Origin of the sequence: Chryseobacterium foetidum, from assembly GCF_025457425.1 — a bacterium.
Classification (GTDB): Bacteria; Bacteroidota; Bacteroidia; order Flavobacteriales; family Weeksellaceae; genus Chryseobacterium; species Chryseobacterium foetidum.
On the sequence record NZ_JAMXIA010000001.1, the window covers coordinates 3,687,306 to 3,744,976 of the forward strand.

Here is a 57,671-nt window from a genome sequence, read left to right on the forward strand (position 1 = left end):
TCCAGTTAATTCTTTTATTAAACTCATCTGAGCCAGTTTTAACGAAATCAGAAAAGATTTTTGCTGCCCCTGAGAACCGATTTTTTTAATCAAAACTGAATTCATCTCAAACAACAAATCATCTTTGTGTATGCCTTTGGACGTGTAAGTCAGCATTCTGTCGCGGTCTAAACTTTCCTTTAATAAATTCTCAAATGACTCCTCAAGCAAATGAGATTCATATTTTACAGAAACAGTTTCTTTACCGCCGGAAATAATATTGTAAAAATTCTGAACAATAGGATAGAGCTGGGAAACAAATTCTTTTCTCTTATCAAAAATTTTTGTGCCTGATTTTACGATAGGATCATCATAAATTTCGAGAGAATCTCTATCCCACGTTCTGTTTTTCGCAAAATATTTCAGCAAAGCATTCCGCTGCTGAACGGTTTTTTGGTATTGAATTAAATCAAAAAGATAGGAAGAGTCAGTTTGTGAAATCATTGAATCCAGAAACTTTCTACGGCTTTCTCCAGAATCTGAAATCAAATTGGAATCGTACGGAGAAATCATCACACTTGGCATATAACCTACGTGATCAGCCATTCTGTCGTAGCTTTTATCGTTTTTTTTAATGACTTTTTTGGCTTCTCTTGGCTGGAGAATTTTAATTATATCTTCAGAATCTTCATTTTGAATTTCTGCTTCTATCGTGAAGAAATCTTCGTCATTCAGAATATTATTCAGATCGCTGTTTCCAAGGAAGCTTTTTCCTACTGAAAGATAATGCAAGGCATCGAGAATATTGGTTTTTCCCACACCGTTATTACCAACAAAACAGTTGATTTGTGGCGAAAGAGCAAAGTGTTGCTCAGCGTGATTTTTAAAGTTGTAAAGGGTAAGTTTGTTGATGATCATAATCCCAAAATTTGATTTAATTTTTCAGGATTTTGATGATTTTCCCAAAATGATATGATGGAAATAGTTTCCTCTTCTATATAATAAACTAAGCTGTAATTTTTAAAAACTAAGATTTTAACATTTTCAAAGAGCATTTTTTTTCCTGTGTAAGGAAAAGATTTAAGCTGGTCTGTTCTTTGTCTGAAGATGTGTCTTAATTTTTTCGAGTAAGCTGTGCTTTTATTTCTTTTGTTCCAATAATCAAAAATTTCGTCTCGTTGTTGTTTAGCAAAATGCGTCCAAACGAGTTTTACTTTAGCCATTCTTCATCCATTTTGTCCATTTCTTCTTCGGTGTAAACTCTTCCATTTTTTACGTCCTCCATTCCTCTTTCAATCAATTTCATCAGATGATCCGGTACAATTACGACCTCTTCCTTAAAATATTCATCAACTTGCTCATCGGTCATCGGTCTTTCAGAATCATAAAATGAGACAGGTTCTGACACTGAAAAATCTGAATTTTCGTCGTTCCAGAATTTCCATAAACGAACAATTTTTTCAGGGTCAGAGCTTTCTGAGATCGCTCTGAGTAATTTATTCTGAATTGTTTCGAAAGATTCCATCACTACAAATTTTTAGTAAAGGTAAAACATTTCAGACAGAATTAAAAACAAAAGCGGCAGTCCCGAACAAAGCTCTACCCAAAACGAAAAGTAGGAATCTTTGTTTGAATTTTCAGAAAAGTAAATGAGGATAAAGGTTGAAATTAAGGTTAATAAAAAACTTAGAGAAAAGTTTAGTTTTAAATAATATAAACTCAAAATTGTCGCTGCGAAAACCAGAAAGTAAGCTAAATATTTGGTATTCTGAACCCCGATAAGCAGCGGGAAAGTCTTCACAGTATCACTTTTCATGTCCCGAATATCAAATGGTAAAACCAGAGCGGTAATAAATAAAAAACTGATCAGAAAAATGGGCAAACTGAATTCGGGTAATGTCAACCAGCAATTCATTAAACCCCAGACCAAACCGACGTAAAACACTTTCAGTAAAGGAATTTTCCGAATGTAAGTTTCCAGAAAAAATGAGTTGTAGAGCAATCCAAGAACGACGATTACAAACCATTTCAGCAAGCGTATTTCATTATGATTTAAAATAATTAAAACTGCTGAATCGATTCCTGCGAGACAATTGAGAACTAAAATTTTGGGGAAATGTTTTGTTTTCTGATATTTTGTATAAAGATAGCCGCTGAAATAAGTAATGAAAATCAGCGCAACCGTCGGCCAGCGAAAGGTTTGCTGTTCCAGCATAAAAAAAACTGCAAAAAAAGTTCCCATCAATGAGACAAATATTTGGCTGTCGATGATGTATTTTTTCAGTAATTTTAAAGCATTCATTCAGACAAAAATAAGACCTATGAAAACCATATCCAAATGTGGAATAATTATTTCTGTCAAATTATAAAAGAAATTGCGATTTTTTTCGGAATTACAATGATTAATAAATTAAGTAAATATCCGTTTATAAAATAATAAACTTGAAATTAAAAACTAAACATCAAATATGAAAAGCATCAAACTCATCCTGATTCTTCTGTATCTTGGAATTTTCAGCACCTTTCAGGCTCAGAATTATTACGATACCCAATGGGAAAAAATAAAGGAAAACACGAATGCAGGGAAGTTTAAAAGCAATCTTCCCATTATTACAGAAATACAGACACACGCAATGAAAGAAAATAAAACAATTGAACTGATAAAGGCTTTGAAATCAGAATATGCAATCATCTTCGAAATCTCACACAGTGAAGAAAACGATTTGGATTCAAAGTTTTTTGCGAAAATCAGAGCTACTGAACAGCAGTTGAAGGGAGATGACAGGCTTTTCTTTAAAATTTTGGTTTCAGATTTCCTGCAGGAATATTACGGTACCAATTCATGGAAGATTAACGACCACACCAATATCAATCAACAGGATGTCTCTTCGATTGAAACATGGTCTAAACTTGATTTTAAAAACCATATTTCCAAATCGCATCAGGAGCTGGATCAGATGAAAGCTGAATTAAAAAAGATTGATTTTTCTAAGTATAAGAAAGTTTTTTATAATACTTCGTCTATCGAATTTTTCCCGACTTTGTACGACTGGTATGCTTTGGAAAAGATTAATTTTCTTAAAAATCTCAATTTTTTCACACCAAACGAATTGGCTGAAAATAAAATTGAGATCAGTAAAATTTATGATGAATTGATTGCTTCAAACAGCAGAAATTCAAAACTGTATTTTTCTCATGAAAAAGTAATTTATGATTGTGTAAATACCAGCTGCAAAAATAAGGTCGGGCAGCTTTATCAATTAGCAAATTCTCCTGTGGAAGGAGATTACAAAGTTTTGATCTATGAAGATATTGCTCAAACTCTGACTTTGGAAGATAAGGAAAAAGACGCGCTTGCAGCAATTGAAAAAGCAAAAAAGGATTTTCCTAAATCGTTATTTCTGAATAACCTTAAAAATATCGAAAACCGAATTGTAATTCCTTCTCTGAATATAACTTATGAAGACCAGACGCAGCCCAATGTGCCGATCCATTTTTCTGCGGAATTTAAAAATGTAGAAAATTTCAGTATTAATATTTATAAACCTCAAAACGTAAATGAGTTTTTCTCATACAAAAACAAAAATTCATTAGATGGTATCAAAAAAACATTGGTTAGAAAGGATGAATTTAAACTGAATAATCCTAAAGATTACAAGACTTACAGAACTTCACTCGAAATAAAACCTTTGCCTGCAGGAATTTATTTTGCAGAATTTGTAGTTGAAAACGATAAAGATAATCTTAAATATCAGCATTTTTATTTTTTGGTTTCAGAAAACAAAATTCTTTATCAGACAAAATCTGATGAGGGTGATTTACAGAATCTTTTGAAATTGGTAAACAGTGAAAATGGTAATGTTGCAGGCGAAGAAAATCTTATTATTTATGAATTCTCAGGTGATAAAAAATTATCTGAAACGAAGCTTCTGACTGATAAAAACGGGATTTTTAAATTTCCATTATCCGAAAATAAAGAATTTTACAGAAGATATTTGATCACCCAGCCAAAAACAAACAGCTTCCAGATGATGAGTGTTTACGGGCACGACAGAAATCAATATAATCAGGAAAAAAATGCAAAGAAAGCACAGATTTTTACCGACAGAGCAATCTACAGACCTGGTCAAAAGGTTTATTTTAAAGTAATCAATACCCAGATTGCGAATGATAAAGAATCTGTAGCTGCCAATACAAAACAGAAAATCAGTCTGGTTGATGCAAATAATCAGGAAATAAGTTCTCAGGAATTTACAACAAATGAGTTTGGTTCATATCATGGAAGCTTTATTTTGCCCAAAGGTAAACTCAATGGATCTTTCACAATTAAAACTGAAGGTTTTGCAGAATGGAACAAGTATATTCAGGTTGAAGAATATAAAAGACCAAAGTTTGAAGTTACTTTTGAACCCATAAAATCTGAATACAAATACGGAGAAACGCTTGAATTAAAAGGTAAAGTAATGATGTTTTCCGGAGTTGCATTAAGCAATACAACAGTAAATTACGAAATCAAAAAACAAAACATCAGATGGAAATATTTCTCTTGGTTTCCACGTGATTATGATAACGAAAATTCAATTTTGGGAGATGTTAAAACCGATGACAAAGGCGAATTTACTATAAAAGTTGATTTACAAAAAGACGATAGAATTGATGGAATTCAAATCGATAATTTTGCTGTGAATGCTTCTGTTACTGATATCAACGGCGAAACTCAGTCTGCAAATACTAATATTAAGGTTGCATCGGTTTCGCACTATATCAAAACGGATGAAATTAAAAATGTTTTTGACGATGAAAATGTAAAACTGAAAGTTGAAACTAAAAATTACAACGAACAGAATCTTAAAAAATCATATCAGATAAAACTTTCAAAACTGAGATCTCCAGAAAGAATTTTCAGAAGTAATTTTGAAGATTATACTCAGAATTTACCACAGTATTCTAAAGCAGAATTCGTAAACAAATTTCCGCACGACCGATTTGATAAAAATGATGATGATGATACTCCAAAAATTGAGTCAGTTATATTAAGTAAAACCGTTACCCAAAAAGAAGTTGAAGCTTCACAGGATTTAAACTTGGGTAAACTTGAAACAGGAAATTATGAACTGGAATTATTTAATATTGAAGGGAAGGACACGATAAGAACGAAGCAGAAATTTTCTGTTTTCAGCAAAAAATCTGTAGGAAAAGAACAGAATATTTTCCTTGAAGTGGTGCAGCCAAAAACAGAGTTGAATCGTGGTGAAACTTCTGATATTTATGTTTACAGTTCAATCCCGAATGCTGCTATCAACGTGTTTTTTCAGGATGGAATAAATTCCGTAATAAGTTCTGTTCATCACGTAAAAAACGGTGTTTTTAAATTTCCGGTTACTGCACCTTTAAATGAGAAAATTTCAGACCTGAATATCACTTTCCAAATTGTGGCATTTAATGATATCCAGACCAAAACTGTCAGTTACAACATTGTGGATTCGTCTAAAGATATGACGATAGAAACGGTAACTTTCAGAGATAAAATAGAACCGAATTCTAAAGAAAAATGGACAGTAAAAGTTTCAGGAAACGATAAGGAAAAGGTAAATGCAGAAGTGCTTGCGAATATGTATGATATGTCGTTGGATCAGTTCAATGTCAATAAATTCGATTGGAATACTTTAAAAATATCTTATGATGATTTTAAAAATTATTCTATGCAAAATAGTCTTCAGCAGGGATATTATGAAAAAAATTACAAGTATTTAAGGGTAAAAAGCATTGGAATTCCCGAATTGAATTGGTTGAATTATTCTTTAGATGAAGATTTAGATTATCAGGATGATGGGCCAACTCCTTATCGGGAGTACTTGGCGGGAGATGCAAAGGTAAATCACAAAATTGCAGCTGCTCCACAAGAGGTGCGATTGCAGAGCTTGAGAATGGATGATGAAGCGATTGAAATCGTAAATTCTGGTAGACAGTTAACTAAAGCGGAAAAAATGGAGTACACGGACGTAATTGATCCGTTAAACGCTCAGGAAAAACTTGCCAATACAGTTCCAGTCCGTCAGAACCTAAACGAAACTGCCTTCTTCTATCCCGATTTAAAAACCGACAAAGAAGGAAATGTCAGTTTCAAATTCACATCTCCAGAAGCTTTAACAAAATGGAAACTAATGTTTTTAGCTCACACAAAAGATGCAAGAGCAGCTACTTTGGAGAAACAGGTCGTTACGCAGAAAGAGTTTTCAGTAACTCCAAACTATCCGAGATTTTTAAGAGAGGGAGATGAACTGAGTCTTCAGTCAAAGCTTTCTAACTTAACAGACAAAAAATTAAGTGGAAATGCTCAACTTCAGATTTTGGATGCCTTTACAAATGAAGATATTACCGACAAATTCGGATTAATTCGAAATAATTCGAGTGCATTCGAACTGAAAGAAAACGGAAATTCTTCTTTAACATGGAAAATTGTTGTTCCAAAAAATGTTTCGTCCATCATTTTAAAAGTCGTTGCCAAAGCAGGAAATTATTCTGACGGTGAACAAAAAGCAGTTGCCGTTTTACCGAACAGAATGCTTGTAACAGAAGCTGTTCCTATTTTTGTAAAAGAAGGTGAAACCAAAACTTTTGAGCTTGAAAATCTTAAAAATAACAGTTCAACCACGATATCCAATGTTTCAAACACTTTAGAACTGACGACAAATCCGATCTGGGAAATCATGTTTGCATTGCCAGGTTTGAAAAATGATCAGAACAGTTCTGCTGATGTTGTTTTCAATAAATGGTTTGCAGACGTTTTGGCTTCGGAAATTTTTAAAGCCAATCCGAAACTGAAAATTGTTTTTGAACAATATCAAAACAAAGGATTATTAACTTCAAATCTTGAAAAAAATCAGGAACTTAAACAAATGTTGCTCGACGAAACGCCGTGGGTTCTGGAAAGTAAAAATGAGACTGAACAAATGCAGAAATTAGCCCTGCTTTTTGATGCCAATACGATGAAAAATTCAATCAGTCAGGATTGGGATGAATTGAAAAAACTGCAGAATCCGGATGGTGGTTTCTCCTGGTATCAGGGATATCCGAGTTCGTATTCTACATCACTTTATATTTTGAAAAATTTAGGGAAAATCAATCTTTGGCTGAAAGATAATGTGAAAGATTATCAAAGTTCAGAACAGAAAGATTTAGTGAAAAAACTGATTCAGTATGTCGATCAGGAAGTTGGAAAATATAACGTGAAAAAGGAAAATGTGTGGACAAACTGGACATTATATTACCTGAACACCAGAAATTACTGGGAAAAAGAATATCCTTTAACCGGAAAATCGGCAACTTTAAAATCTTTGGTTAAAGAAAAAGCAAAAACTGCAAAAATCAGAGATTTTACATTCTTCGGACTGCACCGCGCAGCTTTACTGATGAACGATTACGGTTTGAAAGAGGTTTCAGAAAAACTATTGACTTATTTAAAGGAAACTTCGGTTGATACCAAAAATCAAGGCGTTTACTGGAAACAGAATTTAGATGACTGGGGCTGGTTCAGCTCAAAAGTGGTGAATCACGCAGGTGCTTTGGAAGCTTTCAGTACATTAAAACCAACCGACCAGAAATTTATTGAAGACCTGAAAATTTGGTTGATCACTCAAAAAGAAGTAAACTCGTGGGGAAGCTCCAGAGGAACTGCAGAAGTGATTTTCACAATTTTAAATTCAGGAAAATCTTGGACGACAGCAGAAAGCGATAAAGCAACCATCATTTGGGGCGGAAAAGAACTAAAACTAAACAGCGAATCTGCGCCCCTTTCCTTAGGAGAGAGGTCGGGAGAGAGGATAACCGGTTATGTGAAATCTTCATTAAAAAAGGACGTTGTAGATAAAAAATTAGCAACCGTTACCATTACAAAACCAGGAGCAGGAATCGTTCAGGGCGGATTATTCTGGCAGTATTATGAAGATTTAGATAAAATAAAATCTTCTGAAAATTACCTTTCCGTTACAAAAGAACTGTACAAAAAATAAAAACGGTTAACGGCGAAGAACTGAAAAAAATCACAGCTGAAACACCTTTGAAAGTTGGTGATAAAGTAACTGTAAGAATGATTTTGAATACCGACCGCGCGATGGAATTTATCCAAATCAAAGACATGAGAGCAGCAGGTTTTGAGCCTTTAAGTACCATTTCGGGTTATCAGTGGAAAAACAGTTTGGGCTATTATCAGTCTACAAAAGATGCTTCCACAAACTTCTACATTCAGTCGATGCCAAAAGGAAAATATGTTTTTGAATATGATTTGATTTGTAACGCATCCGGAGTTTTCTCCAACGGAATTACCACAGTTCAGAATTATTACGCCCCGCAGATGAATTCGAATACGAAAGGGATTAAGGTGGAAATCAATGAATAATTTTAAATTTTGAAATGAAAAAGGTAACAGTATCGTTTTAATGAAGATAATGTCTGCAATGTTTCAGGGAGATGGATTTTAAATATATTGACATACAATTTTCATTTCAGTTTAAGTGCCTGTTTAAAAATTATTAAAATAGTTTTATTATATTGATCTTTAAAGACTTGCTTAATTGAGTCTTCGACAGGCTCAGACTGAGAAATCTAATACTAACCGCTCAATTAAACGGTATCACTCTGAGCTCGTCGAAGAGTTTTTGCACCAGAATTATTTTTTTGATAAAATTTAAACAGACTCTAACTTTAAACTAAAAATTAAAACAAAAAAATAATATATTTGTTTGTATACAATTAATCAGACTATGGAAAACGTTTTCGACCCGAAAGAAGCTCAGAATTACATCAATAGAATCAATAATCTCATCGAAGACACGCACGGAATGTGGGGAAGAATGACCGTAGATCAAATGTTGGCGCACTGCTGCGTAACTTATGAGATGGTTTATGAGCCCGAAAAACACAAAAAACCCGGAGCAATTGCAAAATTTATTTTGAAACAGTTTGTAAAACCCAAAGTGGTAAGCGAAAAAGCCTATCCAAGAGATTCGCCTACAGCACCTCAATTTTTGATTTCAAACAGAAGAAATTTTCATGAAGAGAAAAAACGGTTAATTGGATTTATTCAGAAAACGCAGCAATTGGGCTCTGATGCTTTCGAGGGCAAAGAATCTTTTTCTTTCGGAAAACTCAATGCGCAGGAGTGGAACAATATGTTTGCTAAACACCTCAATCATCACCTTGCTCAATTTGGAGTTTAAATTTTTACGATGAAAAAAATATTTTTTCTGTTGGTCTTTATTTCTTCTATCGGTTTTGCACAAATGCCAAATATTTCTGGTGTCTGGCTCAACAACAGCAAACCATATGTTGGAACAATTGGCAAAGATGCGGAAGTTTTAAAACTGAAAATCGACATTTCTGAGCAGGATAAAAAGAATGATCAGGAATATTTCGTTTCAGGATATTCTTTGGTGGATAAAGTGTATGCCAAATTTGAAGGCAAAATTAAAATCACCAAATACAAAAATTCCCGCAAAAAAAGTTCTGTTTATGGCGAGTATGATCTCGCAGAAGAAAACAAAGGCAAGCATTCCGGAGAATTCAAAGGTAAATTTATTTACACTTTTAGCTGGAATCAGGATAAAGACCGGATTGAAAATCAGTACATTGAACTCATTGGCGACTGGCTCAGTTATGATAAGACAATGAATTTCAAAACAAGACTCAAAAACCAGTAATTATGCTCAGAAAAATATTTGCAGTGATTGGCGGAATTGTTGTTGCCAACTTAATTATCTTTTTGGTGGAAGCGATTGATCACCTTCTTTATCCGATGCCGAAAGGGGTAACTTACGAAAATGTGGAGGCGTTCAGAGAATACGTTCAGAATCTTCCCATGGAAGCAAAAATGATTGTGATTTTCGGATATGCATTTGCTGCATTTTCCGCCGGATTTGTGTCGACAAGAATAGCAAAAGACAGACGACCTTACTACGCTATCTTTTGTGGCGCAGTGCTTCTGTCATTGATTATCCTTAATTTCAGCATGCTACCAACACCAATCTGGATGTGGATTTTCGGTCTCGCAGCACCGTTTCTTGTTTTTCCGGGTTACAAAATGGCTTTGACGAAAAGTACAGTATAATTTTTCCTCGTAAACTAAAATAAATTATAAACCTATATGAAACTAGGCGTATTCTCACTGAGCTTAAGTGTAAAGGATCTGGCTAAATCCAAAGAATTCTACGGAAAACTCGGTTTTTCAGAGATGGGTGGAAGCATGGAGCAAAATTATCTCATCATGAAAAACGGAAGTACCCTGATAGGCTTATTTCAGGCCATGTTCGATGGTAATATGCTCACCTTTAATCCCGGTTGGGACGAAAACGCTAAGGATCTCGAAGAGTTTGATGACGTAAGACAGATTCAGCAAAAACTCAAAATAAACGGAATAGAACTGGAAAAAACTGCCGACGAATCCACCACCGGCCCGGAACACATTTTTCTGAAAGACCCCGACGGAAACATGATTCTCATCGATCAACATCGGTAATGTGTAATGAGTAATCGGTAATGAGTAATAATTGATAATTGATGAATGATGAATGATGAATGAATCCCGAATCCGCACCCCGAATCTCGAATCTCGTACCCCGAATCCCGTAACACGAATCTCAAATCTCAGATCGCAAAACCCGAATCACACACCCCGAAACTCGTAACTGGAAACTCGAATCCCGTAACCCGAATCTCAAATCTCAAATCTCAAATTTTAAATTTCAAATAAAATGGCACAGGTAAACGTTTATCTTACCTTCAACGGCAATTGCAGACAGGCATTCGAATTTTATAAGGATGTTTTCGAAAAAGAAATTCCTTACATGGGAACTTTTGGTGAAATGCCTCCGCAGGAAGGAATGGAAATGTCTGAAGAAGACAAAAACAAAATTATGCACGTCAGCATGCCGATTTCCAAAGAAACGACTTTGATGGGAAGCGATGCAGGTGGCGAATATGCAGACAAAATCACCGTAGGAAACAATTTTGCGATCTCCGTTAATGCTGAATCCCGTGAGGAAGCCGACAGAATCTTTGAAAAGCTCGGCAGACAGGGCGGTCACATGAAAATGCAGATGGGAGACACATTCTGGGGAGCTTACTTTGGAATGCTCACTGATCAGTTTGGCATCAACTGGATGGTCAATTATGATGATCCTGCAAAAATGCAGCAGCACCCTTAAAATATTTTTGATTAAAGACCGTCAGTTTTTGCTGGCGGTTTTTTGTTAGCAAATGTTTATTTTGAATGACAATATGACTTTTAAAATTTATCGGAACTGAAATTTTCTGACCTAATGAGTCAGTAAATCATCGTTAAATCCGACTCTTTGTCTGTTATTGATTTTTAGTATTGATTTTGTTTGTTTGATAGAAGGTATTTATTAAAACTATTTTATGAAAATTATCAAATCCTTTTTTGCGGCGGTTCTTTTGTTCACGGGAATATTTGCGTCTGCACAAAATAATGATATTGGTGCGTGGTATATGTATTTTGGCAACAATAAAGTCAGTAAAAAATTTAATTTTCATAATGAAATTCAATACAGAAACTTCAATGGAATTGGTGACCTTGAACAGTTGCTGATCCGTACCGGAATTGGATATGATCTCACCGAAAACAACAATAATGTTTTGCTGGGTTACGGTTTCATCCTTAGTCAGCCTTATATCAACGGCGAAAAAACAGAAAATACAGAACACCGGATTTTTCAGCAGTTTATTACGAAACAGAAATTCGGAAGATTTAATCTGCAGCACCGCTATCGTCTGGAAGAACGCTTTTTAGAGGACGATTTCAGGATGAGATTCAGATATTATTTAGGCTTTAATATTCCTTTAAATAATAAAGAAATGCTTCCTAAAACATTGTATTTATCAGCCTACAATGAATTTTTTCTTCATCTGAACAGCCCTGTTTTTGACAGAAACCGTGTGTATGGAGCTCTGGGATTTGTCATCAATAAAAACATGAAAATCGAAGTGGGATATATGAATCAGATTCAGGAAAATAAAAACCGCGGACAGATACAGATCGGATTTTACAACAACATTCCTTTCACAGGAAACTAAAGTAAAACAGTGCTGAATTCGGTCTTTGGAAATACAGGGAATTTAATTTTAATCTGAACATTGTCGTTGGGCACTGAGATTATTTTTAAATTTAAATAAAATAAAAACTACACTAAAAACTCTTAACAATGATTCACGATTATGTAATTATTTCAATAGCCGTGCTGCTTTCCGTGATGATTCTTGTAATGATCGGTGAGAAGCTGAAAGTTGCCTATCCCATTTTTCTTGTGATTGCCGGTTTGCTGGTAAGCTTTATTCCGGGAATGCCTCAAATCGAAATTGAACCAGACTTGGTTTTCCTTATTTTTCTGCCGCCAATTTTATTTGAAGCTGCATGGTTTACCTCGTGGCAGGATTTCCACAAATGGAGAAAACAGATTTTTTCCATGGCATTTGGATTGGTTTTTCTCACTTCGATTGTCGTCGCATATCTTTCATCGTCCATCATTCCGGGACTCACGGTAGCGATGGGATTTCTTTTAGGTGGCGTGAATTCTCCGCCGGATGCAGTTGCCGCAACTTCAATTTTAAGGAATATGAAAATTCCCAAGAAGATCACAACCGTTTTGGAAGGGGAAAGTTTAATCAATGATGCCTCGAGTTTGATTGTTTTTAAATTTGCTCTCGCAGCAGTAATTTCAGGACAGTTTATCTTCCGTGATGCCGTTCAGGATTTCTTTACGATGGCCATTGGTGGAGTAGCGGTCGGCATCGCTTCCGGACTCGTTTTCGGTAAATTTTTAAGAATGATTCCTTCCAATTCAAACATTGACACGATTATTACTTTGATTGTTCCTTACGTGATGTATGTTGCCGCCGAACATTTTCATTTTTCAGGAGTTCTTGCCGTTGTTGCAGGTGGTTTGTTGATGTCTTACAATTCCCACTGTTATCTGAGTCACACTTCCAGAATACAGACAGGTAATGTCTGGAGTGTTGTAATTTTCCTGATGAATACGATTATTTTTATTTTAATTGGTCTTGAATTACCCATTGTCATTGAATCCATGAAAGATTATACCATTTCTGAAGGTATTTTTTACAGTGTTGTGATTGGTGGAGCCATCATTTTTACCCGTTTGGCTTACAGTTACGCAATCGTTTATATTCCACGACTTTTTTCAAAAAAAATAAGACAAGAAAACCCGAAACCCGACTGGAAAGAACCTTTTATCATCAGTTTTGCGGCAATGAGGGGCGTGGTTTCTCTTGCTGCGGCACTTTCAATTCCGGTGTATATCAGTCCGGGTGAACCTTTTCCGCACAGAAATATCATTTTATTCGTCACTTTTGTCATCATTTTGATTACCTTAGTAGGACAGGGTTTATTGCTTTCTCCGATTTTGAAATGGCTGAAAATAGAAGACGCGGGAAGCGAACTGCCTGAAGAAAAACAGGAAGCCATCCTGATGAAAAAACTGAAAGAAACCGCCTTGCAGAAACTGACCACCGATTTTTCTGAACTTTCGGAAAAAAACAAACTCGTGCAGCATCAGATTCATAAGCTTGAAAACGAAATGATGATGATGGCAGACAAAGCGCAGTGCATGGCGACAACGGGAGATTATGTTGTGGCAATGAACGAGAATAAAGATGTGCTGAGACAGGTAATTCAGGCCCAGCGAAATGAACTTTACCGCATGAAGCGCGAGAAAATTTTTGACGATCATGTGATGCGAACCATCGAAATGCAGCTCGATTTTGATGAGGCAAAAATCACTGGTTTTGCACACAGTTAATATTTAAACTTGAAAAAAATGAGTCATCCTATCGAAATTCAAACCGTTATAAAAGCTTCTCCGGAACGAATCTGGAAGGCTTTGACAGATAAAACAGAAATGAAAGCCTGGTATTTTGATATTCAGGATTTCGAACCCATTATAGGAACTGTTTTTGATTTTTATGAGCCGGGAGATCACAAAAAATACCATCACATCGGTGAAGTTCTGGAAGTAATTCCAGAAAAAAAACTTTCTTACACCTGGACGTATCCTGATTTTTCCACGGCGAAATCCACGGTCACTTGGGAAATTAACGCACTAGAAAATGGAGATACTTCAGTAAAAGTAACGCATACCAACACAGAAGAATTCAGCGAACTGGGAGAAAATTTTTCAAGAAAAAGTTTTGCTGAGGGATGGAGTGGGATTTTAAACCAAAGTCTGAAGCCTTTTCTGGAGAAATAATTTAAACAAAGTAAAATGTTAAAATTCAACAAGCTCAAACCGATTCTGTGGACAGATCACCTTGATGAATCCATATCTTTTTACACCCAGATTTTAGGATTTGTATTAATTGAAAAAAACGAAGACTGGCAGTGGGCTTCCTTGCAGAAAGATGAGGTGGTTCTTATGATTTCGAAAAAAAATGACCATTCTAAATTCAACAACATCGGTTTTTCGGGTTCATTTTATTTTAATGTTGACGATGTGGAAGTTTTATGGACAGATTTAAAAGAAAAAGCTGATGTCTGCTACGAAATTGAAACTTTTGAATGGGGAATGAGAGAGTTTGCAGTCTACGACAACAACGGTTATATATTACAATTCGGAGAGAATGTTTCTGAAATTAGCAAAGAGCCGTAATTTTTGTTATTTTTGGAAAAATTTTTTAAATAGAATATGAAAAATAAAATCATAGCAGGTTTTGCAGCACTTTTAATGATTGTCTCCTGTAAAGATGACGGGAAAGTGATGAACAATCTTGCAGACTACAATAATTCTATGGAGGAAAAGGGATATCACTTCGGGGATAAAATCAATCTTCCACAAGACGTTTTGGATATTGCAGAATCAATCACGATCAGCTTTGGAGATAAAGAAACGAAGGATTTAGTAGTTGATCCAAAATATTTTACGCTTGGAGATAATGCCGTTACTTTTAATATCAAAACAAAGGGTGGAGAAATGCTCACACAGGATGCAACAGTAAATGTTTACAGCAAAAGTCCTGAACAGGCGCTGAACTACGAAGTTGTAGCTGAATATCCTCACAATCCTGCCAATTTTGTACAGGGATTCCAGATTGAAGGAAATACAATCTACGAAAGCGAAGGTCAGTATGGCTCATCAAGGCTGATCACTTATAAAATTGGGGACACTATTCCAATCAAAGAAACGAAGCAGACCGACGATATTTTTTCTGAAGGAAGTACGATTGCAGGAGATAAAATCTATCAGTTAACATGGGAAAATAAGAAAGGTCTTGTTTATGAAAAAAATACGCTCAAATTGCTTTCTGAATTTCCTTATCCGGATATGATGGTGCAGGGCTGGGGTTTAACGTATGACGGAAAGCATCTCATTGCCTCGGACGGAACAAAAAATCTTTACTTTCTGAACCCAGCTGATCCTTCAAAAATTGTAAAATATATTTCAGTTGCCGGAAACAGCTCGGTGTACGACCAGTTAAACGAACTTGAATATTACAAAGGTTTCATTTATGCCAACGTTTGGCACAAACCGATTATCTTAAAAATTAATCCTGCTAACGGAGAAGTTGTTGGTAAATTTGATTTCACACAAATCGCAAAACCATTTACCGATGCCAACTCCGAACATGTACTGAACGGAATTGCATTCAAAGGCGACAATATGGTTGTCACGGGAAAAAATTGGAATAAAATATATGAGGTTGCCGTAAAATAGTTAAAATTGAAAGTAATTTCCCGCTTAACAAAATAAAGTATGTAAATTGTCAGCGTTCCTTTTGGGACGCTTTCTTAGTAAAATAGTATTGAGGTTATTTAGTATCATCTGTTTATTTTTATTCTGTACGGTTTCTGCGCAGAAAAGTCTTCCTTTAGACACATTAAAACTGAAGGAAGTAAAAGATTTTTTTGCCGATGATTACGGGAATCTCTACATCTACAAAAGCAAAGATTTCAGCCTTACCAAATACGATTCTTTAGGGAAACAAATCGGGCAGATGATGTTGCCGGTTCCTTACAAAATACAGAGCGTTCAGAATCCTTTAAGCATTCCGCTTTTTTCTGAAAATGCTCAGGAAATGAAATTTGTAGATCAAAATCTTAATGATATTCAAAAAATAGATTTCAAACAGAAATTCAGCTACATCAAACATGCTTATGCTGAGGATTTGCAACAGATCTGGCTTTTGGATGAAAGTACAAGACGACTTTTACAATACAATTTCCGAAATGATACAACCATCAATTCTTATCCTTACGACGGTGGTTTTGAAGACATTATTGATCTGTTGGTTTTTGAAAATAAGGTCTACGTTTTAAGTAAAAAACTGTTCAGGGTTTACAATTTAAAATTTGAAAAACTTTTTGAAGCCGAAGTTACCGATGGAAAACGTTTCAGAAGAGAAAATGATATGGTTTTAATTATTACCAAAAGCAGTATTCTTAGGTTCAGTCCGGATCAGAAAATCACCAAAATATTTGAAGATCCCGATACGCAGATTGTGGATAAAAACAGCCTCGCTTTTTTTGAACTAAAAGGCAACAAACTCTATCTTTACACGCCCGAAACTATTCGTCTCATGGAGGCTAAAGCCAAAAAGGAAGAACTTGAAGAAACCATCGAAGAACTGGAAAATGAAAAATCTGAGAAAGGCGACATCATGAAAGTTCTGGACGAAATTGAGGAATTGGGTTATTAAAATTTAAATAAGACACATAGAAATATGCATATTGCGGTTACAGGAAATATCGGAGCAGGAAAAACGACTTTAACGACCATGCTCGCCAAACATTACGGCTGGGATGCACAGTTTGAGGATGTAGATCACAACCCTTATCTGGAAGATTTCTATGCAGACATGAGCAAGTGGAGTTTTGCCCTTCAGATTTATTTTCTTGGAAGCCGTTTCAGACAGGTAAAAGAAATCCGTGAGAGCGGGAAAAATATTATTCAGGACAGAACGATCTATGAAGATGCCCATATTTTCGCGGAAAACTTAAATGATATGAAACTCCTGTCAGACAGAGATTACAATAATTATGTTTCGGTTTTTAATCTGATGAAATCTTTTGTTTCGGCGCCTGATCTTTTGATTTATCTGAAATCTGACGTACCTAATTTAGTAAAGAAAATTTACAAAAGAGGAAGGGAATATGAAGCCTCAATCAGCATCGAATACCTTTCTAAACTGAATCAGAAATACGAAAAATGGATTTCTGAATACACGGAAGGCAAACTGCTTATTATAGAAGTAGATGATCTTGATTTTGTAGAAAAACCCGAAGACTTTGGCTTTATTCTTGAAAAGATTGAAGCAGAGCTCAATGGTTTATTTAAGCCTTGAGTCTCAAATCTCGAATCTCAAATCTCAAATCTAAAATATCATGGTACTTAAAGTGCTCCACAACGGAAACTGTTCAAAATCCAAAGCAGTTTTGGAATATCTTGACGAAAACGGCGTTGCCTTCGAAATTATAGATTTAATGGAAGATCCGCTTTCGGCACTGGAAATTAAAACATTACTCAAAAAGCTAAGCCACAGCGTTCATGATTTGATCAGAAAGACCGACCGTCTTTACCTTGAAAATTATGCAGGCAAAGAACTTTCTGAAGATGAGTGGATTGATGTATTGGTAAAAAATCCGTCACTTATTCAGAGGCCAATTTTAATCAAAGGCTCAGTGGCAATGCTCGGAAGACCGATTGAAAACGTAAAATTCTTTATCGAATAAAAACACAAAAAAGTCAGCACTACGCTGACTTTCACTTTTAAGTTAATTGTAACTTCATTACTCATTACCTATTACTCATTACTCATATCCTAAAGTAGAATAACTTCTTCGATTTTACTTACTTCCTTGTAAATTCTCACCACCTGATCTGCATCCAGAACAAAAGCGTTGATGTTGCAGGCTGTATATTTCCCGTTTTTGCTTTCGCGGTTTCCGAGGGTGAATTTAATTCCGTCAAAAACTTTGTAAATCTCTGTAAGTTTCGCCTGATCGGTCGGGATGATAAATTTAAATAAATAATCTTCCGGAAAATCATGATTATCTTCTAATTTTTGTTTTAAAGATTCATAGAAATCTTCAGGGTTGGCGTGTTGGTTTCCCTCTATAATATCCATTATTTAATTTGTCTTAAAATTTTATTTACTGTTTTCCTAAAGGTCCTAAAAGACTTTTGGAATTCTCAATTTCGTAGTCTTCGATAATGTTAAACATCCCGTTGACCAGTTGCTCAGATGCTAATGTGCTCAATCCACCTGAATTTACGGAAGTTTTATTGCCACCCAAAAGGCTTCCTAAAAGATTGCTTCCGGATAGCGCTGTATTGATCGTTTTTACGATACCGTATTTGTTCAGTTCCTGTTCAACTCTTGGCGCAATCGCCTGTATCAGCTGAGTTTGGGTTTTCTCCTTTAAAATTAAAGTGGCAGTACCTTTTTCACCCTGAATAATTCGTGTTACATCCTGTGCGCTCAAACTGTTCACAGCGCTCTCCAATATTGGTTTTGAAATATTAACCGTGTAGGCCGCCGCTTCCGCAATGTATTGTTTTTCTTTCTGCACTAAGGACGGAGCAATCTTCTCTAAAGTTGTGTTGATGTCTCTTAATTCCTTGGGCAGTGCTTTGTCTATCAGATTGTTCTGCATAAAAGCATCCTTATTTCCGTAAATATTGGCTCCTTTATTAATTCCGCCAAGCAAAATTCGCTTGATAATAGAAAGGCCGACATCTGATGTCGCGAGGGTAGTGCAGGATTGAACAGAAGTGGTAATTATAGCACCTGTTCCTAAAATTAAACCTGCAGCGATTATATATTTTTTCATAACTCAGTTTAAATGAAATCAGATTTCAAATATAGCACCAAAATATATTATTTGAAAATGTACATTGACTGACGAAGTAATTTCTACCACACAAATGTTAAAAATCGTTCAAATATTTTAACATTCTCCGAGTTTTTGCAACCTTGAAACTGTTTTTTGGGGGAACAATTGCTTCTTTAAGACAAATTAAAGATCAAAAATGATGTAAAATTGATAATTTTTTCTTCTTATATTAACGAAATGTTAATAGATATAAGTTTTATATTGCTTAATTTTAGGAAGATATGTTAAAAAACTAATTTCTTTAAGTAAAATTAACAGGATTGAATTTTTTTTTTATTTTTGAATTTAATGTCTTTTTTTGAGATAAAGAAACAAACAAGAAAATTGAAACTATATGAAACAAAAAAATTTAAAGTATTCCACCCTCATTGCGGTTCTCTACTTCGGTATGAACGTCAACGGGCAGACTACCCCTCAGGACACTATTCCCAGAGAGAACAAAATCGAGGAGGTGGTGATGATTGGGTATGGTACCGCCAAGAAGAGAGATCTTACGGGATCAATCGCTAAGGTGGATGGTAGTGAAGTGGCGGATAAACCCGCAGCTAATCCAGTAAATGCTTTGCAAGGTAAGGTAGCTGGTCTATCTGTAGTTAATTCTGGACAGCCAGGATCACAAGCTGATGTGAGAATTAGAGGAACAGTAACCATCAATGGGGTGAACCCAGTCTATATTGTAGATGGTGTTTTCGCAAATAATATTGATTTTTTAAATCCAGCAGATATCGAATCTATGGAAATTTTAAAAGATCCTTCCTCATTGGCAATCTTTGGTAGTAGAGGTGCAAATGGAGCTATTATCGTGACTACAAAAAGGGGGAAATCAGGAAGAACTTCTGTGAGTCTTTCATCTTCGTTCGGTGTAAAATCATTGGATAACAGACCGAATATTACTAACTCAGCAGGTTTCAAAACTTTATACAATGAAGATTTAGCCAATCAGGGATTAGCACCTTATAATTTATTTAATATTTTTAATGCAGATACCAATTGGGTAGACGAAATCCGTGAAAAAGGTGCAACTATACAACAACATAATGTTACTATTGCTAATGGAAGTGAAAAAAATAGGATGAGCTTTTCTTTTGGTTACCAAAAAGAGCAAGGTTCTATAAAGTATGAAGATTATGAGAGATTGACATTTAAGTTTAATGATGATCTAAAAATAACAAAAGGTCTAAGAGCCGGTTTTGGTTTCACAGGGGCTTATGCTAAGTTGCCACAGATCAGAAGTTTTAGTTCAGCTTTAAATGCAACTCCGGTAGTTTCTCCCACAAATAGCATCGATGGTGAGTATTTTGGATTATATAATTCATTACCACAACAATTGGGTGCTGCTCAAATAGGAAATCCTTTAGCTTTGGTAGAAGGGCACAGATACACACAGCTTAATAAAGATTTTCAGTTTAACCCTAATGCCTATTTAGAATTTGATTTTGCTAAACATTTCACTTTTCGTTCAAATTATTTTCTGACGTACAGAAATGGTACGGGCAGAGGTTACGAACCAATATTTAATGTATACATTCCAGAATCAAATACAATTTCTCCTTATTCAGGAAGACTTTTATCTACAGTCAATCAATTTGAAAATAGAGATTTGTCTTTTCAACAGAATCAGTTATTGACCTACAAAAACAAATTTGGAGATCATGATTTAACTTTGATGGCAGGTTTTGAAACTATAAACCGCGAGTATTCTAGTATGTCGGGCAACGCAAAAAGTAGTTTGGCAAACCCTCTGGGACAAATGCCAAATAACCCAAGATTTTGGTATTTAAATTCTGATTACGTAGATCCTATTACAAAGCAGGTGAATACAAGCCAATACAGACAGAAACAGGTTTCATATTTTGGTCGTATGCTTTATAGTTTTAATAATAAATATATGTTGAATGCGTCTTTGCGTAACGATGGTTCATCAATGTTGGCGCCAGGTAATAGATTTGACTGGTTCTGGTCTGTAGGTGCAGCTTGGGAAGTTACTAAGGAAGACTTTCTTAAAGGAAACGATGTAATCAGCTACTTAAAATTAAAAGGTTCATATGGTGATTTAGGAAACCAATTTACACCTTATAGTTATTTCGGATATCCTGTATATGTAGAAGGGGGAACTGGTGTTTTCAACGGCAATCTTTATCCGGCATTTGTAAAACAATATGAAGAAGCAGACGATCTTAGTTGGGAGCATCTAAAATCTTACGAATTTGGGTTTGAATCATCATTTGTAAACAAAAAATTATCTTTAGAAGCTACATATTACAATAAAAAGACTCAAGATTTATTGAACTATGTAATTGGTAATCCTAACTTTTTTATGAATTCTGGATCTATAGAATCTAAAGGATTTGAATTTACCGCAGGTTGGAAAGATAATCTTGGAGAAAACTTCAGCTATTATGTTAATGGTAATTTAACAACTACAAAAACAAAGGTATTAAATACTTTAGAAGATGGATATCAAACATTTTATGGACCAGCAATATTTAAAGCAGGACTTCCTGTAGGAGCTTTCTACGGATATGTTGTAGATGGTCTTTATCAATCGTATGCAGATATTCTTGGTTCACCTGCCTCTACAATTGGTGATGTAGGCCCAGGAGATTTTAAGTATAAAGATATTAATGGGGATGGTAAGATTACTCCCGATGACCGTACTATGATTGGAAATCCTACACCGGATTTTACTTATGGATTTAGTGTTGGTGCCGATTACAAAGGGTTTTTCCTGAATGCAGATTTCTATGGGGTTTATGGAAACGAAGTTTTCAGAGATTGGGGTAACGGAAACTCCTTCGCACCATTTAATTATCGTGAAGAAAGATTAGAAAGATGGACAGGTGCCGGTACTTCTAATTGGGAACCAAGAAGTTTTTCCGGAAACGCTTACAATAGAGAAAATTCAACTTATATGATTGAAGATGGAAGCTTTTTCAGAATTAGAAACGTACAGTTAGGATACAATTTTGATTCAGAATTGGTATCAAGATATAAACTGCAAGGTTTAAAACTTTATTTTAATGTTCAAAATTTGAAAACTTGGGATAAGGTAAATGGTTTCACACCAGAATTTGGCGGATCAGCAACTCAGTTTGGAGTAAATACGAGTGGTTATCCAAATCCACGAATTGTAAGCTTTGGTGTTAATGCAACTTTTTAAAAATTGAAAAAATGAAATTAAATTATAAAAAAATATTATTTGCAGGTGCATTGTCTGTTGCTGCTTTGTCATTGAATAGCTGTGGTGATGAGTGGTTAGACGAAAGACCATTAGGAAGACCTGTAGGCGAAGAAGTTCCCATTGGCGGTTTTGAATCTTTAGCATTTGGTCTCTATGCAAGTTTAAGAACAGAAGGTGGCGTAAGTGATTTTTCTTATGTCTGGACACATTGTATACGTGCTGATGATAACGAAAAGGGGAGTACTACTACCGATGGTGCAACAGATGGTAATGTATTCAATAATTTTGGTTATGTTGCTACAAATGGAAACATTTTAAGTGATTGGAATGGTCACTATAAAATTATTTATGATTGTAATGAATTAATTAATACTGCTATTGCATCAGGTGATACTTCTGCAGGAACACTTACAAACATTGCAGAAGCTAAAGCAATCAGAGCATTTTGCTACTTCGAGTTAAGAAGAGATTTTGGTTCAGTGCCAATCAATTTAAAAACGATTGATATTCCACAGGATGAAATTGCTCCTAAAAGTACTATTGCACAAGTTGATGAGCAAATAATCAAAGATCTTACAGAAGCGGAAGCAGCTCTTCCTGTACAGTGGACAAGTGCTTATCTAGGCAGAGCTAATAAAGGTATGGCAAACACCTTACTTGCAAAAATATATCTTTACCAAAACAATTGGGCAAAAGCTTTAGAGTACTCTGAAAAGGTTATAAATTCAGGTGTCTATATCTTGAATTCTTCTTATGACAATGAATTTACAAAAGCAGGTAACAATTCTAAAGAATCTATTTTTGAAATTCAGAAAGCTTATGATTTTCCTACCAAGTACACAAACAATTTTTATGAGTCACAAGGTGTGAGAGGTAGTGGAACTTGGGATTTAGGTTGGGGCTTTAATGTACCTTCTAATGGTCTTGTTAATGCTTATGAAACAGGAGATGTCAGAAAACAAACAACAATCTTAGTATCAGGTGGTCCCGATATATATAATTCAGCAGGATACACTTTGCCAGCAGGCCCAAACAACCCAAATCCTGTTTTAGCACAACAATATTGGAATGGAAAAGCATATACATTGCCAGCTGAAAGAATTCAGTATGCTCAAAACAAAAACCATTGGGAAAATATTAAAATTTTACGGTACGCAGATGTTATTTTGATTGCTTCTGAAGCTGCTAATGAACTCGGTCAAACTGGAAAGGCAACAACTTATCTTAATATGATCAGAACGAGAGCAAACCTTGGGGCTACACCAGCATCTAACCAAGCTGCCCTTAGAACGGCGATCAAGAATGAGAGAAGAATTGAATTTGCTATGGAGTTTGAACGCTTCTATGATTTAGTAAGATGGGGTGATGCGATTACTGTTCTATCAACCCAAGGTTATTCTGATAGAAATAAACATTTTCCTATTCCTCAGCAGGCTATTGACAAAGCTCAAGGTGTTTTAGTTCAGAATCCTAATTATTAATTAATTATACAATGAAAAATATAATCAAAATTTTTAGCATCTTCTCGGTAGGAATAATAGTTTTTTCTTGTCAAGATTTAGAACGACCAGAATTGGAAGACAGTTTTCCAAAGGATGCGAATGCTCCAGGCGGACCGCTGAAATTTTATGCAGCATTTGATGGGGCTACTCCTAATCCGCTGATGAACGCGGTAGACAGCATACGTGCTAAATTTCCTTCTAGTAATCCTTTACAGACAATTGACGGCCCTGCTAGTAAGGCAATTCAAGGTGCCAAATACAAGTATGTTAAATATTCAAGTGCAAATGATTTTGCTCAAAATGCAAAAAGTTTCACAGTGTCCGTTTGGGTAAAAAAAGGAAATATTGCCACCGATCATGTTTTCAGTTTGCCATCTCCGGCAGATTATCACTGGTCAGCAGCTTCAATGTTTCTTCTTTCAGAAGGTAGTGTAGCTGCACCAATATTAAAATTCTTCGTTAAAGATTCTGTTGGAGAAAAGTGGTTTGAATGGGTAGGTGCCAATACAGTTACAGGTCTTTATGATGGAAATTGGCATCATTTAGCATTTGTTTACAATGCAACATCCTCGCAAATGACAATGTATAAAGACGGTGTTGCACATCCTAATGCACCTGTTTGGACAGGACATGGTAATGTAAGCCTTGAAGCATCAAAAATCACTGGATTGAAGATTGGTGCCGGACCACAGGAATTTACTCAGGCTCAGATTGATACCGGAGGTGATGATTGGTTGAAAAACTCCTGGACTGGCGGAATAGATCAGTTCAGAATGTACACAACTGCATTAACATCAGCGGAGGTTACAAACTTATTTAATAAGAAAAAATAATTGATGTCAAAAAAATCAATATTAATTATTACAACTGCCATATTTTTATGTGGCAGTTGTTCTTCTGATAATACACAACTTCAGGAACCGACGAATGATATCCCCTCCACACCCGTCAACAACTACACAGACACCCAACTCCTCGAGATGGTGCAGAAAGATGCCCTGAAATATTTTTGGGATTATGCAGAAAGCAATTCAAAACTGGCCAGAGAAAGATACCACACCGATAATCCGGGACAAGATGCTAACGTCGTTTCGGCGGGAGGATCTGGTTTTGGATTAATGACAATTTTGGTAGGTATCAAAAATGGTTATGTGACGAAAGCGGATGCCGTTTCAAGATTATCTACAGCACTCAATTTTCTGCAGAATGCCAACAGATTCCACGGTGCATGGCCTCACTGGATGAATGGCACAACCGGACAGGTAATTCCTTTCAGTCCACAGGACGATGGTGGCGACCTTGTAGAAACGGCGTTTTTGGCTCAGGGACTGATTTGCGTACGAGAGTACTTCAAAAACTCATCAGATTCTGCCGAACTTGCCCTTTCTCAAAAAGCAGATACTCTTTTCAAAGGAATCGAGTGGAGTTGGTACACCAAAGGAGAAAACACTTTGTATTGGCACTGGTCTCCGAATTATAATTTCCAGATGAATATGCAGCTCAAAGGTTTCGACGAAACCTTAATTACGTATGTAATGGCAGCTGCTTCACCCACTTTTACAATTACCAAACCTGTTTATACGCAAGGTTGGGCACGCAATGGAAATATTGTAAACGGAGGAAGCGTTTACGGAAATTCTGTAGTTGTCGCGCACAACGGGGCTGCTGGAAGCATCGGGCCAATGTTCTGGTCGCACTATTCGTTTTTAGGTTTGGATCCACGAGGTCTCACGGACGATTATGTAAATTATGGTACGGCAACTGCCAACCATGCAAAAATAATGTATCAGTATTCCGTTGCCAATCCAAAAGGGTGGCAGGGATACAATTCCAAAAGCTGGGGACTGACAGCAAGCTATTCACGTAATGCCGACGGTTCAACGGGATATGCAGCTCACCAACCCAACAATGATTTGGGAGTGATTACGCCAACAGCCGCACTTTCAAATATGCCTTATACGCCAACTGAAAGTATGAATATGCTGAGATTTTTATACAACGAAAATTACAGCAAATACATCGGTGTTGCAGGTCCTTATGATGCGTACTCAGTGCATTATAACTGGGTGACTCCAAGATATCTGGCAATCGATCAGGGAACCATTGCTCCAATGATTGAAAACCATAAAAATCAGTTTCTGTGGAATCTCTTCATGAACGCCCCGGATGTAAAGCAAGGTTTGATAAAATTAGGATTTCACTCAACTCAGCACGGGTTTTAATTCAAACAACTTTGTCAAAGTTTAAAATCTTTGACAAAGTTTTAAAACTAAAATTTAAAATGAAAAAATTAGCTCTTACAGGAATTGCAGCGTTTGCTTTAATTTCCTGCACAACCACTTCATCATCCACTCAAAATACTTCCCAAAATAATAAAGTTTCGGCAAGCATTTCAGACATACAGCTGATGGATAAAGTTCAGAAAGATGCTTTAAAATACTTCTGGGATTACGCCGAACCCAATTCCAAACTTGGAAGAGAGCGTTATCATGAAGACAATATTTATCCGGATAATGATAAGCATGTCATTACAACAGGAGGTTCAGGATTTGGTTTGGCAACCATTCTTGTCGGTGTAGAAAGAGGTTTTATTCCAAGAAAGGAAGCAGTAAAAAGACTCTCCATGATGATGGATTTCCTCGCAAAAGCAGACCGCCACAAAGGAGCATGGTCACACTGGATTAACGGAGAAACTGGGAAAACCGTCCCTTTCGGAAAGAAAGACAACGGCGGAGATTTGGTGGAGACAGCTTTTTTGACCACGGGTATCATTCAGGTTCGCGAATATTTCAAAAACGGAAATGCCGAAGAAAAAGCTTTAGCCAAAAAATGTGATGATCTCTGGAAAGGAATTCAGTGGAACTGGTACACCAAAGGCGGCGAAAAAGTCCTTTACTGGCACTGGTCACCGGAATATCAGTGGGCAATGAATTTTCCGCTTCAGGGCTACAACGAATGTTTGATTACCTATATTCTTGCGGCTTCATCGCCAACTTATTCCATCGATGCTGAAACCTACTACAAAGGCTGGACGAGAAACGGAACCTACCTTTCAGACAAAGAAAAATACGGACTTCCAATGTTCGTCAAGCACAACGGAGCTGAAGAATATGGCGGTCCATTGTTTTGGGCGCATTATTCTTACATTGGTCTTGACCCGACGAATCTTTCGGATAAACTCATTAAAAATTATTTTGATTTAAATAAAAATCAGGTCTTGATCGATTACAAATACTGCGTCGAAAACCCAAAACAATGGAAAGGCTACAGCGAAAATTACTGGGGTCTCACGGCAGGATATTCAAGGAACAAAGATGGTGGAGTAGGTTATGACGCCCATTTTCCGCAGAACGACCACGGTGTCATTACGCCAACTGCGGCCTTAAGTAGTTTTCCGTACACGCCAAAAGAATCTATGAACTTTCTGAAATTTATTTACACTCAAAAACCTGAATTCATCGGATCTGCAGGACCTTACGATGCCACATCTATTCATTACAACAACTGGACGACCCCACGGTATCTAGCCATCGATCAGGGAACAATTGCCCCAATGATAGAAAACTACCGCACCGGATTTTTGTGGAAATTATTTATGAATGCCCCCGAAATACAAAAAGGATTAAAAAAATTAAGCTTCAAATCAGAAAAATACAACATCAAATAAACGTCAATTATGCGAAATGCTAATAGACAAAAGCTAAATATCATCAGCCAATTGCCTTTTAGGAGCTTAATCCCGCTATCCGCTGTATCTTTTTGTCACAGTCTCCGCTTCGCTGCGTCTGCAACAAAAAAGGATGCCGCTTCTATCGGGGCTAGTGATAACTGACCGCCAAGAGTACAGAGCAGGTAGCCTGGAAAAGTTTCAAACCTTTACAGGGCTTACAAATTTGAAGTATAAACCCGCAGGGTTCAATTTGAATAGCCGTCGGTGAAACCGATGGAAAAAATAAAAGGTTATATTCAGAACCCTAAAAAGGTTCAATAATAATTATAACCAATGAAATGTGTTAAATTTAAAACTTTGACAGAGCGTACAAAATATTCATCGTTGTCATCGTCTTGAAATATAAAACCCGAAGGGTTCAATTTGAATAGCCGTCGGTGAAACCGATGGAAAAAAGAACAGCTCAAATTCAGAACCCTGAAAGGGTTCAATTTGAATAACCGACCGTGCAGCCGATCGCAAAAAAAAAATCAAACGGCTTTAGCCAAAATCTAAAGAAATATGAATTTAAAACTGAAACATTTACCTCTATTATTTCTCCCGTTTTCCCTCAGCTTAAATGCTCAGGAATTAAAAACCACATTCAGTAAAGATGTAAAACGTGCAGAAAAAATATCCTACATCCTCGATTATCCTAAAAATGCAAAAGTAAAAGTACCGTTGGTGGTTTTCCTGCATGGTTCCGGCGAAAGAGGAAATGATTTGGAAAAAGTAAAAGCCCACAGTCCATTCACCTATAAAAATTTAATCAAAGAACCAGTCGCTATTTTGGCACCGCAATGTCCGGAAAATACTTGGTGGGATACGGTAACAGTCTATCATTTAATCAAGGAAATTCAGTCAAAATATAAAATAGATGACTCCAGAATTTATCTCACCGGATTATCGATGGGAGGTTGGGGAACCTTAAAATTAGCGATGGAGCATCCCGAAATGTTTGCAGCAGTTGTTTCCGTCTGTGCACCGACAGACAGGGTGATGTATGCGAATATTCATCAGTACAAAAATTTGAATATGAAGATTTTCCACGGTGGAATGGATGATGTAGTTCTACCGGAAAATGCTTTTAATTTCTATCAAAAACTTCATCCCATTAACCCCTCCGCAGAACTGACGATTTTCCCGAATGACAATCACAATTCCTGGGATTCAACCTATTCAAATCCTGCATTGTATGATTGGATGTTGAGTAAGAAGAAATAATTTGTGAATAACTAAACGTATTTTAAAGCAAAAGGCTTCGACAAGCTCAGCCTGACAATGTGTAAATGCAAAGCTATTGGTATTAGAGATGTCACGCTGAGCTTGTCGAAGCGTTTCCACAAGCAATAATTTAATTTATAAGAATTAAATTTGAAATTAAAGAAGTGAAACGAATTGCGCCGTAAAAATAAGAAGTTTGTCAAAAAAATTAGAGCCTTAGGTTCAACCAAAATTAAAACAAAAAAGAAAAATATAATTTAAGAAGATAGATACATGAAAAAGTTAATTGTAATCGCCACGTTGGCATTGGCACCAGTGTTTTCGGCACAGGAAATGGTCACCAAACCGGTTCAGTCGTATCAGACGGCACAATATCAGGCTAAAAAGAAAGCTTTTGTTGATGCACTTTTGGCAAAAATGACCTTAGACGAAAAAATTGGACAGTTAAATTTACCGAGTTCAGGTGATTTTACCACAGGTCTTGCGAAAAGTTCAGATATCGGAAAAAAAGTAGAGCAGGGATTAGTCGGAGGACTTTTCAATATAAAAGGAGCTGAGAAAATTAAAGCCGTACAAAAAGTTGCTGTGGAAAACAGCCGCCTTAAAATTCCTTTGATCTTTGGGATGGATGTGATTCACGGTTATGAAACAACCTTCCCGATTCCATTAGGATTGGCTGCTTCCTGGGATATGAACTTAGTTCAGCAGTCCGCGAGAGTTGCCGCAAGAGAAGCCGCAGCAGACGGAATCAACTGGACGTTTTCTCCAATGGTGGATATTTCCCGCGAACCGAGATGGGGAAGGGTTTCTGAAGGTTCAGGTGAAGATCCATACTTAGGAAGTGAAATTTCTAAAAACATGGTATACGGTTACCAGGGTAAAGATTTAGCCAATGGAACCAATATTTTAGCCTGTGTAAAGCACTTTGCACTGTACGGAGCAGGCGAAGCGGGTAGAGATTACAACACCGTTGACATGAGCCACGTAAGAATGTTCAATGAATATTTCCCACCTTACAAAGCGGCTGTTGATGCGGGTGTGGCTTCTGTCATGGCATCTTTCAATGAAGTCGACGGTGTTCCTGCGACAGGAAACCGATGGCTACAGACGGAAGTGTTGAGAAATCAGTGGAAATTCAAAGGTTTTGTTGTTACAGATTACACCGGAATAAACGAAATGGTGGATCACGGAATGGGAGATCTTCAGCAGGTTTCTGCATTGGCTTTGAAGGCCGGAGTTGATATGGACATGGTTGGAGAAGGCTTTTTAACTACATTAAAAAAATCTTTGGCTGAAGGAAAAGTGAATCAGACCGAAATCGATATGGCTGCAAAAAGAATTCTGGAAGCGAAATACGATTTAGGTTTATTCGACAATCCATACAAACACGGAGATGTAAAACTTGCTGCAAAAGAAGTGTACAGCATGGAAAACCGTAACATTGCAAGAAGTGCTGCGGCTCAGTCAATGGTTTTAATGAAAAACGAAAATAAGGTTTTACCATTGAAAAAATCTGGAACGGTTGCTGTAATCGGTCCGTTGGTCAACAACTCAATGAATATGCCTGGAACTTGGAGCGTCGCTTCAAAACATGCCAACGCAATCAATTTGATGCAGGGACTTCAGGCGAATTATGGGAAAGAAGTGAAATTTCTTTCTGCAAAAGGAGCGAACATCGATTATTATGCAAAATTGGAAGACATTTACGCGGCTCACGGTAAAAAAACCGACAGAGACAACCGTTCAAAAGAGGCTTTATTAAAAGAAGCTGTTGATATTGCCAACAAAGCTGACGTTATCGTTTTAGCCATCGGAGAATCTGCGGAAATGAGCGGAGAATCTTCATCAAGAACTGAAATTACCATTCCTCAATCTCAGGTTGATCTATTAAATGAATTGAAAAAGACAGGAAAGCCAATCGCCATGGTACTTTTCACGGGTCGTCCGTTAGCTCTGACGAATGTAAAAGATGCTCCTGATGCCATTTTAAATACATGGTTCGCAGGTTCAGAAGCCGGAAATGCGATTTCTGATGTTCTTTTCGGAAAAGTAAATCCTTCGGGAAAACTTCCGATGACGTTCCCAAGAAGTCTTGGACAGGTTCCAATTTATTACAATGCAAAAAATACAGGTCGTCCATTAGACCAAAAACTAGTTGATAAATGTGAATACCAAAGATTCCGTTCGAATTATATGGATGAGTGTAATACACCGTTGTATCCGTTCGGTTTCGGTTTGAGCTATACAAAATTCAATTATTCTGATGTGACGGTTTCCAATGCCAATCCAAAAGGCAATCAAACCATTCAGGCATCGGTAACCGTGACAAATTCAGGAAATTATGATGGGGCAGAAGTAGTTCAGCTTTATATCAGAGATTTGGTTGGAACCATTACGAGACCTGTAAAAGAGCTGAAAGGTTTCCAAAAAGTAATGTTGAAAAAGGGAGAATCTAAAAAAGTTACTTTCGAAATTACTCCGGAACAATTAAAATTCTACAACGGAGATTTGAAATACGACTGGGAAGCCGGAGAATTTGATATCATGATCGGTACCAATTCTGAAGAGGTGAAACATTCAAAAATTAACTGGACGAAATAAGTCAAAAAGCCATTCGAAAGAATGGTTTTTTTTATGGGTAATGAATTATGATTTATGGATAATTTGGAAGTGTTTTACTATTCTCAACGGCAACGTCACTTCGAGTAGATTTTTAAAAAAAATCGTATCGAGAAGTTGTTGTTTTACAAATGTATTTTGTTGTTTATTCACTGGTTCTCGATACATTTTTCTCCGCTCCGCTACGAAAAACACTCGAACTGACGGCAGCCTTTTTTCTTTCAACGGTAGCGTCACTTCGAGTAGATTTTTGAAGAAAATCGTATCGAGAAGTTGTTGTTTTGGAAAATGAATTTTGTTGTTTGTTCACTGGTTCTCGATACATTTTTCTCCGCTCCGCTACGAAAAACACTCGAACTGACGGCAGCCTTTTTTCTTTCAACGGCAGCGTCACTACGAGTGGATTTTTGAAGAAAATCGTATCGAGAAGTTGTTGAATTTCGAAAGAGATTTGTCATTTATTCACTGGTTCTCGATACATTTTTCTCCGCTCCACTGCGAAAAACATTCGAACTGACGGGAGGGTTTTATTATTCTCAAAGGCAGCGTCACTTCGAGTAGATTTTTGAAAAAAATCGTATCGAGAAGTTGTTGTTTTACAAATGTATTTTGTTGTTTATTCACTGGTTCTAGATACATTTTTCTCCGCTTTGCTACGAAAAACACTCGAACTGACGGGAAGGTTTTATTATTCTCAAAGGCAGCGTCACTTCGAGTAGATTTTTGAAGAAAATCGTATCGAGAAGTTGTTGAATTTCGAAAGAGATTTGTCATTTATTCACTGGTTCTCGATACATTTTTCTCCGCTCCGCTACGAAAAACACTCGAACTGACGGCAGCGTTTTTTCTTTCAACGGTAGCGTCACTTCGAGTAGATTTTTGAAGAAAATCGTATCGAGAAGTTGTTGTTTAAAAAAAACGTCGTTTATTCACTGGTTCTCGATACATTTTTATCCGCTCCGCTGCGAAAAACACTCGAACTGACGTGCTAGAAACGCGGAATTATAAATTAAAAAAATCTGCTCCAAAAGAAACAGATTTCATATCATTAAAAATTTAATTTAAAATGCTTTCACCATCAATTCCGCTTCAAAAACATCCTCAAAATGCTTTCTGATTTTGGTTTTGATGTCTTCCATTTCTTCGGGAGTTAAATCTCTTTCAAGTTCTCTTTTTAGGGAAGTGACCTGTTTGTCTTTGATACCGCAGGGGATGATGTATTCAAAATAACGCATGTCAGTATTGATGTTGAGGGCAAAACCGTGAAGAGTAACCCAACGTGAGGCTTTTACGCCCATCGCACAGATTTTTCTGGCGTAAGGTTTTCCTACATCCAGCCATACTCCGGTTTCGCCGGGAGATCTTTCGCCTTTTAATCCGTAATCGGCAATGGTTCTGATGATGACTTCCTCCAGATCTCGCATGTATTTATGAATGTCTGTGAAGAAATTTTCAAGGTCTAAAACGGGATAACCCACTATTTGTCCGTATCCGTGATAGGTAATGTCTCCGCCACGGTTTACCTTTACAAAAGTAGCGTCGATTTCTTTTAACTTGTCGATTCCGGCGAGCATGTTTTCTTCATGACCACTTTTTCCGAGGGTGTAAACGTGGGGATGTTCTACCAAAAGAAAATGATTGGGGGTTGTGATATGATCTTCAGGAGCTAAATCGCGGTTTTTGATCTTGATGTCAATAATATCTTTCATCAGTTTTTCCTGATGATCCCATGCAGGCTGATATTCTCTGATGCCTAAATCTTCAAATTCTACGACTTTATTTTGATGTGTATTCATGCTTTACTTTGATGATACAAATTTACTAATTTTTACGCTTTTATAGAATGGATGAAATCTATGGCTTTTGTCTTCCAATCTCTATTTTGTAAAAGGATGTTGACGAAGGCTGTTCCGATGATTCCGCCGTCTGCTTTTTCGGTGACATTTTCAAAGTCTTCTCTGGATTTAATTCCAAAACCAATCATGACCGGATTTTTTAATGGAAGAGATGCAATCTTGGAAAGATATTCTTCATTTTTTAAAACTGCGCTGTCATTTCCCGTTGTGGAAGATGAACTTACGGCGTACAAAAATCCTGAACTTAAAGAGTCGAGGTATAAAATTCTGTCATCTGAAGTTTCAGGCGTAATTAGAAATGTAAAATTCAAATTATATTTTTCTAAAATCTTCTGATAATTTCTCTCAAATTCTATAGGTGGCAAATCCGGAATAATCAATCCTGAAACTCCGCTTTCAGCACATTCTTTACAGAGGTTTTCAAATCCAAAACTTAAGACTGGATTGATGTAACCCATCAAAATAATTGGAATTCTGATTTCTTCTTTAATAGATTTTAGTTGAGAGAAAAGTTTTTCGATGGTCATTCCTTTTTTCAGAGCCAGCTCGTGAGCCTGAGAAATAACCGGTCCATCTGCAACGGGATCAGAATATGGCATCCCGATTTCCATCATATCTGCTCCTGAATTCTGGATGAGTCTGATGATTTCTGTGGTGTCTTCGAGATGGGGAATTCCGGCTGTGAAGTAAATGTTTAGTTTGGGTTGGGTGTTGGAAGATGGGTGTTGGGTGTTATGATTTTTCATTTTTGATTTTTTTTTTTTTTAAGTGTTTTTTTCTGCATGGTTGATAGGATTGTATCCTATCCTTTGTTAAATCGTCCCTTTAGGACTTGCATGACGAAAAATAATTTGATTTACAACAATCATTTAGATAGGATTGCATCCTATACTTTGTTAATTCGTCCATTTGGGACTTTTGATGGAAATTTGTTTTACAGCAAAATCAAACATCTATCTTCCGACTTCCATCTTCCAGCACCCTCAGATACGTTTCCATATCCTTGTCGCCACGCCCGCTCAAGCAAATCACAACAATGTCGTCTTCATTAAATTTCTTTTTATTTAAAACTGCCAAAGCATGTGCACTTTCCAAAGCTGGAATAATTCCCTCCAGTTTAGTCAGTTCGAATGCAGATTGCAAAGCTTCATCATCATTAATGCTGAAAAATTCTGCACGTTTTTCTTGAAACAAATTTGCGTGAAACGGCCCGATTCCAGGATAATCCAAACCTGCAGAAATCGAGTGTGGCTCGATAACCTGACCATCGTTGGTCTGCATGACCAGACTTTTACTTCCATGCAAAACGCCTAACGTTCCCAAAAAAGTTGTCGCAGCAGATTTTCCTGATTCAATCCCGAAACCACCAGCCTCTGCGGCAATGATTTTCACATTTTCTTCTTCCACAAAATGATAGAAAGCTCCTGCAGCATTGCTTCCGCCACCAACACAGGCAATCACGTAATCAGGATTTTCTCTTCCTATTTGTTCGAAAAGTTGTTCTTTAATTTCTTTTGAAATCACGGATTGAAATCTTGCGACCAAATCAGGAAACGGATGTGGACCAACCACGCTTCCAATCACGTAATGTGTTGTCGTTGAATTGTTAATCCAATCTCTTAAAGCTTCATTCACAGCGTCTTTCAAAGTTTTTGAACCTGACGTTGCGGGAATTACGGTGGCTCCCAACATTTTCATTCTTCCAACATTCGGAGCCTGTCTCGCAATGTCGATTTCGCCCATGTAAACGATGCATTCCAGATTTAGCAAAGCACAGGCGGTGGCCGTAGCGACACCGTGTTGTCCGGCTCCTGTTTCGGCGATGATTCTTTTTTTACCTAAACGTTTTGCCAGTAAAACCTGTCCCAGAGCATTGTTGATTTTGTGCGCTCCGGTATGATTGAGGTCTTCTCTCTTTAAATAAACTTTGGTGTTGTATTTTTCACTTAAATTCTTCGCAAAGTAAAGTGGTGTAGCGCGACCGACATAATTTTTCAGCAAATCTTGATATTCAGTTTGAAATTCTTCAGATTCGATTATTTCCAAATAATTTTTCTGAAGTTCTTCGACATTCGGATACAGCATTTCGGGGACGAACGCTCCTCCGAATTCTCCATAATATCCGTTTTGATCGGGGTTTTTATAATTTTTCATATAATTTTTTTATTTTTTCTATATCTTTAATTCCCGCCTCAGTTTCAAATTTTGAATTGATGTCGAGGGAAAATGGTTTTTGACTTAAATTTTTAATCTGATCAACATTTTCCAAGGAAATTCCGCCGCTCAGGAAATAGGGAAGTGGAATTTTGATTTCGGTTAAAATATTCCAGTCGAAAGTTTTTCCGGTTCCTCCGAAAGCTTTTGAATCGGTGTCGAATAAGAGATTTGAAACTAGAGGTTTAGCTTCGCTCAGTTCGGCTTTGCCTCGTGCGAGGTTTGAGATTTTTTGTAGCTCGTTTTCTACTTCCGATTTATAGGTTCCAACTCGGATTACTTTTATAATTTTTACATTTTCGTTTAAGTTCTGCCTCAACTTAATAATATATTCTTCATTTTCATCACCGTGCAGCTGGATGAAATTTAAATTTGCTTCATCCGATATTTCAACGATTTTTCCAACAGTTTCATTTACAAAAACGCCGACTTTTCCGTGATGATCTATTGTTGAAATTTCATCTAAACTCAAATGATTCAAAACAAATCTTGGCGATTTTTCGTAGAAAATAAAACCTAAGAAATCAACTTTTAGTACCATCAATTCGTTAATGTGATTGAGTTGAGTCAAACCACAGACTTTTAGCTGCGTTTGGCGACTGGCTTCTTGCTTTTGGCTTTCCATTATTGGTAAATCTTTAAACTGATATATTGGTAAACTAATAATTTGCTACATTAGAAATAAATTCCGCGAATTTATTTTCCGGATTTTTATCTTTCATAAAGTATTCACCCATTAAAAACCCATCAAAGCCTTTTTCTCTGAGAAATTTAAAATCTTCTTCGCTGTAAATGCCGCTTTCTGCGATGGATAGAGTGTTTTCAGGAAGCATGTTTTTTAGGTGAACAGAATGCTGTAGATCAACCTTAAAATCTTTTAAATTTCTGTTGTTGATGCCCACGAAATCCACGTTTCTATTAATGTGCTGAAGTTCGTCTTTGGTGTGAATTTCCAATAAAACTTCTAAATCTAAACTGTGAGCCAATTCAGTAAATTCTGAAACCTGATTGGACGAAAGACATGCCGCAATGAGCAAAATGACATCCGCACCGATTGCTTTTGCCTCATAAAATTGATAATCATGAATCATAAAATCTTTCCGGAGAATGGGAATGCTGATGTGATTTCTCACGTTTAAAATATCGTCAAAACTACCACCGAAAAAGTCCTTGTCCGTTAAAACTGAAACAGCGCTCGCTCCAAATTTTTCGTAAGCTGAAACCACCTGCAGTGGAGAAACTTTATCATTGATGATTCCTTTTGAGGGAGACTGTCTTTTAAATTCGGCGATAATTCCGGATTTTGACTGTAATGTTTCTTTTAATGATAAAGATTTTCTGTTGAAAAATTCTGAATCTTTCAATTGCTGCAAAGAAATTTTGGATTTTGAATCTGCGACTTCCTGTTTTTTTGTGGCTATGATTTTATCTAAGATGTTCATTTTGAACTATTTTAATTCGTGTTTGCTGATAGGTTTTCATTTTAATTCTCTGATAAATTGTCCCGTTGGGTTGAACTCTTTTAATTTATATTTTTTGATAGGATTTTATCCTATCCTTTGTTAAATCGTCCCTTTGGGACTTTTGGAAGCGAAAATTTCAACTGCCTACGAAATTGCGACCCGACCTGAGTGGAGCTCTTTTTGTCATTGCGATTGCTGAAGAGTTCAAATGATAACTTCCGTCGTTCGCAATGACAAAAAAGCGGGAACGGAGGGCGGAAATTGTCGCCATGAAAAAAATTTAAACTCACTTTCAACGCAGTCAATTTGTCGCCCAAAAACTAATTTTTAATTAAATTATTGAAACTGATCAGGGCTTTTCCGCTTTCTAAACTTTCCTGTGCGAGCAAACGGCAATACTGATAAGAACCCCATTTTTTTGTGTGATAAAGGGCAACTGCTGCGTTGGCGACAACTACGGCATTTTGCTCTGGCGAACCATTTCCTTCCAATATATTTTTGAACAGCTCCGCAGATTCCTGAATGGTTGAGCCACCAGAAATATTTTGAGGATCGACAGGATTGAAACCTAGATCTATAGACGAATAAATTTCTTCACCGTTTTTCGTGATGATTTTGCTGTCTCCGGTAAGGCTGATTTCGTCGTAACCGTCCAGTCCATGTACCAAAATAAAGTCGCGGCTGTCTTTTTGGAGCAGATACTGATAAATTCTGGCAATCTCAAGATTGTAAACGCCGATCACTGAAAACTGTGGTTTTGCGGGATTAACCAACGGACCGAGCAGGTTGAAAAACGTGCGCAGACCCAGAGATTTTCTCAGAGCACCCACCGACTGTAACGCCGGATGGAAATAGGGAGCGTGGAGAAAGCAGATGTTGGCTCTTTCCAGATCCTGATTGAGTTCTTCGGAAGTTTTTTTGAACTGATATCCCAGTGCTTCCAAAACATTTGATGAACCGGTAATGGCTGATGCTCCGTAGTTCCCGTGCTTGGTCACTTTTTGTCCGGCTCCGGCAACGATGAAACTTGCTAAAGTAGAAATGTTGATCGTGTTTTTTCCGTCGCCACCGGTTCCCACGATGTCGACTGTGTTTTCTGCTTCGATGTTCACTTCAACAGCCATGGCGAGCAAGGCCTGTCTGAAGCCTTCGAGCTCTTCCAAAGTGATATTGCGCATCAGAAAAATATTGACGAAAGCTGTGACTTCGGTTGCGTTGAATTTATTTTGAGCAATTTCAATCATAATCGCTTTTGCTTCCGATTTTGATAAGGTGTGATGATTGAAAAGGTATTCTAATATTTCTTTCATTATTGTAATTGTTGCTGGTTGTTAGTCTTTACTTGTTGGTTTTACAGCAGCTTAGAATTTAGCTGTCAACTGTCAACCAAAACGCATCAACCTATTAAAAAATTTCTGATAATCTGCTCTCCATAAGGCGTCAAAATACTTTCAGGGTGAAACTGTACGCCGTGAACATCATAATTTCTGTGTTGCAAAGCCATGATCATTCCGTCGTTATCTGTTGCGGTGATTTCCAGTTCCGCAGGAAAATTTTCAGGATTGACTGCCCAGCTGTGGTATCTTCCAACCTCAATTTCTGTGGGTAAATCTTTGAATAATTTTACATTTTCCCTGATGGTTTTTGAAGATGTCGCCACACCGTGAAAAATTTCGGTGAGGTTAATCAAATTTCCGCCAAATGCTTCTGCGATAGCCTGCTGACCGAGACAAACTCCCAAAATGCTTTTTGTTGGCGCATATTTTTTAATTAAATCCAATAAAATTCCTGCTTCTTCGGGAATTCCGGGACCTGGAGAAAGGATGATTTTATCATATTTTTCGATTTCTTCCAATGAAATTTCATCGTTTCGGTAAACGTCTACTTTTTGATTTGAAATTCTTTCGATCATCTGAACAAGGTTGTAGGTAAAGCTGTCGTAGTTATCGAAAACCAATATTTTGGTTGATGGTTGCTGACTATCGATTGTTGCTATATTATTGTCTTTCATTCTGTTTTTTTTAAATTAATTAGTCACCAATTTCTCTGCCTTTTCAACGGCTCTTTTCAAAGCATTCAGTTTATTATTGACTTCTTCCAATTCGTTTTCAGGAACTGACTTCGCCACCAAACCTGCTCCTGCCTGATAAAAAAGTGTATTGTTTTTACTTAAAAAAGTTCTGATCATAATTGCCTGATTGCAATCGCCGTTTAAGCCGACCATCCCGATGCAACCGCCGTAATATCCGCGGGAATCTTTTTCGTATTCGTTGATGAGTTGAAGGGCTTTATATTTCGGTGCTCCGCTCAAAGTTCCCTGCGGAAATGTGGTAGAAACGATGTCAAATGGATTGGTCTTTTCTTCCAGTTCTGCCGTTACTTCGCTGACCATGTGAATCACGTGTGAGAAAAGCTGAATTTCCTTCAGTTTGGTAACCGTTACGTTTTTGCCCATTTTCCCTAAATCATTTCTCGCCAAATCAACTAACATCGTATGTTCGGCGTTTTCTTTCGGGTCATTTTTTAAAGCTTCCGCAGACTGCAAATCGGTTTCAAAATCGCCGCTTCTTTTGAAAGTTCCGGCAATCGGATGAATAATAGCTCTATTTTTTTTAATAATCAACTGACTTTCAGGGCTTGAACCGAATAATTTATAATTTCCATAATCGAAGAAAAATAAATAAGGAGAAGGATTGATATTTCTCAAAGCACGATAAACATTAAATTCATCACCTTTAAATTTCTGTTCAAATCTTCTGCTCAGAACCAACTGAAACACGTCGCCTCTTTTGCAGTGTTTCTGCGCTTTTTCAACCAATTCCAGATATTCTTCATCGGTAAGATTTGAGGTCTCAAAACCATCTTTTTCAAAAGGATAAACGAGTGCATTTTTATTTTTAATTAAATCTTTCAGTAATCTAATTTCAGATTTTACACCGTCAATTTGATTTTCAAAAAAGTGCATTTCATCATTAAAATGATTAATAGCAATTACATACTGATAAAGTCTGTATCGCAAAACCGGAATTTCAACTTCTTTGCTTTGAGGTTTAAATTCAATATTTTCAAAAAGCGGAACGGCTTCAAAACTTGTATATCCAAAGAGACTCTGTGCAGTTTCTTCAATTGAATCATTGGTTTTTTCGCAGACGAAAGCTTTGGAAAAACTGTTGAGTAAATTTGTTACTTTTATGTCTTCTAACGGCTTTTTCTCCGGACTTTCGTTGGGGAATTTTACTTCAAACTCGTGCAGGTTTTTAATTTCAATTCCTGCAATGGCATTGACAGCAATGAAGGAGAAGTTGTTGTCGATATTTTTCGCATCTGAACTTTCCAAAAGAATGGTGTCGCGGAATTTATCCCGTATCTGAAGATAAATATTCATCGGAGTCTGCAGGTCTCCGAGTGATTTTGAAGATGTGGTTTTTATATTGATTTTGTTGGTAAACATTTTATTTTTTTAATTAATTGGCATAAAAAAAGACTTCAACGCAATCGTCAAAGTCTCTGTATGTTTTTCTATAAAATTCCTGCTGTAAAAATTAACAACACGACAATAGCATCAGACCCGACGAAGAGTTTGATTGCCACCACCAATTTTTGTTAACTGAATTAATCATGGGACAAATGTAGAACTTTTTTTAATATGAGAAATAAAAAATTTTAAAAATGAAAATTTATTTTTCCTTTGAATCAGTTTAAATATGACTTAAAAAACCTTTAAATCCCGAATTTCAATTATTATTTTTATATTTTTGTGAGCGAAAATTAAAAGAGATGAAGTCAACACTGATTTCATTTTAAATTTATAAAAATTAAATATATTCATATGAAAAAAGTATTGGCAATCGCATTTATCGGAGGTTTAGTAATGGCAAGCTGCTCAAAAAAAGCAGACCATTCTTTACAGGACAGCAACACGATGTTGGAAGAACCTGAAGTAAAAACAGTACCTGCTGATTCTACAGCTAAGACCGAAACTGCTCCTGCCGCAGCGATTCCTGCACCGTCACCATCTACAGATTCTACAGGAACAAACAAATAATGAAAAAACTGTTTTTGGCTGGAATGACGGGCTTACTTGTCATTTCATGTTCTAAAAAAGAGACTTCCGAACCGCAATCTACAGAATCAAAAGATGTAGCAACTTCGGTTGTAAGCAATTCTTCGGGGCAAACCATGATTGAAACGTCTGACTGTCTGTCCTGTCACAGCATCGACGAGAGAATGATCGGTCCTTCGTACAGAGAAATTGCCGAAAAATATTCTGAAAAAGACATCGAACTGCTGGCTTCAAAAATCATTGAAGGCGGAAGTGGTGTGTGGGGAAGTGTTCCGATGCAGCCTCATCCGCAGTTTTCGAAGGAAGATGCCAAAAAAATGGTGGAATATATTCTGAAACAGAAAAAATAATTCATGACCACCGAAAAATCAGGACTGCACACAAGAAATCTTCACAGAAATTCTTATAATTTCGACGAACTGATTTCCTGTGTGCCGGAACTGAAACATTATGTTTTTACCAATGCGTACGGAAATTTAACGATCAATTTCAGTATTCCCAAAGCGGTAAAACTGTTGAACAAATCTTTGCTGCAGCATTTTTATCAGGTGAGAAACTGGGATATACCCGACGAAAATCTTTGTCCGCCCATTCCGGGACGTGCCGATTACATTCATTACATCGCCGATCTACTGGCAGGAAATTCAAAAGAAATTCCGAAAGGTTCATCAGTCAAAGGTATTGACATTGGGACGGGAGCCAATCTGGTATATCCGTTAATTGCTCATCAATCGTACGGTTGGGAAATGTTAGGAACAGACATCAATCAGAAATCTTTAGACAATGCCCAGAAGATTTTGGATGAAAATCCTGATTTTTCTGAAAAAATTCAGTTGAAATTTCAGCCGGAATCCAATTTTATCTTTAAAAATATTCTTACTTCTCAGGATAAATTCACATTTTCGATGTGCAATCCGCCTTTTCATGATTCTGAGGAATCAGCAATGAAAGGAAATCTTCGTAAGACAAAAAATCTAAAAAATTCAAAAGCTCAAAAACCTACTCTCAATTTCAGCGGACAGCATGCTGAATTATGGTGTGAAGGTGGTGAAATCGCTTTTATCTCAAAAATGATTGAGGAAAGTGTTTTATTTTCTTTACAAATTCTGTGGTTTACGTGTCTGGTTTCAAAAAAGGAAAATTTATTTAAATTAAATTCACTTTTAAAGAAAGTAGACGCTCTCGAAGTAAAAACAATCGACATGGCGCAAGGACAAAAGGTCAGCCGCATTTTAGCATGGACTTTTGTGCCTAAAAACAGAAGAAATAGTTTTTGAAAAGATTTTTCTGTTTAAATTCTAAGAATTATTTTTTTATTCTTGGTAAATATCATCTTAACAGATGCAAATATCGCAGCCCGACTTGAGTGGAGCTCTTTTTGTGAGGAGGAACGACGAGCAAAAAAGCGGGAACGGAAGGCGGAAATTGCTGCCCAAATAATTCACATCTTCAATCCAATATAAAACTTTTGTGACTTTTGACTGCGTCGAATCTACGATTTATGTCTAAAACAAATTTGAGGTTTCATAAACGTTTAAATTTCCTTATTTTTGCAATTCGAAAAAATTGAATTATAATGCAATTATCAGAACAGGAAATCATTAGAAGAGAAAAGCTGACTAAGCTTGTTGAAATAGGAATCAACGCATTCCCTGCAGAAGAATACACGGTTACAGATACTACAGAATCTATAAAACAGAATTTTTCTGAAAGTAAACAGGTGAAGATTGCGGGCAGACTGATGTCTCGCCGTATTCAGGGGAAGGCTTCTTTTGCTGAATTGCAGGATTCTACAGGAAAAATTCAGGTGTACTTCAACAGAGACGAAATCTGTACAGGAGAAGATAAAACTTTATACAATGACGTTTACAAACACCTTTTAGACATCGGTGATATTATCGGAATTGAAGGTGAACTGTTCACAACTCAGGTTGGAGAAAAAACTGTTTTGGTGAAAAACTTTACGCTTTTAACGAAAACTTTAAGACCGCTTCCGCAACCAAGAACTGATGAAAATGGAGTAGTACATGATGCTTTTAACGATGCTGAATTGAGATACAGACAACGTTATGTAGATTTAATCGTGAATCCTCATGTAAAGGAAACTTTTGTGAAGAGAACAAAAATGTACACAGCAATGCGTCAGTTTTTCAATGACGCTGGTTACATTGAAGTTGAAACTCCGGTTTTACAGGCAATTCCTGGTGGAGCTGCAGCAAGACCGTTCATTACGCATCATAATGCTTTAGACATTCCTTTATATATGAGAATTGCTAACGAATTGTATCTGAAAAGATTGATCGTTGGTGGTTTTGACGGTGTATATGAATTCTCAAAAAATTTCAGAAATGAAGGAATGGACAGAACGCACAATCCTGAATTTACAGTAATGGAAATCTATGTTGCTTACAAAGATTACTATTGGATGATGGATTTCACTGAGAAAATGATTGAACATTGTGCGATTGCGGTAAACGGAACTACAAAAGCGAAATTTGGTGATCAGGAAATTGATTTCAAAGCTCCATACGCAAGAGTTTCCATGACGGAAGCGATCATAAAATATACAGGTTTCGATATTACCGGAAAATCTGAGCAGGAATTGTTTGATTTTGCCAAATCTATCGGTATCGAGGTGAATGAAACGATGGGTAAAGGAAAATTAATTGACGAGATTTTTGGTGAGAAATGTGAAGGTAACTTCATTCAGCCGACTTTCATTACCGATTATCCTGTAGAAATGTCGCCTTTAACCAAAAAACACAGAAGTCAGGAAGGTCTTACCGAGCGTTTTGAATTGATGGTTTGTGGTAAAGAAATTGCCAATGCTTATTCAGAATTAAATGATCCGATTGATCAGAGAGCACGTTTTGAAGATCAGTTAAAATTAGCTGAAAAAGGAGACGACGAAGCAGGACAATTCATTGATGAAGACTTCTTGAGAGCTTTGGAATACGGAATGCCGCCAACTTCAGGAATGGGAATCGGAATGGACAGATTAATTATGTTTTTAACGGATAACGCATCCATTCAGGAAGTATTGTTCTTCCCACAAATGAAGCCGGAAAAAACAGTCTCACAGGTTGAATTGGGAGAAGATGAAAAAGTGATTTTGGAAATTTTAAACTCACGTGAAGAAGTATTTTCTTTAGCTGAAGTAAAAGAAAGAAGTCAGTTATCCGGAAAAAAATGGGATAAAGCTTCCAAAACTTTAACCAAAGGAGGTTTGGTTAAAGTGGAGAAAATTGATGAAAATGTTTTGATGAAGTTGGTTTAAAAAATATTAACTATCAATAAAATTAAAAAAAAATGCACTTACAATTGATGATCGAAAAAGTAAAGTTGAGAATTGATCTTTATCTTAATTACCGGAAAAATCAGAAATGGTTTAAGGAATTTCACCATCTTTTTGAAAATCAAAAAGGTTTGGAAATTGGAGGACCAAGTTTGATCTTTCAGGAAGATATTCTGAACGTTTATGAATTGGCTAAAACTGTTGACGGTGTGAATTTCAGCTCCAATACAGTGTGGGAGGGTGAAATTAAAGATAATGTTTACAAGTATGCGGAAAATAAAACAGGTACTCAGTTTATATTAGACGGAACAGATTTGAACCAAATTCACGATAACTCTTACGATTTTTTACTTTCGAGCCATAATCTTGAGCATATTGCAAACCCATTAAAAGCTGTGGAAGAGTGGGTAAGAGTATTAAAGAAAGGAGGTGCATTGGTTCTTATTTTACCAGATAAACGTTACACATTTGATATTAACAGGCCTTATACTAAATTTGATCATATTCTTGATGATTTTAGAAATAATGTTGACGAATATGATCTTACACACATAGATGAGATTTTGAAACTTCATGATTTGAGGAGGGATAATGGTGCACCAAAGGATATCGACAAATTCAGAGAAAGGTGTGAGAAAAACTTCGATAACAGATGTTTGCATCATCATGTCTTTAGCACAGATCTTCTGGCTGAAATTTATAATCATTTTGATCTTGAAATTTTAGGACAGAAATTTATCGAACCGGTTCATAAAGTAATTATTGGGCGGAAGAGATAATTTATTTAGCAAATGTGGATTATAAAAAAATATCCGCACTAAAATAAAAAAATACAGAACTAACTAAACTGAGAAAGAGAACATACAGGAAAGTGTGCTTTTTTTTGATTTTTTCTCCTCTCGCTAATCTCTCAGCAAAAAGTATTTACTTTGCAGAATTTAAATAGGTCAATCAGCCTAAAAAAATGATATAAATCTTCCAAAACTTTGACCAAAGGAGGTTGGGTGAAAGTGGAGAAGATTGATGAGAATGTTTTGATGAAGTTGATTTAAAACCATTCAAAATACTATAGTTTAGAGCAGATTTTTTTAAAGTCTGCTCTTTTCATTACGATATGTTTTTTCTCCATGAATTTTAAACCAAATTTTAAGTTTGAAATTTTAAACAATAAAACACTATTTTTCCGTTTTTAATAAAACATTTTGAGATGAAATACTTTGTGTTGCTTTTTGTGCTTTTCTGTTGTTCTGAAACGGATGCTCAAATGCTCACATCTGTTTATTTCAAAAACAATTCTTTTGATTTAAATTCAGAATCGAAACAGGAATTAGACAGTCTTTCTCAGTTAAAATCAAATCTTACGTTCAGAATTTTCGGGAATGCCAATCCGTTGGGAAGTGAAGTTTTAAATAAAAAACTTTCTGATCAGCGTGCAAAAACTGTCAGCGATTATCTGCAGAAGCGGATTGGAAAGAATATTAAATTGTCAGGATCGGTCGGGTTGGGAATTTCAAAACAAATTAATGACAACAGCACCGAAATCTTACAGGCAAAAAACCGTCGGGTCGATATTTTTATTGAAAAAAATTTCGCTGTTGGTGAGAAGATTTCCAGAAAACCGCATCCCAGTTTTTTTGATCTTAAAATAGAAATGATGAAAGTGAAGGATACTTTTTCACTTCCTGATGTCAACTTTATTGGCGGACGCCATGTTTGGCTGCCGAAAGCAAAGCCCAGACTGTATCAGCTGCTTAAAATTCTGAGAGAAAATCCGGTTTTGGAAGTTGAACTGCAGGGTCATATTTGCTGTGATTATGAAAATTTTGACGGGGAAGATCAGGATCTGGGAACATTCAATCTTTCATTCACCAGAGCAGATGCTATCAAAGCGTTTTTGGTTAAAATGGGAATTGATCCCAAACGCATTAAGGCGGAAGGGCAGGGATATCTCAATCCGGTCGTCTATCCCGAGGTGAGTGAAGAAGACCGGACTAAAAACAGACGTGTGGAATTGGTTTTAATTAAAAAGTAAATCTAAGGACGTTTTTGGGATGCCTTCGAAAACGAAAACATCAGATAAAACAAAAACGGCAGGATGAAAATTGAACCTAAAATTAATGCCCAACCCAATGCTGAAACCGTTTTTTCTGCTGCGACGTGTTTTAACAGAGAAAGATGTTGCCCGTTTCCTAACAGAATAATATCAGGATTATGCTGATAGGTCGCCGCTACCAAAATCATAATGATCTGGAAACCCGCCAAAGCCCTTACCGGAAGCAGTTTTCTCATGTGCATTGCTCTTAAAATTAAACCTAAAGAAACTGTAGCAAAAGAAATTGACATCACACCTAATGGTTTGGAGAAAATCCATTTCGCTAAAGGGATTCCGGAAAAATGAGCGGCAGCAAAAACGAGGAGTCCTGTGATGACAACAAAAACCATCGTCTGGTGCGATTTTTTGATCATTAAACCTAATTCTAATCTGTCACCAACTTCTCGTAAAGAAAAAATCGAAGCCAGATAAGCACAGAGAGAAACGGTAAATAATCCAACTGCAACACCAAACCAGTTGAGCCAACTGAAAACATAGAGATCTAAAAAGTTATTTGCATCAGGATTAATGGATTGCGAAACGGTAGCTGCGGCGATTAATCCTAAGAAAAATGGTGTTAAAAGACTTGCGTAATAAAAGATCTGCGTATAAATAATCTGCCAACGGTCTTCGACTGCATCGTAATGTCTGAAGGTAAAAGCTGTACCTCTCGCGATAATTCCTACCAGCATCATTACCAGCGGAATGTGAAGATAAGTGGACAGTGTGGTATAAATTTCAGGAAAACCGACGAACAGAATTACAATTGCAATGATCAGCCACATGTGATTGGCCTCCCAAACGGGCGCAATTGATTCATACATTATTTTTTCGGTATATTTTCTGTTCTTCTTTTTGGTCATTAATTCCACAATTCCTGCACCGAAATCAGCTCCGCCCAAAATCACATAGAGACATACGGAAAGCCACAGGAAACCAATTACAACGTAGATCATGATTTTTTGTTTTTAGAGTTAAACTGTGCATCTGATGGGTCGTAAAGTTTCGGAACCATTTTGATCTGTCTGTTGAGAAGAAATATAATTATTAATGACAGTGAAATAAAAATCGCCGTGAAAAAGTAAAATGAATATTGAATTCCAGGCATAGGAGTTACGGCATCAGCAGTTCTCATAATTCCATAAATAATCCAGGGTTGTCTACCGACCTCAGTGACTGTCCAGCCCGCTTCCAAAGCGATATATCCGAATGGTGTTGCAAAAAGGAATGTTTTCAGAAGCCAATTTTTATTCAGCCAATCTTTTTTGAAAAAGAAAGCATAGAGGTAAAGACTTCCAATCGAAATCATCACCACACCAAAGAAAATCATAATCTGAAAAGCGTAATGTACAACGGCGACGGGCGGCCATTCATCTTTAGGGAAATCATTCAGACCTGTCACTTCTGCATTGAAATCATTGGTTGCCAGAAAACTTAATACTTTTGGAATTTTTAGAGCATAATTAATTTCGCCCTTTTCTTCATCAGGAATTCCGCCAATCACGAAAGCTGCGCCTTTTTCAGTTTCAAAATGAGCTTCCATCGCTGCCAGTTTTATAGGTTGTCTTTCTGCAACAGATTTTGCGGCAACATCGCCACTCAACGGAGCTCCGAAAGCACCAATCATGGCAAAAGCAGCGGCAATTCTAAATGCTTTCGTATGAAATTCCACATTCTTTTTTTTCATTATTAAAAAAGCATGCACTCCAGCAACGGCAAATCCTGTCGCGCAGAATGCAGCCACCGTCATGTGCAGAGCCTGAGGAAACCAAGCGTCATTGAACATCGCTTTTATAGGATCAATATTGACATACTGTCCGTTAATATAATCAAAACCTGCAGGTGAATTCATCCACGCATTGGCAGCAACGACCAAGATCCCCGATGCCAAACCACTTAAACCAACTAAAAATCCGCAAAACCAGTGAAACCATTTGTTGAATTTGTCCCAACCGTAAAGAAAAAATCCAATGGCGATAGCTTCAATAAAAAATGCTGTTCCTTCCAGAGAAAATGGCATTCCGAAAATGGGTCCTGCATGCTTCATGAAACCGGGCCAGAGAAGTCCGAGTTCAAAAGAAAGCATCGTTCCGGAAACGGCTCCGGTGGCAAACAAAATCGCTACGCCTTTGCTCCAGGCTTTGGTAAGACCTTTGTAAATTTCGTTTCCGGTTTTCAGGTATTTCCAGTGGGCAAAAGCCATGAGAAAAGGCATTACCATCCCTACGCAGGCAAAGATAATATGAAATCCCAATGAGAGTGCCATTTGCGCCCGTGCAGCTAAGAAATCGTCCATATTTTATTTTTTCAGCTGAAAGTTACGGATAAAATTATGGTAACTTAATATGATTTAAAACATTGCAATGATTTCAAATTTGCGTTGTAACTTTATTGGTTTTTAGTTTAAAAAAACTTCTAAATTTTAGGATTTATTCTGATATTTTAAGAAGAGAAATACTTTCATACCTCAAAAAAAATCACGATATTTGTGGGTCTTTGCATTAAGCAAATTATTTCAATTTATATGAGTCAAAAACAATATAACGCAGGAAGTATCCAGGCCCTTGAAGGGATGGAACACGTTCGGTTAAGACCATCCATGTACATCGGTGATGTTGGTGTAAGAGGTCTTCATCACTTGGTTTATGAGGTAGTGGATAACTCTATTGATGAGGCATTGGCCGGACATTGTGACACTATTTTAGTTACGATACACGAAGGTGAAAGTATATCTGTAAAAGATAACGGTAGAGGAATTCCTGTAGATTTTCACGAAAAGGAACAAAAATCTGCCCTTGAGGTTGTAATGACCAAAATTGGAGCCGGTGGTAAATTTGATAAAGATTCTTACAAGGTTTCAGGAGGTCTTCACGGTGTTGGGGTTTCCTGTGTGAATGCTCTTTCTACTTTATTGGTTGCGACAGTAAGCCGTGACGGTAAAGTATATCAGCAAAAATATTCTGAAGGTAAAGCTTTGGCTGACGTTGCCGAAATTGGTACTACTGACGAAAGAGGTACTGAAGTTTTCTTCCAGCCGGATGGAACTATTTTCCAGGAACTGGTGTACAATTATGATACACTTGCAGCAAGATTGAGAGAATTATCTTTCTTAAATAAAGGTATTACAATTACACTTGTTGACGAAAGAGAAAAAAATGAAGACGGATCTTTCGCTTTTGAAGTTTTTCATTCTGAAGGTGGCTTAAAAGAATTCGTGGAATTCATCGACGGAAACCGCGAATCTATCATGGAGAACGTTATTTTCATGGAAGGTGAAAGAGAAAATATTCCTATCGAAGTGGCGATGCGTTACAACACATCATTCAGCGAAAATCTTCACTCATACGTTAATAATATCAATACGCATGAAGGAGGAACTCACCTGGCAGGTTTCAGACGTGCTTTGACGAGAACTTTGAAAAAGTATGCTGACGATTTAGGTATTCCGGCAAAAGAAAAAGTAGAAATTACCGGAGATGATTTCCGTGAAGGTTTGACGGCTGTAGTTTCTGTAAAAGTAATGGAGCCTCAGTTTGAAGGTCAGACTAAAACTAAACTGGGTAACTCTGAAGTTTCCGGGGCGGTTGATAAAATCGTAGGCGAGATGTTGAGCAACTTCCTTGAGGAAAATCCTAATGAAGCAAAACTGATTGTACAGAAAGTTGTGTTGGCTGCAAAAGCGAGACAGGCAGCGAAAAAAGCCCGTGAAATGGTTCAGAGAAAATCTCCAATGGGAGGTTCCGGATTACCAGGGAAATTGTCTGACTGTTCTTCAAAAAATCCCGCAGAATCTGAACTTTTCTTAGTCGAGGGAGACTCGGCAGGTGGAACTGCCAAGCAAGGTCGTGACAGATTTTTTCAGGCGATTTTACCATTAAGAGGTAAGATTTTGAATGTTGAGAAATCAATGCTTCACAAAGTTTACGACAACGAAGAGATTAAAAATATTTATACAGCTCTAGGAGTTTCTGTAGGAACTGAGGAAGACAGCAAAGCTTTGAATTTATCCAAATTAAGATATCACAAAGTGGTAATCATGACCGATGCTGATATCGACGGTTCTCACATTTCAACTTTGATTCTGACATTCTTCTTCAGATTTATGAAAGAAATGATCGAAAACGGATACATTTACATCGCTCAGCCACCTTTGTATTTATTAAAGAAAGGAAATAAAAAAGTTTACGCTTACAACGAAAAAGAGCGTGAAGAATTCACTCTGGAAATGGCTCCAGACGGGAAAGGTGTTGAAGTTCAGCGTTATAAAGGTCTTGGGGAAATGAACCCTGAGCAGCTTTGGGAAACCACTTTGAATCCTGAACACAGAATTCTGAAGCAGGTAACGATTGATAATGCTGTAGAAGCAGATTCAGTTTTCTCAATGTTGATGGGAGATGAAGTTCCGCCAAGAAGAGAATTTATCGAGAAAAATGCAAAATATGCTAAGATTGATGCTTAACTGATTGCAGAAAATTATATATCAGGGAAGACTTTTTTTAAGTCTTCCTTTTTTATTTCTCAAAATATTGATTTTTTTTCAATAATTATTTAACATTTAATTAAGATTTTTATAAATTTGGTGAAAACTATATTTCACGATGAAAATTCTTATTACAGGAGCACTTTGTGTTGCTTCATTCTACTACTCCCAAACGTATCCCGTTTCTACGATTTCTCCTGGAATTAAAAAAAACGCAAGCGCGGTCATCCGTAACGAGAATACTCAGATCCAGATTAACAGAATTGATGAGATTGTTTACAAAAATTATTCTGCGGTAAGTGTTCTGAATAAAGAAGCGATAGGTTATGCTTCACCAAAAATATTTTATCAGAAGGGAGATGTTATCAGCAATGTAAAAGTGGTGATTTATGATGAAAGCGGGAAGAAAATTAAATCATTTTCCAAAAGTGATTTTTTAGATATGGCGGCCAACAGTCAAGGGTCATTTTATTCTGACAGCAGAGCTTTGGTTTTGTCTTACACACCTACTTCATTTCCTTACACGGTAGAGTTTTCTTACGATCAGAAAGATGAAAGCACAGTTTTCATTCCCGATTTTACACCGTTCAGCAATTTCAATATTGCTCTTGAAAAAAGTATGTTTTCGATAGTAAACAATTCCGGAATTAATTTAAGGTCAAAAATCTATCCCTCGCCATTTGGTTATGCATCTGTAAGTGCCGATGACAAGGGCAATACAAATACTTATACTTATCATAATATTCCTGCGCTGGATGAAGAAATTTTAGTTCCAAATCCTCAAAAAATTTTGCCTAAAGTAAGTTTTTCGCTGGATGAATTTAATCTCGTTGGGAAAAAAGGGAAAATTACGACATGGAAAGATTTCGGTTTGTGGTATCACAACAGTCTTTTAACGCCCGTTTCAGCATCCACTCCACAAATAAAAGCAGAAATTGCAGCTTTAAATCTTACCGGAACTAAGGAAGAAAAAATTAAAAAAATCTACCAGTACATGCAGAGTAAAACAAGATATATTTTTGTTTCTCTCGGAATTGGTGGCTGGCAGCCAATGTTGCCGGATGAAGTTCAGAAAAAGGGCTACGGAGACTGCAAAGGTCTTACCAATTACATGAAAATATTGCTTGATGAAGCTGGGATAGACTCTCATTATGCCATCATCAATTCAAATCCATCAGCAATCAGTTTTGATAAAGATTTCCCTAAAATGGGTGGGAATCACGTTATCCTGGTAATTCCTACAGAAAAAGGAAATATCTGGCTGGAAAATACGTCTCAGGAGATTGCTTTCAATCATTTGAGTTACAGCACAACAGACCGAAATGTTTTAGCCGTAAAACCATCAGGTATAGAAATTATTGAAACTCCAAACTACACCGCTCAACAGAACAGAGAAAAACAATTGATTGACATTGTTTTAAATACTGATAAAACCATCACCGGAAAAGCAAAACTGCAATACACAGGAAATCAGTACGATTTTAATCTAAGATTTACAGGTTTGTCTCAAAAAGAAAGACATGATGCGTTGAAATCACAAATGTCTATGCTGAATTTTGAAAATCTTGAGATGAATAATTTTAAGAATGACAGAGACATCGCCTCAATCGATTACGATTTAAATTTTAAAGCTTCTAATTATTCCAAAATGGTGGGAAGCAGTTTTATTTTCAGAGCAGTGCCTATTTATTCTGAAGGTTTTTTCCATGAAAACGAAACAAGAAATCTACCTTTTGAAACAAAATTTGCTTACGAAGACGATTATGAAATTTCTTTTGAACTTCCCCAGGGTTATTTCATAGAAGAATTGCCTCAGAACGGAATTTTGACCTCTGAATTTGGAACCTACAGTCTTAATTTTGAGAAAAAAGATTCTAAACTGATTGTGAAACGACTGATTCAGATTAAAAAAGGAATTTATACCAAAGAGAAATACAATGATTATGTAAGTTTCAGAAAAAAAATTCTGAATGCCGACAATTCAAAAATAATGATCTCAAAAAAATCATAACCATGAAAAAAATATTAATAACCTTCTGCTGCGTTTCGGCGGCATTTCTGTATTCTCAGAAGCATGAATTTCTGAAAATGCCAAAGTTCACCATCGAAGATTTAAAGAAAACCAAATCTCAGATTGACGAAAAAGCTCCTGCAGAAATACTTTATCGCTCGGTTCATTACAGAATTGACGATACTTCGGGAGATTTATTGAAAAATATCGCCTACAGAATAAAAGTCTACGACAAAGATAAAGTGGAAGACTGGATGAATCTGGAAATCTCTTTGTATGACAACAATTCCGGCAGCAGAGAGGCTTTGAGATCAATGAAAGCTGTAGTGTACAATCTGGAAAACGATAAAATTGCAGAAACGAAAGTAGATAAAAGTTCTAAATTTAAATCGAAAGAAAACAAATACAGTACAGTAAATAAATTTGCTTTCCCGAACATTAAAAACGGTTCTGTTATTGAGTATAAATATGAAGTATCATCGCCTTTTGTATATCAGGTTCCGATGGCGTATATTGAGCTCGACATTCCTTCAGAGTACACAGAATATGTTTTTGAATCACCTGTGGAAATGTCTTATCACATAGATTTTACCGGTAGTCTTACTCCTAAACACCGCAAAGTGGAAGAAGCACAGCTTTATGGAAGAACCACAAAAACCTACCGTTTTGCCTACGAAGATCTGAAAGCATTTAAGTCTGAAAAGTTTGTAAAAAATGAAGACAATTACCGTACAAAGATACGCGCTGAATTGCATTCTACTTTTTTCAACAATAATTTGAAGATGTATACATCTACGTGGGAGGATATCAGAAAAAAACTTTGGGATGATGAAGATTTTGGAAACCAGTACAAAAAAGACCGCGTTGCCAAAGAACTTTTGCCTGCGGAAATTATGAATGAGAAAGATGAAATGAAAAGAGCAAACTCAATTCATAGTTTCGTGAAATCTAATTATACCTGGAATGAAAATAACGGTTTCTATGCAGAAAACGGATTGAAAAACCTGATGAAAACCAAAACCGGAAACTGTGGAGATCTGAACCTGATGTTGCTGAGCATGCTCAGAGGTTCTGGTATTAAAGCATATCCTGTGTTGATTTCTACCATCAAAAACGGAAGTGTAAACGTCACTTTTCCCAACGTGGGAAATTTTAATTACATGGTAGTCTGTGCTGAAATAAGCGGTAAATCCTACTTGTTTGACGCAACTTCCAAGCAGGCTTCAGAAGGTATTTTGCCGTCAAGGGTCTGGAATAATACCGGACTTCTTCTAAAGGATGATAAAGCTGATGTAATCAGTATCAACAACATCAAAATGTCTTATAATTATCTGACGACTAAGGCTAAAATCAATGAAAATGGAAGTATCAGTGGGGTTTATGAAGATAAAGATGTAGGATTGTTTGCGATGAATGCAAAAGAAAATTACGACGAAAATCAGGAAAAATACAAAAAACAGTATAAAGAAAACTTTTCAGTAGATTTTACAGATATTCAATCAAATATTCTTGAAAACGGTGATTTTGAATCTAAGATGAGTTTCACCTCCGAAAATCTGATTGACAATGTGGGCAAGAAAAAAATATTTAACCCGCTTCTGTTTTTACATTCGGCAGCAAATGATTTTGACCAGACGGAAGAGCGCAAATATGTGATCGATTTTATTTCTCCAATTTCCAAAATCAAAACGGTGGAAATTGAAATACCGGAAGGTTATGAAATTGGTGATCTGCCGAAAAGCAAAAAAATTGTCACAGAAGATAAAGAAATCAGTTACTCATACATTGTAGAGAAAACCGATAAAAAAGTGAAGGTCACTTCGCAATACAAAATAGCAAGTGCAGATTATCCTAAAGAATATTATCCCGCTTTCAAGCAGATTTGGAAAGTGATTTCAGACAGTGAAAGCCAGGTAATGAGCCTGATTAAAAAATAACATCCCAAACCATTCATAATTGAATGGTTTTTGCATTCAAAAGCTAAAATTATTTTATGAAAAGATCTGCTTTAGCATTTGCCATCGGAATCTGTACGCTGTTTGTGTCTTGTAAGAAAGAAAAAAATACAGATCAGGCAAACAATCCTGAACCCGCTTTGGAGAAATTTGTAATAGACTCACTTTCACTGAAAGATTCTTTGGTGATGAGCCCAAAACTGTCGCTGGAGTACCGTTCGGAAGTTTTGGTTTATCCTTCAGTTAAAGACAAAGCTTTGTTAGACAGCATCTATTTTATTTACAAAGGAATTACAGATTTTTCGAAAAACGGATTACAGGATTTTCTACAGAAAGATAAAGCGGATTATTTTAATGAAACCAAAAGCCGCAGCAAAGACTGGCTTGCTGATATTTCCTATAAGCAAACATGGTATACGAGTTTCAAAATGAAACAGATTTCACATAAAAATGATTTTCTGCAGCTGGAATATCTTTCTGCTGCTTACGAAGGTGGTGCTCATGATAATTACTGGTTTTCCAACAGGATTTTTGATTTAAAAAGCAATAAAAAACTGCTTCTGTCAGATATCACAACAATGCCTGAAGCAAAAATTTCAGAAATTCTAAAGAAAAACATGGATAAAATTCACAGCGGCACTACAGATTCCAGAGGCGATGTGAAAAATTCAGATATGCTTTTGGTAGACGTAATTGAGCCGAATGATAATTTTTATTTTGACGGCAAAAATCTATATTTCCATTACAGTCCTTACGAGATTGCAGCTTTTGCGGCCGGCGATATCGTGATTCCTGTTTCATGGATTGAACTTCAGGGAACATTAAAACCTGAATTTGAGAAAAGACTGAATTCACATTAACTGAAATTTCGCTTAATTCCTTGCCGAAAATTTTAAAGATTTAACAGATTAAAAATTCTGAAATATCTGCTTTATCAGTAAAATCTGCCGGATATTAATTTTTATTAAATATTTTAATCAAAAAAAATTCACAAACCATCACAATAAATTATGAAAAACCTATTTTTCGCACTATCCATTCTTGCCTTTGCTTTTTCCTGTAATAAAAACCAGAGAGAAAAAACAGTAACGGTAAAAAATGATTCTTCTGACATAAAAAAAGACAGCATTCAGATTACAATTGATTCTCTGATCGTGGAAGATTCCGCAAGGTATTCAAAAACCTTTTCTGCGGAGTACAGACAAAAATTACTGACTTTTACAGGTCTTCAGAAAAATGTTTTAGACAGTCTCTATTTTGGGGAACTTCGTTTAAAAGAGAAGCCTATGACAGATTTTTCCACCGAAAGTATTAAAGCGAGAATGACTGAAAACATGAAACAATACCTTGCAGAAAGCGGCGCGGAAGATGATTATGTAAACAGAGAATATAAACAGACGTGGGATGAGATTTCGGATATGAAAGTTTTGTCCCATACCAAGGATTTCCTCACCATCAACTACAATGGCTATGGCTTCAGCGGCGGCGCACATGGTTATGGGTACGAGCTTTACAAAGTGGCAGATCTTAAAAATCAATCCATTTTACAGTTATCTGATATTGTGGAAGCTACAAAAATCAACTGGCAACCAATTTTATTAAAGCATGTTGACAGAGAATTGCTCTTTGATGAAAACATTACGGCTGATAAAAACTTTTATTTTGATAATCAGTCGCTCACATTTATTTATAATCAATATGAAATCGCCCCGTACGCAGCAGGAATTATCGAAATTAAAGTACCTTTTTCAGAAATTAAACAATATCTGAAACCTGAATTTGAAAAGAGACTCAACATTAACTAATATTAATGCTTCCGGATCAGGAAGCATTTTTTATTTTTACAGAATGGAAAAAGTAGCTTTCATCATCAATCCTTTTTCAGCCAAAAAAAATTACCAGCCTTTCCTAAATGAGCTGAAAGCCAAAGTAGAAAATCCTTTGTACTACATTTCAGAATCTATTCCGGGAACAAATGAGTTTATCCGAAAAAACTTTGATGTTGCCGATATTTTCGTAGCAATCGGCGGCGACGGAACAATTTCTACGGTGGCGGGAAATATTATCAATTCAGAAAAAATTCTTGCTATATTTCCGGCAGGTTCGGGAAACGGGTTTTCCAATGAAACTCAGTTCAGCAAAAATCTGGATGAACTTTTAGATAAAATAAAAGTGAAAAATTCCAGAAAAATAGACACTTTTACTGTAAACGGAAAGCTATCCATCAACGTTTCAGGAACCGGTTTCGATGGAAAGGTCGTTAAAGAATTTGAAAAAACCGATCGTGGATTTAAGAATTACATCAAAGTTTCTCTTCAGACATTCTTCAGCTACAAACCTATAAAACTTGAATTTTCTGATGAAAAACTGGCTCAGCACAACGGAAAATATCTGATGGTAAACATTGCGAATACAAGACAGTTTGGTAACAATGCTTACATCGCACCAATGGCAAGCAAGAGTGACGGTCTTGTGGATATGGTTTTGGTCAAAAAATTTCCGTTGACCTATTCGCCGCTTTTTGCATTCAGAATGTTTACAAAAAAGCTGAAAAACGATGACTACATCACTTATCTGCCCATCTCAGAAACTGAATTCAGTGTAAATACAAAAAACTGGCATCTCGATGGGGAATTCAACAGAATAGAATCACCAATCCGCATCAAAGTACAGCCCGCAAGCTTAAGAATTTTAATATGAATCATTTGCTTAATAAAAAAAAGCCCTCCGGAGGAAGGCTAAAAAACACAAATGATGAAAAAAAATTTGATTATTGTAATCACTTACAAAATTAAAAGTCTCACTGTAAATAATTTGTGGTTTCGGTCATAAAAATACTTTATACCTCTAATTTTTTCTCAATTTCGTTGGGATTGGCAAGACAATATTTCAGTTGATCCTTATCCAGCTGCTTTTCCCAGTTCGCCACAACAACTGTAGCTACAGAATTTCCGATAACGTTGGTTAAAGCACGGCATTCGCTCATAAATTTATCAATTCCCAATATCAAAATCATTCCCGCGATGGGAATTTCCGGAACGACAGCCAGTGTCGCAGCCAGTGTCACAAAACCTGCTCCGGTAACTCCGGCGGCACCTTTAGAACTCAA

49 protein-coding genes and 1 pseudogene (2 of these 50 cut by a window edge) are annotated in these 57,671 nt (G+C 36.5%); 33 read left to right on the forward strand and 17 right to left on the reverse strand.

The genetic code is table 11. The features are described 5' to 3' along the window. The 4 genes in view from recF to NG809_RS17025 are tightly spaced (at most 12 nt apart) and all read right to left on the reverse strand, a layout consistent with a single transcriptional unit that may run on beyond the window. Positions 1-897: the 5' portion of a DNA replication/repair protein RecF gene (gene recF, locus NG809_RS17010; protein WP_262152466.1), read on the reverse strand. 183 nt of this gene lie to the left of the window's left edge; 897 of the gene's 1,080 nt are visible here — the first part of the coding sequence; its start codon is at positions 895-897; the stop codon falls past the left edge of the window. Next, positions 894-1,202: a type II toxin-antitoxin system RelE/ParE family toxin gene (locus tag NG809_RS17015; protein ID WP_262152467.1), complete on the reverse strand. Its 309-nt coding sequence runs from the start codon at positions 1,200-1,202 to the stop codon at positions 894-896. Before NG809_RS17015 ends, recF begins: the two co-directional genes overlap by 4 nt. After that, a complete protein-coding gene (locus tag NG809_RS17020) occupies positions 1,190-1,504 on the reverse strand; it encodes a hypothetical protein (protein ID WP_262152468.1) in 315 nt (104 codons plus the stop codon). Before NG809_RS17020 ends, NG809_RS17015 begins: the two co-directional genes overlap by 13 nt. Before the next feature lie 12 nt (positions 1,505-1,516). Next, on the reverse strand, positions 1,517-2,281 hold the full coding sequence (locus NG809_RS17025; RefSeq protein WP_262152469.1) for a UbiA prenyltransferase family protein: 765 nt from the start codon (positions 2,279-2,281) through the stop codon (positions 1,517-1,519). Positions 2,282-2,447: 166 nt separating this feature from the next. Between NG809_RS17025 and NG809_RS17030 the strand changes: the two are divergent. The 14 genes and pseudogenes from NG809_RS17030 to NG809_RS17095 all read left to right on the forward strand — a co-directional run bounded on the left by NG809_RS17030 (position 2,448) and on the right by NG809_RS17095 (position 17,734). Next, positions 2,448-8,377, forward strand: a pseudogene (locus tag NG809_RS17030) (alpha-2-macroglobulin family protein). 364 nt (positions 8,378-8,741) lie between these two features. Next, positions 8,742-9,197 (forward strand): DUF1569 domain-containing protein, encoded by a 456-nt coding sequence (locus NG809_RS17035; protein ID WP_262152470.1) that lies wholly within the window; start codon positions 8,742-8,744, stop codon positions 9,195-9,197. Positions 9,198-9,206: 9 nt separating this feature from the next. Further along, positions 9,207-9,677 carry a hypothetical protein gene (locus NG809_RS17040; RefSeq protein ID WP_262152471.1) on the forward strand — a complete coding sequence of 157 codons (471 nt, stop codon included), beginning with the start codon at positions 9,207-9,209 and terminating at the stop codon, positions 9,675-9,677. Between the two features lie 2 nt (positions 9,678-9,679). Beyond that, the gene (locus NG809_RS17045; RefSeq protein WP_262152472.1) at positions 9,680-10,084 is read left to right on the forward strand and encodes a hypothetical protein; all 405 of its coding nucleotides are present in this window, start codon (positions 9,680-9,682) and stop codon (positions 10,082-10,084) included. 36 nt (positions 10,085-10,120) lie between these two features. Beyond that, a complete protein-coding gene (locus NG809_RS17050; protein ID WP_262152473.1) occupies positions 10,121-10,492 on the forward strand; it encodes a VOC family protein in 372 nt (123 codons plus the stop codon). A gap of 235 nt (positions 10,493-10,727) precedes the next feature. Beyond that, a complete protein-coding gene (locus NG809_RS17055) occupies positions 10,728-11,180 on the forward strand; it encodes a VOC family protein (RefSeq protein ID WP_262152474.1) in 453 nt (150 codons plus the stop codon). Between the two features lie 214 nt (positions 11,181-11,394). After that, positions 11,395-12,069, forward strand: a complete 675-nt coding sequence (locus NG809_RS17060; protein WP_262152475.1) for a DUF2490 domain-containing protein — start codon at positions 11,395-11,397, stop codon at positions 12,067-12,069. 128 nt (positions 12,070-12,197) lie between these two features. Continuing rightward, complete coding sequence (locus NG809_RS17065) at positions 12,198-13,811, forward strand: Na+/H+ antiporter (protein WP_262152476.1); 1,614 nt, start codon at positions 12,198-12,200, stop codon at positions 13,809-13,811. Positions 13,812-13,829: 18 nt separating this feature from the next. After that, positions 13,830-14,258, forward strand: coding sequence for an SRPBCC family protein (locus NG809_RS17070; protein ID WP_262152477.1), 429 nt, complete (start codon positions 13,830-13,832; stop codon positions 14,256-14,258). A gap of 15 nt (positions 14,259-14,273) precedes the next feature. Further along, on the forward strand, positions 14,274-14,657 hold the full coding sequence (locus NG809_RS17075) for a VOC family protein (RefSeq protein WP_262152478.1): 384 nt from the start codon (positions 14,274-14,276) through the stop codon (positions 14,655-14,657). Between the two features lie 36 nt (positions 14,658-14,693). Then, positions 14,694-15,719 carry a glutaminyl-peptide cyclotransferase gene (locus NG809_RS17080; RefSeq protein ID WP_262152479.1) on the forward strand — a complete coding sequence of 342 codons (1,026 nt, stop codon included), beginning with the start codon at positions 14,694-14,696 and terminating at the stop codon, positions 15,717-15,719. Positions 15,720-15,807: 88 nt separating this feature from the next. After that, entirely contained in the window at positions 15,808-16,701 is an 894-nt protein-coding gene (locus NG809_RS17085; protein ID WP_262152480.1) for a hypothetical protein, read from the forward strand. 24 nt (positions 16,702-16,725) lie between these two features. Then, entirely contained in the window at positions 16,726-17,346 is a 621-nt protein-coding gene (locus tag NG809_RS17090) for a deoxynucleoside kinase (protein ID WP_262152481.1), read from the forward strand. A gap of 40 nt (positions 17,347-17,386) precedes the next feature. Then, a complete protein-coding gene (locus NG809_RS17095) occupies positions 17,387-17,734 on the forward strand; it encodes an ArsC/Spx/MgsR family protein (RefSeq protein ID WP_262152482.1) in 348 nt (115 codons plus the stop codon). 89 nt (positions 17,735-17,823) lie between these two features. Here NG809_RS17095 and NG809_RS17100 read toward each other — a convergent pair whose 3' ends face one another. Next, positions 17,824-18,129 carry a DUF493 domain-containing protein gene (locus NG809_RS17100; protein WP_262152483.1) on the reverse strand — a complete coding sequence of 102 codons (306 nt, stop codon included), beginning with the start codon at positions 18,127-18,129 and terminating at the stop codon, positions 17,824-17,826. 25 nt (positions 18,130-18,154) lie between these two features. Then, positions 18,155-18,835 carry a DUF4197 family protein gene (locus NG809_RS17105; RefSeq protein WP_262152484.1) on the reverse strand — a complete coding sequence of 227 codons (681 nt, stop codon included), beginning with the start codon at positions 18,833-18,835 and terminating at the stop codon, positions 18,155-18,157. Positions 18,836-19,232: 397 nt separating this feature from the next. Between NG809_RS17105 and NG809_RS17110 the strand changes: the two genes are divergently transcribed. From NG809_RS17110 to bglX, 7 genes are all read left to right on the forward strand, one after another. Next, on the forward strand, positions 19,233-22,058 hold the full coding sequence (locus NG809_RS17110; protein ID WP_262152485.1) for a SusC/RagA family TonB-linked outer membrane protein: 2,826 nt from the start codon (positions 19,233-19,235) through the stop codon (positions 22,056-22,058). Positions 22,059-22,069: 11 nt separating this feature from the next. Further along, positions 22,070-23,560: a RagB/SusD family nutrient uptake outer membrane protein gene (locus NG809_RS17115; protein ID WP_262152486.1), complete on the forward strand. Its 1,491-nt coding sequence runs from the start codon at positions 22,070-22,072 to the stop codon at positions 23,558-23,560. 11 nt (positions 23,561-23,571) lie between these two features. Beyond that, positions 23,572-24,414 carry a LamG domain-containing protein gene (locus NG809_RS17120; RefSeq protein ID WP_262152487.1) on the forward strand — a complete coding sequence of 281 codons (843 nt, stop codon included), beginning with the start codon at positions 23,572-23,574 and terminating at the stop codon, positions 24,412-24,414. Between the two features lie 3 nt (positions 24,415-24,417). Next, positions 24,418-25,803: a glucoamylase family protein gene (locus NG809_RS17125; protein WP_262152488.1), complete on the forward strand. Its 1,386-nt coding sequence runs from the start codon at positions 24,418-24,420 to the stop codon at positions 25,801-25,803. Between the two features lie 59 nt (positions 25,804-25,862). Continuing rightward, the gene (locus tag NG809_RS17130) at positions 25,863-27,248 is read left to right on the forward strand and encodes a glucoamylase family protein (protein ID WP_262152489.1); all 1,386 of its coding nucleotides are present in this window, start codon (positions 25,863-25,865) and stop codon (positions 27,246-27,248) included. A gap of 564 nt (positions 27,249-27,812) precedes the next feature. Next, on the forward strand, positions 27,813-28,514 hold the full coding sequence (locus NG809_RS17135; RefSeq protein ID WP_262152490.1) for a carboxylesterase family protein: 702 nt from the start codon (positions 27,813-27,815) through the stop codon (positions 28,512-28,514). Positions 28,515-28,787: 273 nt separating this feature from the next. Then, positions 28,788-31,115 (forward strand): beta-glucosidase BglX, encoded by a 2,328-nt coding sequence (bglX, locus tag NG809_RS17140; RefSeq protein ID WP_262152491.1) that lies wholly within the window; start codon positions 28,788-28,790, stop codon positions 31,113-31,115. Between the two features lie 1,079 nt (positions 31,116-32,194). Here bglX and lipB read toward each other — a convergent pair. The 8 genes from lipB to NG809_RS17180 form a co-directional block, all read right to left on the reverse strand. Further along, positions 32,195-32,929 (reverse strand): lipoyl(octanoyl) transferase LipB, encoded by a 735-nt coding sequence (gene lipB, locus NG809_RS17145; protein WP_262152492.1) that lies wholly within the window; start codon positions 32,927-32,929, stop codon positions 32,195-32,197. Positions 32,930-32,961: 32 nt separating this feature from the next. Then, positions 32,962-33,735, reverse strand: a complete 774-nt coding sequence (gene trpA, locus NG809_RS17150) for a tryptophan synthase subunit alpha (protein WP_262152493.1) — start codon at positions 33,733-33,735, stop codon at positions 32,962-32,964. 199 nt (positions 33,736-33,934) lie between these two features. Beyond that, on the reverse strand, positions 33,935-35,143 hold the full coding sequence (gene trpB / locus NG809_RS17155) for a tryptophan synthase subunit beta (protein WP_262152494.1): 1,209 nt from the start codon (positions 35,141-35,143) through the stop codon (positions 33,935-33,937). Next, complete coding sequence (locus NG809_RS17160; RefSeq protein ID WP_262152495.1) at positions 35,130-35,828, reverse strand: phosphoribosylanthranilate isomerase; 699 nt, start codon at positions 35,826-35,828, stop codon at positions 35,130-35,132. Before NG809_RS17160 ends, trpB begins: the two co-directional genes overlap by 14 nt. A gap of 34 nt (positions 35,829-35,862) precedes the next feature. Further along, entirely contained in the window at positions 35,863-36,645 is a 783-nt protein-coding gene (trpC, locus tag NG809_RS17165; protein ID WP_262152496.1) for an indole-3-glycerol phosphate synthase TrpC, read from the reverse strand. A 341-nt stretch (positions 36,646-36,986) separates the two neighbouring features. Continuing rightward, positions 36,987-37,976: an anthranilate phosphoribosyltransferase gene (gene trpD, locus NG809_RS17170; protein ID WP_262152497.1), complete on the reverse strand. Its 990-nt coding sequence runs from the start codon at positions 37,974-37,976 to the stop codon at positions 36,987-36,989. A gap of 86 nt (positions 37,977-38,062) precedes the next feature. Next, positions 38,063-38,677 carry an anthranilate synthase component II gene (locus NG809_RS17175; RefSeq protein WP_262152498.1) on the reverse strand — a complete coding sequence of 205 codons (615 nt, stop codon included), beginning with the start codon at positions 38,675-38,677 and terminating at the stop codon, positions 38,063-38,065. Between the two features lie 15 nt (positions 38,678-38,692). After that, a complete protein-coding gene (locus NG809_RS17180) occupies positions 38,693-40,117 on the reverse strand; it encodes an anthranilate synthase component I family protein (protein ID WP_262152499.1) in 1,425 nt (474 codons plus the stop codon). Between the two features lie 378 nt (positions 40,118-40,495). Between NG809_RS17180 and NG809_RS17185 the strand changes: the two genes are divergently transcribed. The 6 genes from NG809_RS17185 to NG809_RS17210 all read left to right on the forward strand — a co-directional run bounded on the left by NG809_RS17185 (position 40,496) and on the right by NG809_RS17210 (position 46,056). Next, positions 40,496-40,711 (forward strand): hypothetical protein, encoded by a 216-nt coding sequence (locus NG809_RS17185; RefSeq protein ID WP_262152500.1) that lies wholly within the window; start codon positions 40,496-40,498, stop codon positions 40,709-40,711. After that, on the forward strand, positions 40,711-41,079 hold the full coding sequence (locus tag NG809_RS17190) for a c-type cytochrome (RefSeq protein ID WP_262152501.1): 369 nt from the start codon (positions 40,711-40,713) through the stop codon (positions 41,077-41,079). Before NG809_RS17185 ends, NG809_RS17190 begins: the two co-directional genes overlap by 1 nt. Before the next feature lie 3 nt (positions 41,080-41,082). Further along, positions 41,083-42,006, forward strand: a complete 924-nt coding sequence (gene rlmF, locus NG809_RS17195) for a 23S rRNA (adenine(1618)-N(6))-methyltransferase RlmF (protein ID WP_262152502.1) — start codon at positions 41,083-41,085, stop codon at positions 42,004-42,006. Between the two features lie 299 nt (positions 42,007-42,305). Continuing rightward, positions 42,306-44,006 carry a lysine--tRNA ligase gene (gene lysS / locus NG809_RS17200; protein ID WP_262152503.1) on the forward strand — a complete coding sequence of 567 codons (1,701 nt, stop codon included), beginning with the start codon at positions 42,306-42,308 and terminating at the stop codon, positions 44,004-44,006. 32 nt (positions 44,007-44,038) lie between these two features. Next, on the forward strand, positions 44,039-44,803 hold the full coding sequence (locus NG809_RS17205; protein WP_262152504.1) for a methyltransferase domain-containing protein: 765 nt from the start codon (positions 44,039-44,041) through the stop codon (positions 44,801-44,803). A 485-nt stretch (positions 44,804-45,288) separates the two neighbouring features. Continuing rightward, complete coding sequence (locus NG809_RS17210; RefSeq protein ID WP_262152505.1) at positions 45,289-46,056, forward strand: OmpA family protein; 768 nt, start codon at positions 45,289-45,291, stop codon at positions 46,054-46,056. A gap of 2 nt (positions 46,057-46,058) precedes the next feature. Here NG809_RS17210 and NG809_RS17215 read toward each other — a convergent pair whose 3' ends face one another. Next, positions 46,059-47,072, reverse strand: a complete 1,014-nt coding sequence (locus NG809_RS17215; RefSeq protein WP_262152506.1) for a cytochrome d ubiquinol oxidase subunit II — start codon at positions 47,070-47,072, stop codon at positions 46,059-46,061. Continuing rightward, complete coding sequence (locus tag NG809_RS17220) at positions 47,069-48,412, reverse strand: cytochrome ubiquinol oxidase subunit I (protein ID WP_262152507.1); 1,344 nt, start codon at positions 48,410-48,412, stop codon at positions 47,069-47,071. Before NG809_RS17220 ends, NG809_RS17215 begins: the two co-directional genes overlap by 4 nt. A 228-nt stretch (positions 48,413-48,640) precedes the next feature. Between NG809_RS17220 and gyrB the strand changes: the two genes are divergently transcribed. The 6 genes from gyrB (at position 48,641) to NG809_RS17250 (ending at position 57,262) form a co-directional block, all read left to right on the forward strand. Beyond that, complete coding sequence (gene gyrB / locus NG809_RS17225) at positions 48,641-50,575, forward strand: DNA topoisomerase (ATP-hydrolyzing) subunit B (protein ID WP_262152508.1); 1,935 nt, start codon at positions 48,641-48,643, stop codon at positions 50,573-50,575. A gap of 139 nt (positions 50,576-50,714) precedes the next feature. Beyond that, a complete protein-coding gene (locus tag NG809_RS17230; protein ID WP_262152509.1) occupies positions 50,715-52,607 on the forward strand; it encodes a DUF3857 domain-containing protein in 1,893 nt (630 codons plus the stop codon). Positions 52,608-52,609: 2 nt separating this feature from the next. Further along, a complete protein-coding gene (locus NG809_RS17235) occupies positions 52,610-54,544 on the forward strand; it encodes a transglutaminase-like domain-containing protein (protein WP_262152510.1) in 1,935 nt (644 codons plus the stop codon). 56 nt (positions 54,545-54,600) lie between these two features. Then, positions 54,601-55,422, forward strand: a complete 822-nt coding sequence (locus tag NG809_RS17240) for an RsiV family protein (RefSeq protein ID WP_262152511.1) — start codon at positions 54,601-54,603, stop codon at positions 55,420-55,422. 150 nt (positions 55,423-55,572) lie between these two features. After that, positions 55,573-56,367 carry an RsiV family protein gene (locus NG809_RS17245; RefSeq protein ID WP_262152512.1) on the forward strand — a complete coding sequence of 265 codons (795 nt, stop codon included), beginning with the start codon at positions 55,573-55,575 and terminating at the stop codon, positions 56,365-56,367. A 43-nt stretch (positions 56,368-56,410) separates the two neighbouring features. Beyond that, on the forward strand, positions 56,411-57,262 hold the full coding sequence (locus NG809_RS17250) for a diacylglycerol/lipid kinase family protein (protein WP_262152513.1): 852 nt from the start codon (positions 56,411-56,413) through the stop codon (positions 57,260-57,262). A 139-nt stretch (positions 57,263-57,401) separates the two neighbouring features. Here NG809_RS17250 and NG809_RS17255 read toward each other — a convergent pair whose 3' ends face one another. Next, a protein-coding gene (locus NG809_RS17255; protein WP_262152514.1) for a dicarboxylate/amino acid:cation symporter crosses the window boundary here: on the reverse strand, positions 57,402-57,671 show its end. Its footprint extends 1,011 nt past the window's final position; the window shows 270 of its 1,281 coding nt (coding positions 1,012-1,281); its start codon lies beyond the right edge, outside the window; the stop codon is at positions 57,402-57,404.

What these genes read in the sequence shown, in the direction of transcription:
- NG809_RS17115 (WP_262152486.1), top strand. Translation starts at nt 22,070, where the DNA reads ATGAAATTAAATTATAAAAAAATATTATTTGCAGGTGCATTGTCTGTT.
- NG809_RS17090 (WP_262152481.1), top strand. Translation starts at nt 16,726, where the DNA reads ATGCATATTGCGGTTACAGGAAATATCGGAGCAGGAAAAACGACTTTA.
- NG809_RS17130 (WP_262152489.1), top strand. Translation starts at nt 25,863, where the DNA reads ATGAAAAAATTAGCTCTTACAGGAATTGCAGCGTTTGCTTTAATTTCC.
- NG809_RS17035 (WP_262152470.1), top strand. Translation starts at nt 8,742, where the DNA reads ATGGAAAACGTTTTCGACCCGAAAGAAGCTCAGAATTACATCAATAGA.
- NG809_RS17025 (WP_262152469.1), bottom strand. Translation starts at nt 2,281, where the DNA reads ATGAATGCTTTAAAATTACTGAAAAAATACATCATCGACAGCCAAATA.
- NG809_RS17160 (WP_262152495.1), bottom strand. Translation starts at nt 35,828, where the DNA reads ATGGAAAGCCAAAAGCAAGAAGCCAGTCGCCAAACGCAGCTAAAAGTC.
- lysS (WP_262152503.1), top strand. Translation starts at nt 42,306, where the DNA reads ATGCAATTATCAGAACAGGAAATCATTAGAAGAGAAAAGCTGACTAAG.
- NG809_RS17240 (WP_262152511.1), top strand. Translation starts at nt 54,601, where the DNA reads ATGAAAAGATCTGCTTTAGCATTTGCCATCGGAATCTGTACGCTGTTT.
- NG809_RS17050 (WP_262152473.1), top strand. Translation starts at nt 10,121, where the DNA reads ATGAAACTAGGCGTATTCTCACTGAGCTTAAGTGTAAAGGATCTGGCT.
- NG809_RS17075 (WP_262152478.1), top strand. Translation starts at nt 14,274, where the DNA reads ATGTTAAAATTCAACAAGCTCAAACCGATTCTGTGGACAGATCACCTT.
- NG809_RS17040 (WP_262152471.1), top strand. Translation starts at nt 9,207, where the DNA reads ATGAAAAAAATATTTTTTCTGTTGGTCTTTATTTCTTCTATCGGTTTT.
- NG809_RS17220 (WP_262152507.1), bottom strand. Translation starts at nt 48,412, where the DNA reads ATGGACGATTTCTTAGCTGCACGGGCGCAAATGGCACTCTCATTGGGA.
- trpA (WP_262152493.1), bottom strand. Translation starts at nt 33,735, where the DNA reads ATGAAAAATCATAACACCCAACACCCATCTTCCAACACCCAACCCAAA.
- trpC (WP_262152496.1), bottom strand. Translation starts at nt 36,645, where the DNA reads ATGAACATCTTAGATAAAATCATAGCCACAAAAAAACAGGAAGTCGCA.
- NG809_RS17190 (WP_262152501.1), top strand. Translation starts at nt 40,711, where the DNA reads ATGAAAAAACTGTTTTTGGCTGGAATGACGGGCTTACTTGTCATTTCA.
- NG809_RS17060 (WP_262152475.1), top strand. Translation starts at nt 11,395, where the DNA reads ATGAAAATTATCAAATCCTTTTTTGCGGCGGTTCTTTTGTTCACGGGA.
- NG809_RS17180 (WP_262152499.1), bottom strand. Translation starts at nt 40,117, where the DNA reads ATGTTTACCAACAAAATCAATATAAAAACCACATCTTCAAAATCACTC.
- NG809_RS17125 (WP_262152488.1), top strand. Translation starts at nt 24,418, where the DNA reads ATGTCAAAAAAATCAATATTAATTATTACAACTGCCATATTTTTATGT.
- NG809_RS17110 (WP_262152485.1), top strand. Translation starts at nt 19,233, where the DNA reads ATGAAACAAAAAAATTTAAAGTATTCCACCCTCATTGCGGTTCTCTAC.
- NG809_RS17120 (WP_262152487.1), top strand. Translation starts at nt 23,572, where the DNA reads ATGAAAAATATAATCAAAATTTTTAGCATCTTCTCGGTAGGAATAATA.
- lipB (WP_262152492.1), bottom strand. Translation starts at nt 32,929, where the DNA reads ATGAATACACATCAAAATAAAGTCGTAGAATTTGAAGATTTAGGCATC.
- NG809_RS17100 (WP_262152483.1), bottom strand. Translation starts at nt 18,129, where the DNA reads ATGGATATTATAGAGGGAAACCAACACGCCAACCCTGAAGATTTCTAT.
- NG809_RS17230 (WP_262152509.1), top strand. Translation starts at nt 50,715, where the DNA reads ATGAAAATTCTTATTACAGGAGCACTTTGTGTTGCTTCATTCTACTAC.
- NG809_RS17015 (WP_262152467.1), bottom strand. Translation starts at nt 1,202, where the DNA reads ATGGCTAAAGTAAAACTCGTTTGGACGCATTTTGCTAAACAACAACGA.
- NG809_RS17245 (WP_262152512.1), top strand. Translation starts at nt 55,573, where the DNA reads ATGAAAAACCTATTTTTCGCACTATCCATTCTTGCCTTTGCTTTTTCC.
- rlmF (WP_262152502.1), top strand. Translation starts at nt 41,083, where the DNA reads ATGACCACCGAAAAATCAGGACTGCACACAAGAAATCTTCACAGAAAT.
- NG809_RS17235 (WP_262152510.1), top strand. Translation starts at nt 52,610, where the DNA reads ATGAAAAAAATATTAATAACCTTCTGCTGCGTTTCGGCGGCATTTCTG.
- NG809_RS17105 (WP_262152484.1), bottom strand. Translation starts at nt 18,835, where the DNA reads ATGAAAAAATATATAATCGCTGCAGGTTTAATTTTAGGAACAGGTGCT.
- NG809_RS17095 (WP_262152482.1), top strand. Translation starts at nt 17,387, where the DNA reads ATGGTACTTAAAGTGCTCCACAACGGAAACTGTTCAAAATCCAAAGCA.
- NG809_RS17250 (WP_262152513.1), top strand. Translation starts at nt 56,411, where the DNA reads ATGGAAAAAGTAGCTTTCATCATCAATCCTTTTTCAGCCAAAAAAAAT.
- NG809_RS17215 (WP_262152506.1), bottom strand. Translation starts at nt 47,072, where the DNA reads ATGATCTACGTTGTAATTGGTTTCCTGTGGCTTTCCGTATGTCTCTAT.
- NG809_RS17210 (WP_262152505.1), top strand. Translation starts at nt 45,289, where the DNA reads ATGCTCACATCTGTTTATTTCAAAAACAATTCTTTTGATTTAAATTCA.
- gyrB (WP_262152508.1), top strand. Translation starts at nt 48,641, where the DNA reads ATGAGTCAAAAACAATATAACGCAGGAAGTATCCAGGCCCTTGAAGGG.
- trpB (WP_262152494.1), bottom strand. Translation starts at nt 35,143, where the DNA reads ATGAAAAATTATAAAAACCCCGATCAAAACGGATATTATGGAGAATTC.
- NG809_RS17055 (WP_262152474.1), top strand. Translation starts at nt 10,728, where the DNA reads ATGGCACAGGTAAACGTTTATCTTACCTTCAACGGCAATTGCAGACAG.
- NG809_RS17175 (WP_262152498.1), bottom strand. Translation starts at nt 38,677, where the DNA reads ATGAAAGACAATAATATAGCAACAATCGATAGTCAGCAACCATCAACC.
- NG809_RS17205 (WP_262152504.1), top strand. Translation starts at nt 44,039, where the DNA reads ATGCACTTACAATTGATGATCGAAAAAGTAAAGTTGAGAATTGATCTT.
- NG809_RS17185 (WP_262152500.1), top strand. Translation starts at nt 40,496, where the DNA reads ATGAAAAAAGTATTGGCAATCGCATTTATCGGAGGTTTAGTAATGGCA.
- NG809_RS17070 (WP_262152477.1), top strand. Translation starts at nt 13,830, where the DNA reads ATGAGTCATCCTATCGAAATTCAAACCGTTATAAAAGCTTCTCCGGAA.
- NG809_RS17045 (WP_262152472.1), top strand. Translation starts at nt 9,680, where the DNA reads ATGCTCAGAAAAATATTTGCAGTGATTGGCGGAATTGTTGTTGCCAAC.
- NG809_RS17020 (WP_262152468.1), bottom strand. Translation starts at nt 1,504, where the DNA reads ATGGAATCTTTCGAAACAATTCAGAATAAATTACTCAGAGCGATCTCA.
- NG809_RS17080 (WP_262152479.1), top strand. Translation starts at nt 14,694, where the DNA reads ATGAAAAATAAAATCATAGCAGGTTTTGCAGCACTTTTAATGATTGTC.
- NG809_RS17135 (WP_262152490.1), top strand. Translation starts at nt 27,813, where the DNA reads ATGAATTTAAAACTGAAACATTTACCTCTATTATTTCTCCCGTTTTCC.
- NG809_RS17065 (WP_262152476.1), top strand. Translation starts at nt 12,198, where the DNA reads ATGATTCACGATTATGTAATTATTTCAATAGCCGTGCTGCTTTCCGTG.
- bglX (WP_262152491.1), top strand. Translation starts at nt 28,788, where the DNA reads ATGAAAAAGTTAATTGTAATCGCCACGTTGGCATTGGCACCAGTGTTT.
- trpD (WP_262152497.1), bottom strand. Translation starts at nt 37,976, where the DNA reads ATGAAAGAAATATTAGAATACCTTTTCAATCATCACACCTTATCAAAA.